The sequence below is a fragment of the Variovorax sp. Soil_C_17 genome (assembly GCF_057657265.1).
The window spans coordinates 110,778-167,354 of the sequence record NZ_JBDGIT010000007.1; the positions used below are offsets into that span (position 1 = coordinate 110,778).

General features: G+C 67.9%; 49 protein-coding genes (1 of these 49 cut by a window edge). 12 read left to right on the top strand and 37 right to left on the bottom strand.

Features of this window, described 5'->3' with window-relative positions; genetic code table 11:
* Window positions 1–139 precede the first annotated feature (139 nt).
* The 6 genes from AC3A6Y_RS26895 (at window position 140) to AC3A6Y_RS26920 (ending at window position 9,090) form a co-directional block, all read left to right on the top strand.
* Window positions 140–1,483 carry a C4-dicarboxylate transporter DctA gene (locus AC3A6Y_RS26895; protein WP_487871300.1) on the top strand — a complete coding sequence of 448 codons (1,344 nt, stop codon included), beginning with the start codon at window positions 140–142 and terminating at the stop codon, window positions 1,481–1,483.
* Between the two features lie 69 nt (window positions 1,484–1,552).
* Entirely contained in the window at window positions 1,553–2,254 is a 702-nt protein-coding gene (locus tag AC3A6Y_RS26900; RefSeq protein ID WP_487871301.1) for a GntR family transcriptional regulator, read from the top strand.
* Window positions 2,255–2,293: 39 nt separating this feature from the next.
* A complete protein-coding gene (locus AC3A6Y_RS26905) occupies window positions 2,294–3,361 on the top strand; it encodes an AI-2E family transporter (RefSeq protein WP_487871302.1) in 1,068 nt (355 codons plus the stop codon).
* A gap of 145 nt (window positions 3,362–3,506) precedes the next feature.
* Window positions 3,507–3,917, top strand: coding sequence for a DUF2141 domain-containing protein (locus AC3A6Y_RS26910; RefSeq protein ID WP_487871303.1), 411 nt, complete (start codon window positions 3,507–3,509; stop codon window positions 3,915–3,917).
* A gap of 10 nt (window positions 3,918–3,927) precedes the next feature.
* Window positions 3,928–5,430, top strand: a complete 1,503-nt coding sequence (locus AC3A6Y_RS26915) for a carotenoid oxygenase family protein (protein WP_487871304.1) — start codon at window positions 3,928–3,930, stop codon at window positions 5,428–5,430.
* A 387-nt stretch (window positions 5,431–5,817) separates the two neighbouring features.
* Window positions 5,818–9,090 carry a galactose oxidase early set domain-containing protein gene (locus AC3A6Y_RS26920; protein WP_487871305.1) on the top strand — a complete coding sequence of 1,091 codons (3,273 nt, stop codon included), beginning with the start codon at window positions 5,818–5,820 and terminating at the stop codon, window positions 9,088–9,090.
* 58 nt (window positions 9,091–9,148) lie between these two features.
* On the opposite strand, the gene AC3A6Y_RS26925 is transcribed toward AC3A6Y_RS26920, so the two are convergent.
* From AC3A6Y_RS26925 to AC3A6Y_RS26965, 9 genes are all read right to left on the bottom strand, one after another.
* Window positions 9,149–10,246 carry a cupin-like domain-containing protein gene (locus AC3A6Y_RS26925; protein WP_487871306.1) on the bottom strand — a complete coding sequence of 366 codons (1,098 nt, stop codon included), beginning with the start codon at window positions 10,244–10,246 and terminating at the stop codon, window positions 9,149–9,151.
* 112 nt (window positions 10,247–10,358) lie between these two features.
* A complete protein-coding gene (amaB, locus tag AC3A6Y_RS26930) occupies window positions 10,359–11,876 on the bottom strand; it encodes an L-piperidine-6-carboxylate dehydrogenase (RefSeq protein WP_487871307.1) in 1,518 nt (505 codons plus the stop codon).
* Window positions 11,877–11,907: 31 nt separating this feature from the next.
* On the bottom strand, window positions 11,908–12,948 hold the full coding sequence (locus AC3A6Y_RS26935; RefSeq protein ID WP_487871308.1) for an ABC transporter substrate-binding protein: 1,041 nt from the start codon (window positions 12,946–12,948) through the stop codon (window positions 11,908–11,910).
* A 12-nt stretch (window positions 12,949–12,960) separates the two neighbouring features.
* Window positions 12,961–14,145: an NAD(P)/FAD-dependent oxidoreductase gene (locus tag AC3A6Y_RS26940; RefSeq protein ID WP_487871309.1), complete on the bottom strand. Its 1,185-nt coding sequence runs from the start codon at window positions 14,143–14,145 to the stop codon at window positions 12,961–12,963.
* Window positions 14,142–15,533 carry an FAD/NAD(P)-dependent oxidoreductase gene (locus tag AC3A6Y_RS26945; protein ID WP_487871412.1) on the bottom strand — a complete coding sequence of 464 codons (1,392 nt, stop codon included), beginning with the start codon at window positions 15,531–15,533 and terminating at the stop codon, window positions 14,142–14,144. Before AC3A6Y_RS26945 ends, AC3A6Y_RS26940 begins: the two co-directional genes overlap by 4 nt.
* A 76-nt stretch (window positions 15,534–15,609) precedes the next feature.
* Window positions 15,610–15,924 carry a (2Fe-2S)-binding protein gene (locus tag AC3A6Y_RS26950; protein ID WP_487871310.1) on the bottom strand — a complete coding sequence of 105 codons (315 nt, stop codon included), beginning with the start codon at window positions 15,922–15,924 and terminating at the stop codon, window positions 15,610–15,612.
* Complete coding sequence (locus AC3A6Y_RS26955; RefSeq protein ID WP_487871311.1) at window positions 15,921–16,715, bottom strand: ABC transporter permease; 795 nt, start codon at window positions 16,713–16,715, stop codon at window positions 15,921–15,923. Before AC3A6Y_RS26955 ends, AC3A6Y_RS26950 begins: the two co-directional genes overlap by 4 nt.
* 5 nt (window positions 16,716–16,720) lie before the next feature.
* Complete coding sequence (locus tag AC3A6Y_RS26960) at window positions 16,721–17,626, bottom strand: ABC transporter permease (RefSeq protein ID WP_487871312.1); 906 nt, start codon at window positions 17,624–17,626, stop codon at window positions 16,721–16,723.
* Window positions 17,623–18,711 (bottom strand): ABC transporter ATP-binding protein, encoded by a 1,089-nt coding sequence (locus AC3A6Y_RS26965; RefSeq protein WP_487871313.1) that lies wholly within the window; start codon window positions 18,709–18,711, stop codon window positions 17,623–17,625. The genes AC3A6Y_RS26960 and AC3A6Y_RS26965 overlap by 4 nt, the downstream gene beginning before the upstream one ends.
* Window positions 18,712–18,927: 216 nt before the next feature.
* Between AC3A6Y_RS26965 and AC3A6Y_RS26970 the strand changes: the two genes are divergently transcribed.
* Window positions 18,928–19,746, top strand: coding sequence for an IclR family transcriptional regulator (locus AC3A6Y_RS26970; protein WP_487871314.1), 819 nt, complete (start codon window positions 18,928–18,930; stop codon window positions 19,744–19,746).
* A gap of 53 nt (window positions 19,747–19,799) precedes the next feature.
* Here AC3A6Y_RS26970 and AC3A6Y_RS26975 read toward each other — a convergent pair whose 3' ends face one another.
* The 10 genes from AC3A6Y_RS26975 to AC3A6Y_RS27020 all read right to left on the bottom strand — a co-directional run bounded on the left by AC3A6Y_RS26975 (window position 19,800) and on the right by AC3A6Y_RS27020 (window position 31,966).
* A complete protein-coding gene (locus tag AC3A6Y_RS26975) occupies window positions 19,800–20,969 on the bottom strand; it encodes an aromatic ring-hydroxylating oxygenase subunit alpha (RefSeq protein ID WP_487871315.1) in 1,170 nt (389 codons plus the stop codon).
* Window positions 20,970–21,032: 63 nt separating this feature from the next.
* Window positions 21,033–21,800: a siderophore ferric iron reductase gene (locus AC3A6Y_RS26980; protein WP_487871316.1), complete on the bottom strand. Its 768-nt coding sequence runs from the start codon at window positions 21,798–21,800 to the stop codon at window positions 21,033–21,035.
* Window positions 21,797–23,680, bottom strand: coding sequence for an IucA/IucC family protein (locus AC3A6Y_RS26985; protein ID WP_487871317.1), 1,884 nt, complete (start codon window positions 23,678–23,680; stop codon window positions 21,797–21,799). Before AC3A6Y_RS26985 ends, AC3A6Y_RS26980 begins: the two co-directional genes overlap by 4 nt.
* On the bottom strand, window positions 23,677–24,282 hold the full coding sequence (locus tag AC3A6Y_RS26990) for a GNAT family N-acetyltransferase (protein ID WP_487871318.1): 606 nt from the start codon (window positions 24,280–24,282) through the stop codon (window positions 23,677–23,679). The genes AC3A6Y_RS26985 and AC3A6Y_RS26990 overlap by 4 nt, the downstream gene beginning before the upstream one ends.
* Complete coding sequence (locus tag AC3A6Y_RS26995; RefSeq protein WP_487871319.1) at window positions 24,272–25,507, bottom strand: MFS transporter; 1,236 nt, start codon at window positions 25,505–25,507, stop codon at window positions 24,272–24,274. The genes AC3A6Y_RS26990 and AC3A6Y_RS26995 overlap by 11 nt, the downstream gene beginning before the upstream one ends.
* An 18-nt stretch (window positions 25,508–25,525) precedes the next feature.
* Window positions 25,526–26,839: a lysine N(6)-hydroxylase/L-ornithine N(5)-oxygenase family protein gene (locus AC3A6Y_RS27000; protein ID WP_487871320.1), complete on the bottom strand. Its 1,314-nt coding sequence runs from the start codon at window positions 26,837–26,839 to the stop codon at window positions 25,526–25,528.
* Window positions 26,840–26,861: 22 nt separating this feature from the next.
* Window positions 26,862–29,261 carry a TonB-dependent siderophore receptor gene (locus AC3A6Y_RS27005; RefSeq protein ID WP_487871321.1) on the bottom strand — a complete coding sequence of 800 codons (2,400 nt, stop codon included), beginning with the start codon at window positions 29,259–29,261 and terminating at the stop codon, window positions 26,862–26,864.
* Window positions 29,262–29,352: 91 nt separating this feature from the next.
* Window positions 29,353–30,417, bottom strand: a complete 1,065-nt coding sequence (locus AC3A6Y_RS27010) for a FecR family protein (RefSeq protein WP_487871322.1) — start codon at window positions 30,415–30,417, stop codon at window positions 29,353–29,355.
* A 49-nt stretch (window positions 30,418–30,466) separates the two neighbouring features.
* The gene (locus AC3A6Y_RS27015; RefSeq protein WP_487871323.1) at window positions 30,467–30,976 is read right to left on the bottom strand and encodes a sigma-70 family RNA polymerase sigma factor; all 510 of its coding nucleotides are present in this window, start codon (window positions 30,974–30,976) and stop codon (window positions 30,467–30,469) included.
* Window positions 30,977–31,063: 87 nt separating this feature from the next.
* A complete protein-coding gene (locus tag AC3A6Y_RS27020) occupies window positions 31,064–31,966 on the bottom strand; it encodes a LysR family transcriptional regulator (protein WP_487871324.1) in 903 nt (300 codons plus the stop codon).
* 120 nt (window positions 31,967–32,086) lie between these two features.
* Between AC3A6Y_RS27020 and gcl the strand changes: the two genes are divergently transcribed.
* From gcl to AC3A6Y_RS27040, 4 genes are all read left to right on the top strand, one after another.
* Entirely contained in the window at window positions 32,087–33,880 is a 1,794-nt protein-coding gene (gene gcl, locus AC3A6Y_RS27025; protein ID WP_487871325.1) for a glyoxylate carboligase, read from the top strand.
* Window positions 33,881–33,899: 19 nt separating this feature from the next.
* On the top strand, window positions 33,900–34,679 hold the full coding sequence (gene hyi / locus AC3A6Y_RS27030) for a hydroxypyruvate isomerase (protein ID WP_487871326.1): 780 nt from the start codon (window positions 33,900–33,902) through the stop codon (window positions 34,677–34,679).
* 38 nt (window positions 34,680–34,717) lie between these two features.
* Window positions 34,718–35,620 (top strand): 2-hydroxy-3-oxopropionate reductase, encoded by a 903-nt coding sequence (locus AC3A6Y_RS27035; protein ID WP_487871327.1) that lies wholly within the window; start codon window positions 34,718–34,720, stop codon window positions 35,618–35,620.
* A 136-nt stretch (window positions 35,621–35,756) separates the two neighbouring features.
* Window positions 35,757–38,336, top strand: a complete 2,580-nt coding sequence (locus AC3A6Y_RS27040) for a hypothetical protein (protein WP_487871328.1) — start codon at window positions 35,757–35,759, stop codon at window positions 38,334–38,336.
* Window positions 38,337–38,381: 45 nt separating this feature from the next.
* Here AC3A6Y_RS27040 and AC3A6Y_RS27045 read toward each other — a convergent pair whose 3' ends face one another.
* The 7 genes from AC3A6Y_RS27045 to AC3A6Y_RS27075 form a co-directional block, all read right to left on the bottom strand.
* A complete protein-coding gene (locus tag AC3A6Y_RS27045; RefSeq protein WP_487871329.1) occupies window positions 38,382–38,702 on the bottom strand; it encodes a hypothetical protein in 321 nt (106 codons plus the stop codon).
* Between the two features lie 145 nt (window positions 38,703–38,847).
* Complete coding sequence (locus AC3A6Y_RS27050; protein WP_487871330.1) at window positions 38,848–39,909, bottom strand: hypothetical protein; 1,062 nt, start codon at window positions 39,907–39,909, stop codon at window positions 38,848–38,850.
* The gene (locus AC3A6Y_RS27055; RefSeq protein WP_487871331.1) at window positions 39,887–40,282 is read right to left on the bottom strand and encodes a hypothetical protein; all 396 of its coding nucleotides are present in this window, start codon (window positions 40,280–40,282) and stop codon (window positions 39,887–39,889) included. The genes AC3A6Y_RS27050 and AC3A6Y_RS27055 overlap by 23 nt, the downstream gene beginning before the upstream one ends.
* Before the next feature lie 143 nt (window positions 40,283–40,425).
* Window positions 40,426–40,869: an FHA domain-containing protein gene (locus AC3A6Y_RS27060; RefSeq protein WP_487871332.1), complete on the bottom strand. Its 444-nt coding sequence runs from the start codon at window positions 40,867–40,869 to the stop codon at window positions 40,426–40,428.
* Between the two features lie 224 nt (window positions 40,870–41,093).
* Window positions 41,094–42,224, bottom strand: coding sequence for a hypothetical protein (locus AC3A6Y_RS27065; RefSeq protein ID WP_487871333.1), 1,131 nt, complete (start codon window positions 42,222–42,224; stop codon window positions 41,094–41,096).
* Window positions 42,225–42,410: 186 nt separating this feature from the next.
* A complete protein-coding gene (locus AC3A6Y_RS27070) occupies window positions 42,411–43,211 on the bottom strand; it encodes an alpha/beta hydrolase family protein (RefSeq protein WP_487871334.1) in 801 nt (266 codons plus the stop codon).
* On the bottom strand, window positions 43,211–44,386 hold the full coding sequence (locus AC3A6Y_RS27075) for a DUF3182 family protein (RefSeq protein ID WP_487871335.1): 1,176 nt from the start codon (window positions 44,384–44,386) through the stop codon (window positions 43,211–43,213). Before AC3A6Y_RS27075 ends, AC3A6Y_RS27070 begins: the two co-directional genes overlap by 1 nt.
* 154 nt (window positions 44,387–44,540) lie before the next feature.
* Here AC3A6Y_RS27075 and AC3A6Y_RS27080 point away from each other — a divergent pair, with 154 nt between their 5' ends.
* Window positions 44,541–44,720, top strand: coding sequence for a hypothetical protein (locus AC3A6Y_RS27080; RefSeq protein WP_487871336.1), 180 nt, complete (start codon window positions 44,541–44,543; stop codon window positions 44,718–44,720).
* A 5-nt stretch (window positions 44,721–44,725) separates the two neighbouring features.
* Here the strand turns inward: AC3A6Y_RS27080 and AC3A6Y_RS27085 are convergent, their stop codons facing one another.
* From AC3A6Y_RS27085 to AC3A6Y_RS27135, 11 genes are all read right to left on the bottom strand, one after another.
* Window positions 44,726–45,463 carry an RNA polymerase sigma factor FliA gene (locus tag AC3A6Y_RS27085; protein ID WP_487871337.1) on the bottom strand — a complete coding sequence of 246 codons (738 nt, stop codon included), beginning with the start codon at window positions 45,461–45,463 and terminating at the stop codon, window positions 44,726–44,728.
* Between the two features lie 29 nt (window positions 45,464–45,492).
* Complete coding sequence (locus AC3A6Y_RS27090) at window positions 45,493–46,329, bottom strand: MinD/ParA family ATP-binding protein (protein ID WP_487871338.1); 837 nt, start codon at window positions 46,327–46,329, stop codon at window positions 45,493–45,495.
* 55 nt (window positions 46,330–46,384) lie between these two features.
* Window positions 46,385–48,889: a flagellar biosynthesis GTPase FlhF gene (gene flhF, locus AC3A6Y_RS27095; RefSeq protein ID WP_487871339.1), complete on the bottom strand. Its 2,505-nt coding sequence runs from the start codon at window positions 48,887–48,889 to the stop codon at window positions 46,385–46,387.
* Entirely contained in the window at window positions 48,886–50,982 is a 2,097-nt protein-coding gene (gene flhA / locus AC3A6Y_RS27100) for a flagellar biosynthesis protein FlhA (protein WP_487871340.1), read from the bottom strand. The genes flhF and flhA overlap by 4 nt, the downstream gene beginning before the upstream one ends.
* A complete protein-coding gene (gene flhB / locus AC3A6Y_RS27105; RefSeq protein WP_487871341.1) occupies window positions 50,979–52,118 on the bottom strand; it encodes a flagellar biosynthesis protein FlhB in 1,140 nt (379 codons plus the stop codon). Before flhB ends, flhA begins: the two co-directional genes overlap by 4 nt.
* A gap of 111 nt (window positions 52,119–52,229) precedes the next feature.
* Window positions 52,230–53,558 carry a hypothetical protein gene (locus tag AC3A6Y_RS27110; protein ID WP_487871342.1) on the bottom strand — a complete coding sequence of 443 codons (1,329 nt, stop codon included), beginning with the start codon at window positions 53,556–53,558 and terminating at the stop codon, window positions 52,230–52,232.
* A gap of 224 nt (window positions 53,559–53,782) precedes the next feature.
* Window positions 53,783–54,421 carry a protein phosphatase CheZ gene (cheZ, locus tag AC3A6Y_RS27115; protein WP_487871343.1) on the bottom strand — a complete coding sequence of 213 codons (639 nt, stop codon included), beginning with the start codon at window positions 54,419–54,421 and terminating at the stop codon, window positions 53,783–53,785.
* Window position 54,422: 1 nt separating this feature from the next.
* Window positions 54,423–54,821: a chemotaxis response regulator CheY gene (gene cheY / locus AC3A6Y_RS27120; RefSeq protein WP_487845634.1), complete on the bottom strand. Its 399-nt coding sequence runs from the start codon at window positions 54,819–54,821 to the stop codon at window positions 54,423–54,425.
* A gap of 39 nt (window positions 54,822–54,860) precedes the next feature.
* Window positions 54,861–55,937 carry a protein-glutamate methylesterase/protein-glutamine glutaminase gene (locus AC3A6Y_RS27125; protein WP_487871344.1) on the bottom strand — a complete coding sequence of 359 codons (1,077 nt, stop codon included), beginning with the start codon at window positions 55,935–55,937 and terminating at the stop codon, window positions 54,861–54,863.
* Window positions 55,934–56,548 (bottom strand): chemoreceptor glutamine deamidase CheD, encoded by a 615-nt coding sequence (cheD, locus tag AC3A6Y_RS27130; protein ID WP_487871345.1) that lies wholly within the window; start codon window positions 56,546–56,548, stop codon window positions 55,934–55,936. The genes AC3A6Y_RS27125 and cheD overlap by 4 nt, the downstream gene beginning before the upstream one ends.
* Window positions 56,545–56,577, bottom strand: partial view of a CheR family methyltransferase gene (locus tag AC3A6Y_RS27135; RefSeq protein WP_487871346.1) — the end only. It continues 825 nt past the right edge of the window; the window shows 33 of its 858 coding nt (coding positions 826–858); its start codon lies beyond the right edge, outside the window — the gene reads right to left on this strand; it ends in the stop codon at window positions 56,545–56,547. The genes cheD and AC3A6Y_RS27135 overlap by 4 nt, the downstream gene beginning before the upstream one ends.

Sequence of the window (56,577 nt, forward strand, 5' to 3'; positions counted from 1 at the left end):
TCGTCATGTTCGCTCCTCTCAAATGCAAGCGCTGGTAACGACCAGGGGTATACCCGCACAGAAAAAATCCCAAACCTTGCCTACATTGCTTGTATGCAAGATCTTCTTTGTCTTGCATGCAACCATCACGGAGACAAGGATGCCCCGTTTCGCCAAATCACTCTTCGGTCAGGTGGTCATCGCGCTGGTACTCGGCGTGGCGGCGGGCCTGTTCTTCCCCGACTTCGCGGTCAAGCTCAAGCCCCTGGGCGACGGCTTCATCAAGCTGATCAAGATGATCATCCCGGTGCTGGTCTTCTGCGTGGTGGTGCACGGCATCGCCGGCGCGGGGGACCTCAAGCGGGTGGGCCGGGTCGGCGTCAAGGCGCTGATCTACTTCGAGGTGCTGACCACCCTCGCGCTGGCCATGGGCCTGGTGCTGGCCTTCGTGTTCAAGCCCGGCGTGGGCATGAACGTGGACCCCGGCACGCTGGACTCGGCCGCCATGAGCGCCTACGCCTCGAACGCCGAGAAGCTCACCAGCGGCGGCACGGTCGATTTCCTCATGAAGCTGATCCCCACCACGGTGGTCAACGCCTTCGCCACCGGCGACGTGCTGCAGGTGCTGCTGTTCGCGGTGCTGTTCGGCTGCGCGCTGGCCCTGCTGGGCGACCTCGGCAAGCCGGTGGCCACGGTGGTGGATTCGCTCTCGCTGGTGCTCTTCAAGATCATGGGCATCATCATCAAGCTGGCGCCGCTGGGCGTGCTGGGCGCCATCGCGTTCACGGTCGGCAAGTACGGCGTGGGCTCGCTCAAGCAGTTGGGCATGCTGGTGGTGCTGTTCTATGCCTCGGTGCTGGTCTTCGTGTTCGTCGTGCTTGGCTTCGTGATGAAGCTCTCGGGCTTCAGCCTGATCAAGCTGCTGCGCTACCTGCGCGAGGAGCTGACCATCGTCTTCGCCACCACCTCGTCGGACAGCGTGCTGCCGCAGATCATGGCCAAGCTGCGCCACATGGGCATCCGCGACTCGACCGTCGGCCTCGTGATCCCGACCGGCTATTCCTTCAACCTCGACGCCTTCTCGATCTACATCACGCTGGCGGCGGTGTTCATCGCGCAGGCGACCAACACGCCGATCTCGATGTCGGACCTGCTCGCCATTCTCGCGATCGCACTGGTGACCTCGAAGGGCGCGCACGGCGTGCCGGGCTCGGCGATCGTGGTGCTGGCCGCCACGCTGCATGCGATTCCGGCCATTCCCGCGATCGGGCTGGTGCTGGTGCTCTCGGTCGACTGGTTCATGGGCATCGCCCGCGCGCTCGGCAACCTGATCGGCAACTGCGTGGCCACCGTCGCCATCGCGGCCTGGGAAGGCGACATCGACCGCGAACGCGCCCATGCGGTGCTCAATGGCACCCACTCGCCGGAAGACGAGCCCCTGGCCGAGCCCGACTCGCCGGTCGCTGCCGCCCACGCTGCGCAGGCCGCGCGTCCGGCACACTAGCGCGCCATGAGCCGCACGGCCGCTCCGAAGGCGAATAGCACCGCAGCCGAAGGCGAAGGTTCCCCAACCATGACCGAAGTCACCCCCACCACCATCGCCGCGCGCGTGGTCGAGGCCATCCTCGCCCAGAAGCTCGCGCCCGGCGAGCGCCTCGGCGAGCAGCAGCTGGCAGAGAACTTCGGCGTCAGCCGCACCATGGTGCGAGAAGCACTGATGCAGCTACAGGCGCGGGGCTTCGTGGAGGTGCAGTCGCGCCGGGGCTGGTACGTGGTGGAGCCCTCGGCCGAGGAGGCCCGCGATGCCTTTGCCGCCCGCCGCATCATCGAGGCCGGCATCCTGGCCGAATCGGGGGGACGGCCGCTGTCGAAGGTCATCCGCAAGCTGCGCGAGCACATCGCCGACGAGAAGCGCGCCATTGCCGGCGCCGACGCCGCCACCCGCGCCTTCCTGCTGGCGGACTTCCACGTCTGCCTGGCCGACCAGATGGGCCACCGGCTGCTGTGCGACGTGCTGCGCGACCTCACGGCGCGCACCACGCTGGCAGCCACCCTCTTCCAGTCCACGCACGAGGCGGGCCAGTCCTGTGCCGAGCATGCGGCCATCGTGGCTGCGCTCGAGGCCGGCGACATGAAGCGCGCCCGCCAGCTGATGCTGGACCACATCGGGAACGTCGAGGAGGCGCTGGAGGCCGAGGTGGCCGCCAGCCCCGGCGCCGACGAGCGCCTGCGCGCCACGCTGGCTCCGGTGGCGCTGCCACGCGCCTCCCGCTGACAGCCCGGGTGCCCCCGCCTCGGCTACAGTCGCCGGGCCATGAATTCACCTGAACTGCAGCGCACGGTCTTCCTCCTCCTGCTGGCGGCCGTCACGGCTGCCTTCTTCTGGATCCTCATGCCCTTCTTCGGGGCGGTGCTCTGGGCCGTCGCGCTGGCCATCCTGTTCAATCCACTCTACAAGCGGCTGCTGAGGACGATGCCGGGGCGGCGCAACCTCGCGGCGCTGACCACGCTCACGATCTGCCTGGTGATCGTGATCATCCCGCTGACGGTGGTGACGGTCTCGCTGGTGCAGGAGGCCTCGCTGGTGACGCAGCGCATCCGCACCGGCGAGATCAACTTCGGGCGCTATCTTCAGCAGATCATCGGAGTGATGCCGCAATGGCTGTTCAACCTGCTCGAACGTTTCGGGCTGAGCAACATGGAGGCGATGCTGTCCCGCATCGGCCAGGGCGCCGCCCAGACCGGCCAGCTGATCGCCACGCAGGCGCTCAACATCGGGCAGAACACCTTCGATTTCGTGGTGAGCTTCGCGCTGATGCTCTACATGCTGTACTTCTTCATGCGCGACGGCGCCGCGCTGTCGAAGACGGTGCGCGAGGCACTGCCGATGGCGCGGCCGCACACGCACTTCCTGCTGAACAAGTTCACCAACGTGATCCGCGCCACCGTCAAGGGCAACGTGGCGGTGGCCGCGGTGCAAGGGGCGCTGGGCGGCCTCGCCTTCTGGGCGCTGGGCGTGCAGGGCGCGCTGCTGTGGGCGGTGCTGATGGCCTTTCTCTCGCTGCTGCCGGCGGTGGGCGCGGCGCTGATCTGGCTGCCGGTGGCGATCTACTTCCTGGCGACCGGCCATGTCTGGGAAGGGGTCGCGCTCATCGTCTTCGGGGTGGTGGTGATCGGGCTGGTCGACAACGTCCTGCGCCCGATCCTGGTGGGCAAGGACACGCAGATGCCCGACTACATCGTCCTGATGTCGACCGTCGGCGGCATGGCGCTGTTCGGGGTGAACGGTTTCGTGATCGGGCCGGTGGTGGCGGCGCTCTTCATGGCCACGTGGGACTTGTTCGCCTCGTCGAACGAAGACGCCGAGGGGCCTGCGGGCTAGAAGACGGACACCGCGTCGCGATGCCGTGGCGCTTCGCACGCACGGTTCGCATTTCGCGCGGCGATCCTGCATCTCGTCGCATCGCGCTGGGCAGCGCGGCCTGCCTGCGCGATCGTCGGGGCCTCCACTTCACGAAGAGGCCCTCATGCACAAGCTTTCTCTCGCTGCCGCCGCCCTGCTCGCCCCCCTGGGTGCACTGGCGGCCGACCTTCAACTCAGCGTCGTCGACGGTCCCGCCGCGACGACTCCGCTGTACGTCGCGCTCTTCGACAGCGCCCACAACTACGACGGCAACAAGACGCTGGCGGCGCAGATCGTGCAGATGAACAACGGCAGGGCCCGGCTCTCCTTTCCCGGCCTGGCACCCGGGCGCTACGCATTGCGCGTGTTCGCCGACGAGAACGGCAACGGCAAGCTCGACACCAACCTGATGGGCATGCCCACCGAACGCTACGGCTTCTCCAACGATGCCAAGGGCAACCGTGCGGCGCCCGGATTCGACGCTGCCGCGCTCCAGGTCGATGCCGATGTGCAAACCGTGATCCACCTGCGCTGAGGAACCCGCCATGCAACGACGCGAACTTTTGCGCCTGCTGGCCACCGCCGGCGCGACGCCCCTTCTTGCTCCCCTGCTCGCCCGGGCCGGCGAGGGCGCCGGCTGGCAGGCCGAATTCGAGACCTCCAGCGCCCCCTGGAAGTTGGGCTTCGCCACGCCGCCCGGCGACCTTCCGCTCGCGCCCGCCGAGGTACGCGGCCGCTTTCCCGACGCAGTGGCCGGCACGCTCTACCGCATCGGCCCGGCGGGCCATGACCTGGGCGGCGAACGCTACCACCACTGGTTCGACGGCGACGGCATGGTGCAGCAACTGATCATCGAGGGCCGGCAGGTGCACCACCAGGGCCGCTATGTCGCGACGCCCAAGCGCGTCGCCGAAGTGCGCGCTGGCCGGCGGCTGACCGAGGCCTTCGGCACCGTGCCGCCGGGCGTCGAGCCGCCCACCTCGGCCGACGGCATCAACGTCGCCAACACCAGCGTGCTGCCGCTGCAGGGCGAGGTGCTCGCGCTGTGGGAAGGCGGCTCGGCCACGCGCATCGACGCGCGCACCCTCGCCACGCTGGGCCCGAAGACCTGGCGCGCGGACCTCGCGGGCATGCCTTTCTCCGCCCATCCCAAGGTGGACCCGGACGGCACGGTGTGGAACTTCGGCGTGGGCAGCAGCCAGGGCCTGCTGGCGCTTTACGAGATCGCGCCCGAAGGCCAGCTGCGCCGCGCCGCCGTGCTGCCGGTGGCCGACCTGCCGATGGTCCACGACTTCGCCGTGACCGAGCGGCACCTGGTCTTCCTGATGCCCCCGCTGGTCTACGACGCTGCGCGCAAGCAGCAGGCCGGCACCAGCTTCCTCGACGCGCATGTGTGGCGGCCCGAGCTGGGCATGCGCGCGCTCGTCGTCGACAAGAAGGACTGGGGCAAGCACCAGCTGCTCACGCTGCCGGCGGGCTTCCTCTTCCATGTGGGCAACGCGTGGGAAGAGGCCACGCCGAAGGGCACACGCATCCATATCGACTACGTGCGCTCGGACGATGCGAGCTCGGTCTTCACCGCCAACCGCGAGCTGATGCGCGGGCGGCGCGTGACGAGCCCCGAACCCCACCTGACCGTGGCGACACTGGACCTCGCCACCGGCCGCGCCACGCAGCACGTGCTGGACTTCGCCGCGGAGTTCCCGCGCATCGACCCGCGCCGTGTCGGCCTGCGCCACCGCAGCGTGGTGCATGCGACGCAGCTGATGAAGGAGCGCCCGGGCTTCGGCGCGATCGCGCGCACGGATGTCGAGACCGGTCGCTCGCAGCGCTTCGTCTATGGCGCGCAGGCGATGGTGGAAGAGCACGTGTTCGTGCCCGACGGACGGCGGCCGGGATGGATTCTGGGGACGGTGCTCGATCTGGCGCGGGGGAAGACGGTGCTCTCGTGCTTCGCGGCCGACAACCTGAGAGCCGGGCCGGTCGCGCAGGCCATCCTGCCGCGTGCCTTGCCGCTGGGATTGCATGGGGCGTTCGTGCCGGTCTAGCCGGCTTATTTTGGGGACCTCGAGGCCCGAAGTCTGCCGAAGATGGCGCAAGCCATCCTCCCCTTCCCTTGCCGCTGGAACGGCACGCCGCCTTCGTTCAACTAGGGGAATTTCTTAGGTCTTTGGGCCTACTCAATTCGATTGACGACGCTCTAAAATCGCCGGCGTATAACGCGTAAGTTCTCGTTTTCTGAGGGCGATATGCCAAACACCTTGCCGCCGTTTCCGCGCGCTTCAGGCTTCAGGTGGATCGCCCTGTGGGCCCCGCTGGTGATCACCGCGTGCGGCGGTGGAGGCGATGGCGGCATGCCCTCGGGGATGGCCGGTACCGGCGCCTCCGCTCCCGCCCCCGCCCCCGCTCCGGCTCCCGGGGCGAATGGAAGCGGGATGTCCGCCGCTGTCGCCACCACCACCGGCACCGCCGATGCCACGGCAAGCGCCGCCCCCACCACCCCTGACGCCGAAGCCAAGACCTCGCTCGTCATGGCGCGCAAGGCCGTCAGGACGCCCGCCGACATCGCCCGGCAGCGCGAACTGGAACGGGACCGCCCGGCACCCATCGACCGCGGGCCCGGGATCTCCAGCGAGCCCACCGCGGCAGCGGCTGTGGCGGCCGCCGTCGCACCCAACACCGGCGGCGAGTGGGGCGCGCCCATCAGCTGGCCGATCAATGCCATCCATGCCGTGCTGACGCCCGACGGCAAGGTCATGAGCTACGGCACCGATCCGAGCGGCGCCCAGGGCGCCCAGCTCTACTACGACGTCTGGACGCCGGCCACCAACGCACACAGCCTGCTGCAGCACAGTACGCGTACCGATCTCTTCTGCAGCGCCCAGACCGTGCTGCCGGCCGGACAGGTGCTGCTGGCCGGCGGCGACACCCGCGGGATCACGCCGAACCAGGTCAACGGCGGCGTGGCCGACGTCAACTTCTACGACCCGGTCTCCTCCACCATCACTGCCGGGCCGCCGATGGCCTATGCGCGCTGGTACGGCAGCGCGGTGCCCCTGGCCGACGGCCGGGCGCTGATGCTGGCGGGCATCGACGGCGGCGGCGCAGGCTCCGGCGTGCCCGAGATCTACACGCCGGGCCAGGGCTGGAAAACACTGGGAGCCATTTCGAACTGGCCGGGCGACTGGTTCTATCCTCGCGCCGTGCTGGCCCCCAACGGCCGGGTGGTGGTGGCCAGCAGCAATCAGCTGTTCAGCATCAACACGGAGGCGCCCACCCTCGGGCCGGTCGGCACGATGCCGAAGTTCGTCAACTGGGTGCTGCCCTGGGCCATGTTCGACCGCGGCAAGATGCTGATGGTGGCCGAGGACGGCAGCGCGATGGTGGTCGACATCAACGGCCGCACGCCGGTCGTGACCCCCGTTGCCGGCCCCGGGCCCAATCGCGAATGGGGCACGGCCACCGTGCTGGCCGATGGCAAGGTGCTGGTCACCGGCGGCTCGGCCCAGGAGAACGAGCTGATCGACACCGCCTTCACGGCCCTCATCTGGAATCCCGCCACGGGGCAGTGGACCACCGGCAACGCGGCGCAGAAAGCGCGCCTGTACCACTCCACGGCCATGCTGCTGCCCGATGCCACCGTGCTGTCGGTCGGCGGCGGCTCGCCCGGGCCGGTGATCAACCTCAATGCCGAGATCTATTCGCCGCCTTACCTCTTCAACGCCAACGGCCAGCGTGCGCCACGCCCGATCATCAACACGGCGCCGGCCCAGCTGACCCTCGGCACCAACTTCCAGATCAGCGTGGCGTCGCCGCTGTCGATCCAGCGTGTGACGCTGGTGCGTACCGGCTCGGTGACGCATTCGACCGACTTCGGGCAACGCTTTCTCGAACTGCCCTTCACTCAGGGCAACGGAAGCTCGACGGTCAACGTCACCCTCAACGAGAGCCCGAACATCCTGCCCGCGGGCTACTACATGCTGTTCGCGATCGACAGCGCCGGCGTGCCTTCCATTGCGAAGATCGTGAAGGTGCAGGGCAGCTGGACGAAGGTGGGCGACCAGGGACACACCTTCACCCTGCCGGCCCCGACCGTCGTGCAGTTCGGCAACGGCGGGAACTGGACGCAGAAGACCGTCACCGGCAACGTGAGCTGCAGGAGCGAGTTCTTCGGCATGAATCCGGCGCCGAACGCCGCCAAGACCTGCCATGTGCTCGCACCCAAGGCCGGCGGCGTGACGCCGGGCAGCCAGGTGACGAGCGCCGACCGCACCGTGGCTGCGCAGGGCGCCGCCTTCAACATGACCAGCGCAACGGTGGTGAGCTACGGCGCCGATTCGCGCTGGGTCGACAAGGTCGTGACCGGCGCCGGCACGTGCAGCACGTCCTTCTTCGGCGGCACCGATCCCGCGCCGGGCACGACCAAGTCGTGCGTGGCGGACACGGGGACGGCTGCACCTGCACCTGCACCTGCGCCTGCGCCTGCGCCTGCACCTGCACCTGCGCCTGCGCCTGCACCTGCACCTGCACCTGCGCCTGCGCCGCCGCCGTCCGGAGCGACGCTGGCCACCGAAGGCGGCAGCTTCACCGTGTCGAGCCCGACCCTGGTGGCGTATGGCGCCGACACGCGCTGGGTGCAAAAGACGGTCAACGGCACGGTGCCCTGCACCAACGAGTTCTTCGGCACTGATCCGGCGCCCTTCGTGGTGAAGTCCTGCAGGTTGGTGACTGCATCGCCGCCTCCGCCACCACCGCCTGCACCTGCACCTGCGCCCGCACCCGCACCCGCACCCGCACCCGCACCGGCACCGGCACCGGCACCGGCACCGGCACCCGCACCTGCACCTGCACCTGCACCTGCACCTGCACCTGCACCTGCACCCGCACCCGCACCGGCGCCCGCGCCCGCGCCCGCACCCGCACCGGCGCCCGCACCCGCACCCGCACCCGCACCTGCACCTGCACCTGCACCTGCACCTGCACCTGCACCTGCACCCGCGCCCGCACCTGCACCGTCCGGAGCAACGCTGGCCACCGAAGGCGGCAGCTTCACCGTGTCGAGCCCGACCCTGGTGGCTTATGGCGCCGACACGCGCTGGGTGCAAAAGACGGTCAACGGCACGGTGCCCTGCACCAACGAGTTCTTCGGCACTGATCCGGCGCCCTTCGTGGTGAAATCCTGCAGGTTGGTGACTGCATCTCCGCCTCCGCCTCCGCCACCACCGCCTGCACCTGCACCTGCACCTGCACCTGCACCTGCACCTGCACCTGCACCTGCACCTGCACCTGCACCTGCGCCCGCACCTGCACCCGCACCTGCACCCGCACCCGCACCCGCACCCGCACCCGCACCCGCACCCGCACCCGCACCCGCACCCGCACCCGCGCCTGCGCCTGCGCCTGCACCCGCACCTGCACCCGCACCTGCACCCGCACCCGCACCTGCACCCGCACCCGCACCTGCACCCGCACCCGCACCCGCACCCGCACCCGCACCCGCGCCCGCGCCCGCGCCCGCACCACCACCCTCCGGCGCATTCCTAGCCAACGAGGGACAGACCTTCACCGTCTCGGCACCCACCGTGGTGAGGTACGGCGCCGACACGCGCTGGGTGCAAAAGACGGTCAATGGCACGGTGCCCTGCACCAACGAGTTCTTCGGCACCGACCCGGCGCCGTTCGTCGTCAAGTCGTGCCGCGTCGCCTGAGCCAAGCCGTCATTCGCCGAAGCCCGCGCCCTGCGTCAGCCGCAGGGCGCGCTCTCCATCAAACATCGGGAACGGCACGCGGCACCGGGTCGAAGTAGATGAACTGGTTGGCTATCGGCAAGGCCAGGTTGGAGTAAGAGAAAGACAAGCTGATGTCGAGCGAGCGCACCTGGTGCCACCAGCCCAGCGGCAGGAAGATCGTCTCGCCCGGCCAGACCACGACCTCGAGCACACGCACGCCCTCGAACAGGGGAAAGCGCCTCAGATCGACCGCATCCAGGTCGATGGGGCTGAAGACGCCATTCGTGTTGTACAGACGCTGCCCCTGCAGCGGCGAGATCAGGCGCCAGCGCTTGCGCCCGACGACCTGGGTGTGGAAGAGCATCAGCGTGTCGTGGTGCAAGGGAGTCACGGTGCCTCCCGGCCCGAACCAGAACGAGGAACGCTCGGCCAGCTCCCCGCGAAGGCAGCACGGCGGCAGGCTGCCGATGTCGTCCAGCAGAGGCGCGAAGTCGGGCCGCCGCAAGGCTTCGTTGTTGGCGGTGAGGTAGTAGTCGTTGGTGTCGCCGCCGGCCACCACCTGGTCGACGAAATCGCCCAGGCGGACGCTTCGCCGGTGCAAGGCCTTGTCTTCCTCGTAGCGAGGATTCGATTGGCGTTCGGCCTGGACCTCGACATCCAGATGGCCGAAGCGTTCTTTCAGATCGTCCGGCGACCAGCGCCGCATCGCCGGCCAGTCCCGCGTGTGGCCGGTGAGCACCAGCGGCCGGCAGCCCCGCACGTAGCGTTCGATGAATTCGTCCTCGCTGACCGACACGCGCTTGTCCACGATGCCGTACATCGGATCGATCTCCCACAGCAGCTGCAGGTTGGCCAGCGTGGACTCGAGCTTGCGCAGCTGCTGCGCCCGGCCTTCGGCGGCAATGTAGACCGCATTGCCGGGCACCTGTTCGATCAACTCCGCGCTGGCTTGCGCGTCGAGGCCGGCAGCGGTCATGGTCGCCAGCACCGATTCGGGCGTGCAGCCGCGCAGCAGTTGCTCGGTGACCCAACGCAGCCACTCGGGCGTCAGCGCTGCGCCCGCCGGGGCGGGTTGCGCCTTTTCAGCTTGATTGGCGGGCGGGCGTGGCGGGGCAGGCGGCTTGGGAGGCTTCATGCGGAGATCTCCTGCGTTCTCGGGCATGTGCATTGTGTGCCGACCCGGCTCCCTCCGCCCAGCGCGAACGACCCGCGGACGCGGGGTCGTTCGCGCCCTGCGAGGCGCCGCCTCAAACGTCGAAGCGCACGCCCTGCGCCAGCGGCAGCGAGCGCGAGTAGTTGATGGTGTTGGTGGCGCGCCGCATGTAGTTGCGCCACGCATCCGAGCCCGACTCGCGCCCGCCACCGGTTTCCTTCTCGCCACCGAAGGCGCCGCCGATCTCGGCGCCCGAGGTGCCGATGTTGACGTTGGCAATGCCGCAGTCCGACCCGGCGGCCGAGAGGAATTGCTCGGTCTCGCGCAGGTCGTTGCCGAACACCGCGGAGGACAGGCCCTGCGGCACGTCGTTGTGCATCGCGATCGCGTCCTCGAAGCGCTCGTAGCCCATCACGTAGAGGATGGGCGCGAAGGTCTCGTGCCGCACGGTGGCGGTCTGCGAGGGCATCTCGACGATGGCCGGGCGCACGTAGTACGCGTCGGGCCAGGCCTCGGCGAGCGCGCGCTCGCCGCCGTGGACCTTGCCGCCCTCCTCGGCGGCCGCGCCCAGGGCCGACTGCATGGCCTCGAAGGCGGCACGGTCGATCAGCGGGCCCACCAGCGTGCCGGGCTCGCGCGGATCGCCGATGGGGAGCTTCTCGTAGGCCTTGCGCAGGCGGGCCACGAGGGTCTCGCGCACGCTCTCGTGCACGATCAGCCGGCGGGTGGTGGTGCAGCGCTGCCCGGCCGTGCCGGCAGCGGCGAAGAGAATGCCGCGCACCGCGAGGTCGAGGTCGGCCGAGGGCGTGACCACCACCGCGTTGTTGCCGCCCAGCTCCAGCAGGCAGCGGCCGAAGCGCCGCGCCACCCGCGGCCCGACCTCGCGGCCCATGCGCGTGCTGCCGGTGGCCGACACCAGCGCGACGCGCGGGTCGTCGACGATCGCCTCGCCGATCTTGCGCAGGCCGATCGCCACGCCGGACAGCCCGGCCGGCGCCTCGGCACCGAAGCGACGCGCCGCGCGCGCGAACAGGGCCTGGCAGGCCAGCGCGGTGAGCGGCGTCTTCTCGGACGGCTTCCACACCACCGAATCGCCGCAGACGATGGCCAGCGCGAAGTTCCACGACCACACCGCGACCGGAAAGTTGAAGGCGCTGATCACGCCGACCACGCCCAGCGGATGCCAGCTCTCCATCATGCGGTGGCCGGGCCGCTCCGACGCAATGGTCAGGCCGTGCAGCTGGCGCGACAGGCCGACCGCGAAGTCGCAGATGTCGATCATCTCCTGCACCTCGCCCAGGCCTTCGGTGAGGATCTTGCCGGCCTCCAGCGAGACCAGCGCGCCCAGCGCCTCCTTCTCGGCGCGCAGCTCCTCGCCCAGCAGGCGGACCAGCTCGCCGCGCCGCGGCGCCGGCACGCTGCGCCAGGCCAGGAAGGCGGATTGCGCCTCGCCGACCATGCGGGAAACGTCGTCCGCCGTGTGCACCGGGAGCTGGGCCAGCGCGCTGCCGTCGATGGGCGAGCGCACGGCGAGCGGGCCGCCGCGCAGCGCTTCGGCGGGCACGCCCAGGCGCTCGAGCAGGCTGTGGGTCTGGGTGGCGGGAGCAGTCATGTCGGGTCCTCGTGTCTCGATCCGTTGCGCGTCATTTTTCGATGGTCTTGTTCCAGCGCGCGTTCCACGCGGGGCGGTTCGCGTTGATGCTGTCCCAGTCGACCGTGACTGCATTCTTCATCCATTCGTTGATCTTCGCGACCTGCGCGCCCGCATCGCCGTTGGCCGGCGTCTTCGGGTTGGTCGGCAACTGGCTGCCGTACTGCAGCGCCGCGGCTTGCGCCTGCGGGCTGAGCAGGAACTCCGCCAGCTTCTGCGCCAGCTCCGGCTCGCTGTTGTTGGCGATCACGCACTGGCCGACGGTGAGCACCACGGAACCTTCCTTGGGCTGCGCGTACTCGACCGGAATGCCCTTCTCCTTGAGGGCCGCCACCGCGGTGGGCGTGAGCGGAAAGATCGCGGCCTCGCCGGTCTGCACCATCTCCGACAGCTTGGCGGAGCTCGGGATGTACTCCAGCACATTGGGCCCAATGGTCTTGGCCCAGGCATTGAAGCCGGGGTCGACGTTCTTGTCGTTGCCGCCCTGGATGCGGTTGAACATCAGGAAGCCGTGCAGGCCGAAGGAGGACGACGGCATCGACTGGAACACCACCTTGCCCTTGTACTTGGGGTCGGCCAGGTCCATCCACGAGGTGGGCGCGGCCCAGCCCTTGTCGGTGAACATCTTCCTGCTGTAGGCCAGCCCCGTCATGCCCAGGCTCACGCCGCTGGCCATGTCGCCCTTGAAGCGGGCCGCGGGATAGAGCCCGTCGAGCGCCGCGCTGGGCCGCTGCTTCTCGCACAGGCCCATGCCGATGGCGCGGTACATGATGCCGTCGTCGAGGAACATCACATGCATCTGCGGCTTGTCCTTGTTGGCCTGCGCCTTGGCCAGGATGTCGGAGGAGGTGCCCGGCACCACCACCACCTTGGCGCCGGTCTGCTTCTCGAACTCGGGGAAGACGTGCTGGGTGTACGTTTTCTCGAAGGTGCCGCCGTTCATGCCGATGTAGAGCGTCTTCGATTGGGCGAAGGCGGTGCCTGCGGCGAGCAGGGCCGCGAGCGCGGCGGCGAGGGAGGTGGGGCGGTTCATGGGAACTTCCTTTCAGCGTGCGACGGAGGTGGGTTGGGGACGGGGTGAAGGGTTCGGCGCATTGGCGGCCCGGGCTTCGGCTTCGCGCTCGAAGCGGTCGACCGCGAAGGCCTCGATGGGCGTGCGGCTGCGGCCGTGGCAAGCCAGCTCGGCCAGCACCTCGCCGGCGGCGGGGCCGATCTGGAAGCCGGCACCGGCAAAGCCGAAGCCGTGGATCAGGCCCGGCCTGCGCGGGCTCTCGCCGAGCACCGGCTGGCGGTCGGGCAGATAGCCCTCGGTGCCGCTCCAGGTGCGCAGGATGTGCGCATGGCGCAGCGTGGGCAGCAGCTCGATGGCCTGCCGGCAGATGCCGTCGATGGCGCCGCGCTCCACGCGCGCGCGCGCTTCGTCGAGCGCGAAGCCGGCGCCGCCGCCCATCACGACGTTGCCGCGCGCCACCTGCCGGCAGTAGATGCCGCCGCCTTCGACGCCCAGGCTCCAGTCCATGAAGACCGGCAGCGGCTCGGTCGCGGCCATGGCCGGATGGCCGGCGCGCAGCGGCAGCACGTCGCCGAACTGGGCGGCCAGCGGGCCGGCCCAGGCGCCCGCGCAGTTGAGCAGCACGGGCGCGCGCACTTCCAGGCCGGCCGCGACGCTGCGCAGCACGAAGCGCTGGCCGTCGTGCGCCGCTTCGTCGACGCGCGTGCGCTCCAGCACCTGCGCGCCGGCGCGCTCGGCGGCGCGCGCGAAGGCCGGCGACACCAGGCGCGGATTGGCCTGGCCGTCCTCCGGACAGAAGGAGCCGCCCAGGGCCTTCGCGCCCAGCCAGGAAGAGCGCTCGCGCAAGCGCGCGCCGCTGATCATCTCGAGGCCGAGGTCGAAGTCGCGGGTCTGCGCGCGGTAGTGTTCCAGCGCAGCAAGGTCGGCCTCGCTGCGCGCGATCTTGAAATGGCCGGAGCGCACGTACTCGCCCTCGGTGCCGATGGTCCTGGCCAGTTCGCCCCAGATGCGGTGCGCGCGCTGCGCGAGCGGCAGCTGGCTGACCGGCCGGCCCTGCCGGCGCACGCCGCCGAAGTTCACGCCGCTGGAACGCGAGCCGCACAGGTCGCGCTCCAGCAGCACCACCTGCCGGCCCATGCGGCGCAGCGCCAGCGCCGCGGAGGCGCCGACGATGCCGCCGCCGACGATGGCCACGTCGCAGTCGATGCGCCGCGTCATGAGGGCTGGCCCTCCTGCGCGGCGGCCAGCTGCATCGGGATCGGCTTGATGGGCGCCTGGCCGCGCAGCCGCCCGACCTGCGGCAGTGGCTGGCCGCTGGCATGCGCCAGCAGCTCGGCCGCCGCCACGCCGCACATGCGGCCCTGGCAGCGGCCCATGCCGACGCGGCACAGGGCCTTCAGGCGGTTGATCTCGTCGGCGCCCGCCTCGCGCACGGTCTGGCGCAGGGTGCCGGCCGTGACGTTCTCGCAGCGGCAGACGACCAGCTCGTCCGGCGCGTGCGAGGCCCAGTCCTGCGGAAAGGGGAAGGCCCGCTCCAGGCCCGCGCGAAAGCCCGCGATGCGGGCCAGCTTGCGCTCGAGCGCCTGCGCGCGCCCGGCATCGACCGGCATGCCGCGGTCCTGCAGCAACGCCAGCGCGGCGCGCTCGCCGGCCCATTCGGCGGCATCGGCGCCCAGGATGCCCGCGCCGTCGCCGGCCAGGTAGACACCGGCCACGCTGCTGCGGCCGGCGGCATCGCGCTCGGGCAGGTGCGCGCGGTGCAGCGGCGCGTAGGCAAAGCGGCAGCCGAGCAGGTCTGCCAGCTGAGTCTCGGAGCGCAAGGCATAGCCGAAGCCCACCGCATCGGCCTCGAGCGTGCGCTCGGCGCGGCCGTCTTGCCAGGCCACGCCTTCGACCCGATCCGTGCCCAGCACGCGCAGCGGCCGCACGCCGCCGTGCAGCGCCACGCCGTGGGCGCGCAGCCAGCCCACGTAGTAGAGGCCCTTGAGCAGCACGGCGGGCTGAGCGGCCATGGCCGGCAGCGCCGCGCACTGGTCCGCGAAGCGTGCGGTGTCGAGCACGGCCGCGACCTGCGCGCCGGCCTTGGCGTACTGGTAGGCGACCAGGTAGAGCAAGGGCCCGGTGCCCATGAACACCACGCGCCGGCCGATCGCACAGGCCTGGAACTTCAGGGCCACCTGCGCGCCGCCCAGCGTGTAGACGCCGGGGAGCGTCCAGCCCGGCAGCGGCAGCACGCGGTCGGTGGCGCCGGTGGCGACGATCAGCCCGGCGAAGGACACGCCGCGCGTGCGCTGGGTGGGACCGTGCATCACGTCGAGCCGGTTGTCCTGCACGTTCCAGACGAGGCTGTCGGGGTGGTGCTCGACCTGCCCGCTCAGCGCGTCGAAGGCCTGGTGCAGCGCGTCGGCGCGCCCGGCCTCGAAGCCGTAGAGCGTGCGGCTGCTGCGGCCGAACTGCGGCGGCTGGCGGCGGTAGACCTGCCCGCCGGCGCGCGCGGCCTCGTCGATGACGACCGGCCGCAGGCCATGGGCCGCCAGCGTTTGCGCGGCGCGGACGCCGGCCGGGCCGGCACCGACGATGACCGGCGGGAGCGCCTCTCGCGTCATGCCGCTCATGGAAGCATCTTCGCGCCGGGCGCGAACGGAGCGAGCCGAACCGCAAGCAACGCCGACACCGAAAGCCTCATGCCGCCACCTCGGTGACCAGGCACATGCCGGCCTGCACGAAGGTCGAGCAGGCCCGCAGGCGCGCGCCCTCCCCCGTCTGCACCCAGCAGTCCTGGCAGGCGCCCATCATGCAGAAGCCGGCGCGCGGGGCGCCGCTGAATTCGTTGCGGCGCAGCTGCCCGGCATGGGTCAGCACCGCGGTGAGCACGGTGTCGCCCGCCAGCGCGGTGCAGGGCACGCCGTCGAGCGTGAAGGGGATCGGCTCGCGCGCCGTCTCGGCCACGCGGCGCAGCAGCGGCGCGGCCGCCGCGATGGGTCTTGCCGATGTCATGTGCGGCCCACCAGAACGCGGTCCAACCCGTACACCCGGTCGAGCAGCAGCATCGCGGCCGCCGTGACGGCAATCATCAAGGCCGAGACGGCAGCCATCAGCGGGTCGATGGATTCCGTCGCGTACATGTACATGCGAACCGGCAGCGTCACCGTCGAGGGCGCGGTGACGAAGATGGACATCGTGACCTCGTCGAAGCTGTTGATGAAGCCCAGCATCCAGCCGCCGGTCACGCCCGGCAGGATCATCGGCAGCGTGATGCGCCGGAACACCGTGGCCTGGCCGGCGCCGAGCGACAGCGCGGCCTGCTCGGCGCTGCGGTCGAAGCCCACCAGCGCCGCCAGCACCAGCCGCAGCGTGTAGGGCGTGACGATCACCGTGTGCGCCAGCACCAGCCAGCCGAAGCTGCCGGTGCCGCCGACCAGCGCGAACATGCGCAGCATCGCCACGCCCAGCACAAGGTGCGGAATGATCAGCGGCGACAGGAACAGCGCGTTGAGGAAGTCCCGGCCCGGAAAGCGATGGCGCGTGATCGCGATGGCCGCCGGCACGGCGAGCACGGTGGCCAGCGTGGCAGAGCACAGCGCCAGCCGCAGGCTGTTCCAGAACGATGACATGAAGTCCGAGTGCGCGAACACCGCGCGAAACCAGCGCAGCGAGAACTCGGTGGTCGGGATGGTGAGCGTGTTGTGCGGCGTGAAGGCGACCACGCACACCACCAGCAGCGGTGCCAGCATGAAGCCGATGACGAGCGCGTTGAACGCGAGGGCGATGGGTCCGTTGTTGCGCATTCCGATCACCCCAGCGCTTTCTTGTACCGGCCTTCGACCACGCGGTTGAGGCTGAGCATGACGACCAGGTTGGCCGCCAGCAGCACCAGCGCCACGGTGGCGCCGAGCGGCCAGTTGAGCTCGTGCAGGTACTCGTCGTAGACCACGGTGGCGACCATCTTCAGCCGCCGGCCGCCGAGCAGTCCCGGGATGGCAAAGGAGCTCGCGCTCAGGCCGAAGACGATCAGGCTGCCGGAAAGCACCCCGGGCATCACCTGCGGCAGCACCACGCGCCGCAGCGTCGCAAAGGGCGAGGCGCCCAGCGACAGGGCCGCGTTCTCCACGCCGGCATCGAGCTTCTGCAGCGAGGTCCACACGGCGATGACCATGAAGGGCATCATCACGTGCACCAGCGCCACGACGACGGCGATCTCGGTGTAGAGCATCTTCACCGGGCCGATGCCGAGGGCACGCAGCAGCCCGTTGACCAGCCCCTCGGGGCCCAGCAGCATGCTCCAGCCGAAGGCCCGCACGACCACCGAGACCAGCAGCGGCGCCAGCACCACCAGCAGCAGCACCGCGCGCCACGGATTGCGCATCCGGCTGAGCACGTAGGCCTCGGGCGCACCGACGGCCACGCAGATCAGCGTGACCAGCATGGAGATCCAGAAGGTGCGCCAGAAGATGGCGAGGTAGTAGTCGTCGCTGAAGACGTGCGCGTAGTGCAGGAGCGTGTACTGGCCGGCCTTGACCCCCGTGGCCGTGTCGTAGACGTTGAAGGACAGCACGGCGGTCAGCAGGAGCGGGGCCAGCAGCAGCGTGGCGAACAGCAGGAAGGCCGGCGCCGTGAGCAGCCAGGGCACCGCGTGGCGCGCCGGAGCAGGCGCGGGCATGGGCGAAGGCATGGGCGGGGCCGCCAGATCGACACTCATGCCGACGCCTCCCGGGCAGCCGGCACCTCGCCGGGCAGGAGGCGCGCGCAGTGGTCGGGCCAGTCGATCGCGGCGGCGTCGCCCACGGCCAGCGATTCGCGCCCGTCGTTCGGGCACAGCACGGTCCAGTCGCCGGCATCGGTCGACAGGCGGTAGAGCCACTGGCTGCCGAGGAAGAAGCGCTCCTGCACCTCGCCGTCCATCCGGCCCTGGCCGCGGGGCCGCAACTGCAGCTTCTCGGGCCGCACGCTGAACAGCGCGGCGGCGCCCGGCGCGAAGTCGGCCGGGTCGTCGACCGCCACGTCCAGACGCAGCGGGCCCAGCGTCACGCCCACCAGCGCGCCGGTTTCGCGCACGCGCGCATCGAGCAGGTTGGCCTTGCCCACGAAGGTGGAGATGAAGCGCGTGCGCGGATGCTCGTACACACGCTGCGGCTCGTCGACCTGCGTCACCACGCCGGCCTGCATCACGACCACGCGGTCGCTCACCGACATGGCCTCGCTCTGGTCGTGCGTGACCATCACCGTGGTGGTGCCGACCTTGCGCTGGATCTGGCGCAGCTCGAACTGCATTTCCTCGCGCAGCTTGGCATCGAGGTTGGACAGGGGCTCGTCGAGCAGCAGCACCGGCGGCTCGATGACCAACGCGCGCGCCAGGGCCACGCGCTGGCGCTGGCCGCCGGAGAGCTCGCGCGGGTAGCGCTGCGCGTGGGCATCCAGATGCACCAGCGACAGCGCCCTGCGCACCCGCTCCTGCCGCTCGGCACGCGGGCGCTTGCGCATCTCCAGGCCGAAGCTCACGTTGTCGGCCACGGTCATGTGCGGGAACAGCGCGTAGCTCTGGAACACGATGCCCAGGCCGCGGCTGTTGGCCTTGGCCCGCGTGATGTCGCGCCCGGCCAGCGTGATGGTGCCGCTGCTCACCGGCTCGAAGCCGGCCACCATCTGCAGCGTGGTGGTCTTGCCGCAGCCCGAGGGGCCGAGCAACGAGACGAACTCGCCCTGCTCCACCGACAGGTTCATGGCCGACACGGCGCAGGTGCTGCCGTAGAACTTGCTGACGTCGCGCAGGCTGAGAAATGACACGGGCACTCCTGATTCGAAAGCGGCGCCCACGGTATCGGCGCGCCGCCGAAGCGGGGCCGGCCGCGCTTTGTTGCGGGCCGGTGCGTTCCACTCTATTGCAACAAGCAAGCCATCTTGCGCAGGGTATTCCATTAAACGGACTTTTTCTTCCAATTATTCCGTTCAATGGAATCATTAGGGCGTACAGTGCGTTGAAGATTTCGAAGAGAGCAAGACATGACGACTTCCGAAACCGCGACCGGTGCCGTTCCCCGCCTGTTCGCCCTGCTGCGTGCCCTGGCGGATGCCCCATCCGAGGGCAGCCGCGTCACCCAATTGGCCAAGAGCGTCGGCTTGACGCAAGCCACGGTGCACCGGCTGCTGCAGTCGCTGGTGGCCGAAGGCATGGTCGAGCAGGACCCGCGCAGCAAGCTCTATCGGCTGGGCGTGGACTTCTTCGCGCTGGCCGCGCGCGCCGGCAATCCGGGCGACCTGCGCACCCTGTGCCGGCCGGCCCTGCTGCGCCTGTGCGGCAGCCTGGGCGACACCATCTTCCTGCTGGTGCGCAGCGGCTTCGACGCGGTCTGCCTGGACCGCAGCGAAGGCCCCTTCCCCATCCGCTCCTTCAGCGGCGACATCGGCGGGCGCATCGCGCTGGGCGTGGGCCAGGGCGCCATGGCCATCCTCGCCTTCCTGCCCGAGGCCGAGCGCGAGGAGGTGATTCGCTTCAACCTCTCGCGGGTGCGCGAATACGGCGTCTTCGACGAGGTGTACCTGCGCACCGAGATCGAGCAGGTGCGCAAGTCGGGCTACGCGGGGCGCAACACCGGCCTGCTCGAAGGCATGGCCGGCGTCGCGGTGCCGATCCTCGACCGCGAGGGCCGGGCCGTGGCCGCCCTCAGCGTGGGGACCATCTCCGACCGCCTGAGCCCGGAGCGCATGCCTACGGTGGTGTCGCTGCTCAAGCGAGAAGCCGAGGCGATCGGACCGAAGATCCACCCCTTCGACTCGACCCTGCGGCGGCCGGCGCAGCGCTTGTCGGGCGCGGCGACGTAGCGCGTCTCGCAGGCGGCGACAAGCCGCCGGGCTGTCGCCTTGCCGAGACGCGCTCAGCCATCCGCTTCCCCCGCAGGAAGCGCGGCGCCCATCATCTGCCGATACCACGCGTGGAAGTGCCACATGCCGTCTTCCAGCGGTGACTGATAGGGCCCCACTTCCGAGACGCCACGCTCGCGCAGCGCGCGGCGGCCCGCGTCCATGCGCTCGCCGATTTCGTCGTCTTCCCGCGCGGTTTCCATGTAGGCCGCACGCTGCGCCTCGACGAAGCCGCGTTCGAAGGCGGCGATCTCCTCCGGGTAGTAGAACTCGACGACGTTGACCGTTTCCTGCGGCCCCTTCGGATGGAGCGTGGACAGCACCAGGACGTGCGGATAGAGCTCGATCATGTGGGTGGGGAAATAGGTCACCCAGACCGCGCCGAAGTCGGGTGCGGCGCCGGTGCGGTAGTCCAGCAGGCGCTCGTGCCAGGTGCGATAGACCTCCGTCCCCGGCTGGCCGAGTGCCTGGTGCACGCCGACGCGCTGCATGCTGTACCAGTCGGCGAAGTCCCAGTGCAGTTCGCTGCAGCTGACGAACGCGCCGAGGCCCGGGTGGAAGGGCGCGACGTGGTAGTCCTCCAGGTACACCTCGATGAAGGTCTTCCAGTTGTAGTGGCAGGGATGCACCTCGACGTGGTCCAGCACGTAGTCCGAGAAATCGAACTCGGGGCGTGCAAACAGCGCCGCCATGTCACGGGCCGGATCGCGCACGCCCTCGAACAGCAGGCCGTGGCAGTTGCGCAGCGCGAAGCGCTGCAGGTTCTTGCAGGGCTTTTGCTCGAACTGCGGAGCGCCCAGCAGATGGCCGCGGTCGTCGTAGGTCCACCGGTGCAGCGGGCAGACGATGCGGCCCCCGGTCGAGCGCAGGTTGCCGCTGGGGTTGGCCAGCCCGCGCACGTCGCCGGTCTCGCCGCCGAGGATCAGCGCTTGCCGGTGGCGGCAGACGTTGGACATGAGCTCCACTCCCCCGGCATGGCGCACCAGCACGCGCCCGCCGCCCTCCTGCGCGAGGCGGCGCCAGTCGCCGATCTGCGGGACGGTCTTCTCGTGACCCACGTAGCGGGACGAGCAATCGAAGATCAGCTCGCGCTCGCGAGCGAACAGCGCCTCGTCGAAATAGGCATCCACCGGCAACTGCGTGGACGCCGGCAGGACATGCGAAAGGCGTGCGACATCGTTCATCGGATTCTCCAGGGCGTGACGGGACGCGCCGGCCCGAGCCGGCATCGCACCGCGGAAAAGGGATCAGGAATCGGCCAGCAGGCGGGCGATTCGCGTGTCGAGCGGGAGCTTGGGACAGGTGCTGCACTTCTCGCCGTCGCGGCGGCGGAAGTGGTGGCAGCAGACCTTCCGGTCGAGCGCGAGCGCGGGCGTGCCGTCGCGCGCGCGGTAGGCCAGGAAGCCGCAGCCGCCGGCGATGCCCAGGCGCGCGAGCCAGGCTGCGCCCAGTGCGGCGAGCTCGTGGTCGCTGCATGCGGGCGCATGGCGATGCACCCGCAGCAGGGCGCCGAGCACGCATTCGGCCTGCAGGCGATCGGCTGCGCGCAGATGCAGCGCGACGCAGTCCGCGAGTGCCGCGCGCATCGAATCGCAGAATGCGCGCAGCTCGGTGGCTGCGGCATCCATGCGCTCGGAAGGACTTGCGGCGACCGGCGCGTGCGCGGGCAATTGAAAGCCGCTCGGAAATCCCTCGGCCACCGGCTGCGCCAGGCCGGCAAGGTGCGGCACATGCGTGTCCAGCTGCGCGGCGATCACGCTCAGGTACACCGGCTGCCAGATCGCGAGTCCCCAGCAACGCAGCGCCAGGTAGTGCGCGCCGGCCTCGGGATGCGCCGCGGCCCAGTGGCGGCAGAGCGCTCGCAGGGCCGCTTCGTCGCCGCAGCGCAGCGCGCCGGGCAGCGCTTGCGTGCCCTGCGTGCCGCACAAGCCGGGAACGACCTGCTGCACCAGGCCCAGCATGCGGGCGAGGTCCGGGTCGGGTGCGACGGACGACGCCAGCATGCGCAGGATCACGCCACGCTTTCGGCCATCGCAGCCGCTTGCGCCGCTGCCGCGGGACGGCGGCGGAACCTGGCGATGGGATTGACCAGGTTGCCCGCCATCTTCAGGCTGGAGGCCGGGTCGGACAGGTTCACCATCTGCACGTTGTTGCCGAGCTGCAGGCGGTTCAGGCAGGAATGCAGGAACTCGGGCACGAACATGTCGTAGTGCGCGTACTTGTCGGCGCGCTCCGGATGCGCGTCCTGGTAGTCGTGCACGCAGTCGGCCACGGCGCGCCAGAACTCGTCCTGCGTGCAGCAGCCGTTCTCCACCAGCACCTGGTTGACGTGGCGCAGCACGCCGTCGAACACGTCGATGAAGATGCCCAGCAGCTTGAAGTGGTCCGGCACATCCACCGCGATGCGGTCGACGCGCTCCGGCAGCCGCGTCTTGGCCGCGAGGTCGAGGATGGCGCACTCCTCGGCAATGTCCTTCATGATGGCGCGCACCGGCACGTGGCCGGAGAGCACCAGGATCAGGTTCTCGCCGTGCGGCATGAAGGTCAGGTCGTGCGCGTAGAAGCAGTGCAGCAGCGGTGTCAGATAGGCCTGGAGGTAGCGGCCCAGCCAGGCCGTGGTGCCGAGGCCGGAGAGGCGGATCAGCTCGGGCAGCAGCGCATGCCCGTCCTTGTCGACGTGCAGCAGCGCAGCCATGGTCATCAGCCGCTCGCCCGGCTGCAGCAGCGACAGCGGGCTTTCGCGCCACAGGGCCGAGAACATCTTCTTGTAGGGCGTGTCGACCGGGATCGCCGCCTCGTAGTAGTGGTTGCGGAACCCCATGGACGCGACTTCCTGCAGGATGGTGAATCCGTTGGCGCGCAGGAATTCGTCCTCCGACACCAGCCTCTTGATGAACTCGTTGATGGCCGGCGTGCCCGACATGTAATAGGGCGACAGGCCGCGCATGAAGCCCATGTTCAGGATCGACAGCGAGGTCTTCACGTAGCGCTTGGAGCGGTCGCTGGTGTTGAAGAAGGTCCGGATGGACTGCTGGGCGATGTAGCGGTCGTCGCCGTAGTCCAGGCAGACGATCTTGCGCTGCGCCACGTAGCCGGCGAAGGCGATCGACAGCTTGTTGAACCACTGCCACGGATGCGCGGGCATGAAGTAGTAGTCGGCCGGCTCGACGCCCAGCGCCTGCAGCCGGGCCGTGAAGCGCTCGACCGTCGCGGCGCCCAGCTCCTCGGCCAGCAGCTGTTCGTAGCTCAGCGTGGAGATGCTGGCGAAGGCGGCGTTGTCCTTGTGCACGGCCAGCCAGATCACGCGGATTTCCGAGCCGGACTCCGGCGCATAGGCGCGGTAGTCGACCGCGTTGAAGCCCAGCCGCCCGTTGTTGGCGACAAAGCCCGGGTGGCCTTCGATCATGCCGACCTCGATGGCCTGGAAGTCGGTGGCTTCGGCGAGCTGGGCGCTGCCGGGCGCATCGGCCTTCATGCGCTTGAACGCGCTGCCGAACAGGGTACTGCTGATCTCGTCGAGGTAGATCGGCAGCAGGTCTTCGCGAAGGCCCAGGCGCCGGCGGCATTCGATGATGAACTGCAGCGCGTCGAGCGGCGCTTCGGCACCGTCCACCAGCTTGCGGATGGACGCCGGCTTGATGTGCCAGTGGCGCAGCGCCAGGCGCTGCGCCTCGAACAGGTAGCGCACGGCGCCGTCGTCCGACAGCACCTGGTAGAGCGCGAAGTCGCCGGTGGTCGGCGCCAGTTGCTCGGGTTCCACGATCAGCTCGTGGGCGTATTCGGCGATCGCCTTGCGCAGCAGGAGGCGATTGGCATCGGCCCAGACTTGCGGCGTCAGGTGCGCGGCGGCCTCGGCCGGGTGTTGCGAAAGCTGGTGTGCGAGGGTGACGTTCATGGATGGATTTCCTCGAGGGTGGCGGCCGTGGCCTGTTCAAAATCTCGCCGGGTGCAAAAGGCGAGGCTGGCGATCTTCTCGGCGAAGACGACATCGCGGTCGTAGACGAAGCCTGCCGACCGGTTCAGTGCATGAATCCTGTGGTTGGTGGCGTCCGGCTCCACCACGATGCGCTGCGCGCCGAGGTGGGCGAACATGAAGCGCATCAGTGCATGGAACACGGCACGCGTGAAGCCGCGAATGCGCACGTCGGGGGGCCCGACGAAGACATGCATGCCCAGGTCGCCGGGCCGCACGTCGTAGAAAGCGCGGATGCGGTCGTGGGCCGGGTCGTAGCACTCGGCCAGGAAGGCGGGCCGGCCTTCATGCAGGCCGACGTAGGCGGTGGCCGTGCCGGATTCCATCATGGCGCGGTAGGCCTCGCGGACTTCCTCCTCGGTCTTGTCCTGCATCAGCCAGAAGGCGGCACGCTCCTGCGTGAACCAGCGGTGCAGCATCGGCACGTCTTGCGGAATGCGAAGCAGGCGGAACACGAAGCCGTCCGCATCGCGGTAGGAGGCGAGCGCGGCTTCGCCGCGGCGGTGCGGGGTGTCAGCTCGCATGGGCGGGCGCCTCCAGCGCGGGCTTCTCCCCTGCCCCGCCCGCCTCGCCCAGGTGGCCGGCGCTCGGCACCTGCAGGATCAGCCGGTCCAGCAGCGCCGTGAGCACGAAGCCGCCGGCCGCGAGCAGGAAGGGCACCTGCAGCCCGTAGCGATCGACGATGGCGCCGGCCGCGAAGGAGGACAGCAGCACGCCCAGGTTCTGGAAGAAGTTGGTGATGCTGTAGTCGTGCGCATAGCGCTGCGGCGTCGAGAGCCGGAACAGGTTGACCTCGAGCTTGACGATGATCTGGAACAGCGCCCACCCGTAGAGCACGCGGCCCGCCACGACCAGCAGCGGATCGGGCGCCGCGTGCAGCAGCAGGCCGACGGTGCCCAGCAGCAGATTGCCCACCGTGTGGTCGGGCAGCCGGCCGCCGCGGGCGCGGATGCGGGCATGCAGGCGCAGCGCCACGATGGCCACCACGCCGGGGATGGCGAAGGCCATGCCCGAGACCAGCTCGCTGTCGTCGCCCGAGATCTTCTGCCAGTAGACCGAGAAGAAGGGCCGGATCAGGTAGGCGCTGAAGTCGAACAGCAGCATCACGAGCGCCAGGCGCAGGATCGGCAGCCGCTCGCGCAGGCGCGGACGCGGCGCGTTCTCGGCCGCCTGTGCATGCGGGCCGCTGTTGACGCGCACGATCTTGCCGCTGCGGATCAGGTAGATGCAGACCGCCATCTGGAAGAAGTCGCCTGCGGCCATGGCATGGATGCTGGCGCGCGGTCCCCAGGCCTGCAGCACCAGGCCGCCCACCACGGCGCCGAAGATGGCGCCGAAGTGCACCACGACCGACAGCACGCCGATGGTGGCCGCGTGCTGCTCCTTGGGGGTGAGCCGCATCATGTACGGGTACATCAGCAGGTAGCTGCTCTTGCACATGAACATGAGCATCGACAGCACCCAGTACGTCGTCACGTCCGGCGCCCGGTCGCTCAGCAGGCTGAAGGTGCCGGCGGCGAACTGCGTATAGACCAGCAGGCGCAGCGGCTCGACGCGCCGTGCCACGCGGGCCCAGATCGGCAGGGTGCACATCACGGCGACCGAGATGGCCGCCACGTAGGCGCCGACGTGGACCGCGCTGTCCAGCCCGAAGCGCTCGCTGAAGAACTGCGGATAGAAGGGGATCAGGATGGCGTCGCTGATGACGGCCAGCACCGTCATGGTGATGATGTGGGCTCGGAGGTTCATGGGCGCGGGTGTCCTGGTTCAGAGCCTGACGAATTCCGCGCCGGACGGGATCGCGAAGTCCTGGATCGCGATGCGCCGCTCGATGCGGTAGTGCTCCACCCCGGTCAGCTCGCGCAGGATGTAGGAGTTGCGCCAGCAGCTCATGCCGAGGTCCTGGTTGGTCATGCCGTGGGTGTGCTGGCCGGCGTTCTGCACGAAGACCTCGTTGCCGTTGAAGTCCGCGGCGTAGTTGCGGGCCAGCCGGTAGCGGCCCTTGTCGTCCCAGCGCAGGCGGTGGCGGATGCCCTCGACGAAGGGCGGGATGTTCTCGCGGTAGCCGGTGGCGAAGATCAGGCCTTCGGTGCGGTGCGCATAGCGGGTCTCGCAGTCGAGCTGCCGGAACTCGATCCGGTAGTTGCCCTCGCCGGCGTCGTGGCGGCAGTCCTGCAGCTCGCAGTTGGTGATCAGATGGGTGCGCAGCCGCCCGCGTGCGCGCCGGTCGTCGAGCAGGTCGTAGATCTGGTTGATGAGGCTGGCGTTGACGCCCTTGTAGAGGCTGTCCTGTGTGCGGACGATGCGCTCCTTCTTCTCTTCGTCGAGGTGATAGAAGTAGTCGATGTAGTCGGGCGAGAACATCTCCAGCGTGAGCTTGGTGGTCTCCATCTGGAAGAAGCGCGGCGAGCGCGTGATCCAGGTCAGGCTGTAGTCGTGCGCTTCGGCTTCCTTCAGCAGGTCGTGGTAGACCTCGGCCGCGCTCTGGCCGCTGCCGACGATGGTGATGGAGCGCTTGCGCTGCAGCTGCGCCTTGCTCTCGATGTAGTCGGCGGTGTGCAGGTAGCGGTGCTCGCCCGGCCTGCAGCAGGGCGGGAACAGCGGCTTGGAGCCCACGCCCAGCACCAGCTTGCGCCCGCGCAGCACGAAAGGCTGCCGCTTCGGGCCGCACACGCCCGTCACCACGTAGCAGTTGCGCTCGGCGTCGTGCACCACTTCCTGCACCTCGTGCGCGAAGCGCACGTTGTCGAGCTGCGCCGCGGCCCACCGGCAATAGCGGTTGTACTCGGCGCGCGTCAGGTAGAAGCTCTCGCGAAAGTAGTACGAGTAGATCTTGCCCTCTTCCTTGCAGTAGTTGAGGAAGCTGAAGCGGCTGGTGGGATCGGCCAGGCTCACGAGGTCGGCCAGGAACGGGTTCTGCAGCGTGGTGTTGTCGATCAGCATGCCCGGGTGCCAGCTGAACTCCGTGCTGCGCTCGAGGAAGACTCCGTTCAGGCCGGCAATGGGCTGGGCCAGGCAGGCCAGGCTCAGGTTGAAGGGGCCGAGCCCGATCGCGATGAATTCATGGACGTCTTGCTTCATCGAAGGCCATCTCCTGTTGCCCCTACCACTGGTAGGTGAAGGTTGCAGTCACGTTGCGCGCGTCGCCCCAGTAGCAGTAGGTCTCGTTCATGCACGAGGCGACATAGGACTTGTCGAACAGGTTGTTCACGCTCAGGCGCAGGTTGGAGCCCCTGAGCGATGGGCTCAGGCGTCCGAGGTCGACGCGCAGCATCAGGTCCATCAGCACATGGGACGGCACCTTGAAGCTGTTGGCGTTGTCGCCCCAGCTGGTGCCCACGTAGCGCATGCCGGCGCCCGCCGTGTAGCCCGGCGCGAAGTTCCAGTCGCCCCAGACCGAGGCCATGTGGCGCGGCACCTGGTAGGGCGTCCTGCCGGTGAAGCCGTCCGGCGACTCGAGGTACTTCATGTCGGTGAAGGTGTAGCTCGCCAGCACCGACACCTCGCGCGTCAGCTGCGAGCGCGCCTCCAGCTCCAGCCCGCGCGAACGCACCTTGCCGGCCGCCTCGTAGTAGGTGGCGCCCACCGGGCGCGTGGCGACGTTCTTCTGCTCCAGGTCGTACACGGCCGCCGAGAGCAGCGTCCTGGAGCCGGGGGGCTGGTAACGGATGCCGGCCTCCACCTGCTTCGTCTCTGCCGGCGGCAGGATGTTGCCCTGCCGGTCGTTGCGCAGGCTCGGGTTGAAGCCGTCCGAATAGCCGACATAGGGCGCGACGCCGTTGTCGAACAGGTAGACGGCGCCGACCCGCTTGGTGAACTTCGAGCCGCTCCATTGCGCCGGGCTGCCGCTGCCCATCTGGTTCGAGGCCTTGGCGTGGTCCTCGCGGCCGCCCAGCGTGAAGCGCCAGCGGCCCAGGGCCATCTGGTCCTGCAGGTAGACGCCGGTCTGCTCCAGGTGGCGGTCGATCGGGAAGCTCGTCACGTCGCTCAGGCCGGGGAAGCCGTAGACGGGGGCGAACACGTTGATGGGCAGCGCGCTGCCGGATTCCCAGCTGCCGTCGACATGGCGCTTCTGGTAGTCCAGGCCCGCGACCAGCGTGTGCGCGAGCGCGCCGGTCTGGAAGCGCCCTTCGAGCTGGTTGTCGACGGTGTGGCCGTGCGTCTCTTCGCGGGCGCCGGAGTAGTAGCGCGTCAGGGTGTCGGGGCCGGCCCAGCCGTAGCCGTAGACCTGGCGCAGCGTGGTGTCGGCCGAGACGTAGCGGAAGTTCTGCCGGAACTTCCACTGGTCGTTGAAGGCATGCTCGAACTGGTAGCCGACGAAGCGCTGGGTCCGGTGGTATTTCTCGATGCTCGGGTCGCCATCGAAGAAGTGGCGCGAGATCTTGCGGCCGTTGTGGCCGGCGGTGATGCTGGCGTCGGCCGGCACGCCGCTGTGGTAGCTGCCGTTGGGGTCGTCCTGCAGGTAGGCCTGCAGCAGCAGGCGCGTGTCCTTCGAGGGTTGCAGCAGCAGGGAGGGCGCGATGGCGCGCCGTTCTTCCTTCACATGTTCGAACTGCGAGTCCAGCTTGCGCGCCAGCCCGGTCACGCGAAACGCCGCCACGCCGTTGGCATCGATCGGCCCGGTGAGATCGAACGCCCCCTCGACGCGATGCCGGTTGCCCAGGGTGAGCTGCACTTCGCCCTGCGGCTGGAATTGCGGCGCCAGGCTGGTCAGCGCCACCAGGCCGCCCGGCGAGGCGCGCCCGTAGAGCACCGAGGCGGGCCCGCGCACGATGTCGATGCGCTCCAGGAAATAGGGGTCCACCTGCATCGAGGTGTAGCTGCCCTGGTCGCTCAGCATGCGCAGGCCGTCCAGCAGGGTGCTGTCGACGCTGCTGTCCTTGAAGCCGCGCAGGGCGACGTAGTCGTAGCGGTTGGAGGAGCCCACGAGGCCGGTGAAGGTGCCCGGCGTGTAGTTCAGCGCCTCCCCGATGGCGCGCGGCTTCTGGTCTTCCAGCTGCTGCCGGGTCACCACCGAGATGGACTGCGGCGTCTCGATGATGGGCGTGTCGGTCTTGAAGCCCGAGGCGCTGCGCCGGGCGATGTAGCCGGTCACGCCCGAGGGGCTTTCCTGCTCGGCGCTGACCGTCACTGCCGGCAGCTCCGCGCTGCCGGGCATCGCAGGGGCAGCCCGCACGACCACGGTGTTGCCGTCGATGGCCGCCGCCAGGCCGCTGCCTGCCAGGAGGCGGTCCAGCGCCAGCCGGGGCGTCAGCAGGCCGGAAACGGCCGGCGCCGTGCGGCCCGCGGCCAGCGCGGCCGGCACCATGAGCTCGAGCCGCGTCTGGCGCGCCAGATCGTTGAGGGCCTGCGCCAGCGGCTGCGACGCAATGTGAATCTGCATCGGGGTGGACGCCAGCCCGGGCGTGGTGGCGGCCTGGCCAAATGCGGCGGTGCCGGAACAGGCCAGCGCGAGGGAGAGGGCCAGAGGAGCTGGCGCAAGGCGGAAGCGAGGGCGAGGCATGCGTTCTTGTCAGGGAAGTAAATGAGAATCCTTCCCATGTAGACGCACCGGCTTGGCGAAACCCCAGGTGGGGTCGCATTTTTTCTTTGGGCTACTTGCCCGGGACGATCTCGGTCACGCCGTCATGCGCGCGCAGCCGCACCGGCAGCACCTGCGGCAGGGCGCGGGAGAAGTTGTCGAGCCGGCGTGGATCGAAGGTGCCGCTGACGCGCAGTGCCGCCACGGCCGGATCACGCACCGTGAGGTTGACGGGGCCATAGCGCTCGAACTCCGCCAGCGCCTGCGCCAGCGTGGCGTTGTCGAAGCTGACGCGGCTGTCACGCCAGGGCGCGATGCCCGCAGCGCTCACGGCAGACACGGCACCGAGCCGCCCTTCGGCATCGCTGTCGACCTGCTGGCCGCTGGTGAGCTCCACGGCGGCGCCCTCGCCTGCCGGCGGCCGTCCGGCCGACGCCACACGCACGCGGCCCTCTTCCACCGCGACGCGAACATTCCGGTCGCCCGGAACGCCGGGCGTGTGGCGCACCGAGAAGCGCGTGCCGACCACCGTGATGCGCAGCGGACCGGCCCGGACATCGAAGGGCCGCGCCGGGTCTGCCTGGACCTGGAGCACGGTCTGGCCCTCGGCGAGGCGCAGCTCGCGGCGCTCGCGATGAAAGATCACCTCGGCACGGGTCGCGGTGTCGAGCCGCAGGCGGGTCGCGTCGGGCAATGTCACTTCGAGCTGCTGACCGCGCGCGGTGGCGAAGCTCTGCGTGAACACCGGCTGCCGTTGCCAATGGCTCCAGGCCAGGTAGCCGCTGCCGCACACGAGCAACGCGGCCGCGGCGACGGCTGGCCGCGGCACGAGGACTGCCAGCCCGCGCCACCAGGGACGAGCGCGCGGCGCGGAATGCGTCTCGGCCTTGCCCCTGGCCAGGTTCGCGCGCAGCTGGCGCACGTCGTCGGCCGGCAGTGCATCGAGCGCATGCCAGTCCTTTTCCCATCGTGCGAACGCCGTGCGATGGGCCTCGTCCGCGGCCAGCCAGGCTTGGATTTCCGCTTCTTCGGCGGCAGCGAGGCGCCCGCCCTTCCGGCGCACGAGCCACCCCAGGGCCGCGCTTTCCGACTCTGCGGATGACGCGGCTGGCGGTTCGGCTGGCGGCTGTGTGGTCATGGCGCGGAATTCGGGCTCCCTCATGCAGACGCGCGAGCGGGGCAAAACCCTAGGCTGTGCCATCGAGCGCATTCTTGCAACGCCGGCAGGCCAGCATGGCGGACTGGACGTGCTGCTCCACCATCTTGCGCGAGATGCCCATCCGCTCGGCCACTTCCGCGTGCGGCAGGCCATCGAACTTGTGCAGGATGAAAGCCTCGCGGCAGCGCAGCGGCAGCGCATCGATGGTGGCGAGCATGGCATTCACCGCCTGGCCCGAGGCAGCGGCGGTGTCGGGCTCGAAGGCCGGCGGCGCCGCCAGATCGTCGAGCACCATGGCCTCTTCCCCGGGCTCCGGCTGCAGCGCTTCGCCACGGACCTCGCTGCGGCGGTACTGGTCGATCTGAAGGTTGCGCACGGTGCGGTACAGCAGCGCGCGAGGCTCGAGCACCGGCTGGCCCGAGCGCAGGACCGCCAGGACGCGCGCATAGCTTTCCTGCACGAGATCGGCCGCCGCGTCGCGGCTGCGCGCCGTGCGGGAGCAGAAATTCAGCAGTTCCTGGTAGTAGCGCTCGAGCACTTGAACAATCGCGACAAATGAGATTCATTCTCATTATGGATGATCCGCCTGACCCGCCTGCCTCGTGCGCGCATCCGCGCGTGACGACTACCGCGCCCACCATCCTTCCCCGAAGCGCCCTTGCAGGAACGCCACGAAGCTGGACACCTTTCCCGGCACCAGCTTGGGCGACGGGAAGACCGCGTGGATCTCCTGCTCCGGCAGCGCATGGCCCGGCAGCACTTCCACCACCTTGCCGGCTGCCAGCGAGTCGCTGGCCACGTAGCGCGGCATGAGCGCGATGCCCAGCCCCTCGCGCGCCGCGGCGAGCACGGCCGAGACGTTGTTGGAGCGCAGCCGGCCGGAGACGGGCACCGTCACCGGCTCGCCCTTGGGCGTGTGCATGCGCCAGACATCGTCGCCCACCACGCTGCTGTAGATCAGCGCCACGTGCCCGCTCAAGTCCTGGGCCCGCTTGGGCGTGCCGTGCTTCTTCAGGTAGCCCGGCGCCGCCACCATGACCCACGGGTTCATGCCCAGGAAGCGGGCGCCCAGCGACGAATCGGCCAGCTTGCCCATGCGCACGGCGACATCGATGCCCTGGGCGATGAGGTCCACGTAGCGGTCCTCGAAGCTCAGGTCGACCTGCACCTGCGGGTGGCGCGCCATGTATTCCAGCGCCAGCGGCACCACCACGCGCCGGCCGAAGGCGACCGAAGTGCCGATGCGCAGCAGGCCCTGGGCTTGCGACTCGCGCCGGCGCACCACCTGCTCGGCCTCCTCGGCCTCGTGCACGATGGACTTGCACTTCTCGTAGTAGAGCGAGCCCGATTCGGTCAGGCTCACGCCGCGCGTGTTGCGGTTGAGCAGCCGCACCTTCAGACGCGCCTCGGTGGCCGCGACCTGCTTGGTCACGGTGGGCTGGGTGGTGTTGAACTCCCGCGCGGCCTTGGAGAAGCTGCCGGTCTCCACCACGCGAACGAACATCTCCATGGCAAGCAGTCGATCCATGGCCCGATGGTAGTGCCCCGAGGCCAGTTATTCCGGCATGGAATAGCTTTTATGGCCCCGCGCCGCCTTCTGCCCGAAGCCCCGAATTCCTAAAGTCAGGCATTCCCAAGGAGACTTCACATGGCAAAGATGTCCGCGGCCCAGGCCGCCGTTCTGGTGATGGAAAAAGAAGGCGTCACGCAGGCCTTCGGCGTGCCCGGCGCCGCCATCAATCCGCTCTACTCGGCACTGCGCAAGCAAGGCACCATCGGCCACATCCTGGCGCGCCACGTCGAGGGCGCCTCGCACATGGCCGAGGGCTACACCCGTGCCGTGGCCGGCAACATCGGCGTGTGCATCGGCACCTCGGGGCCGGCCGGCACCGACATGATCACCGGCCTGTACTCGGCCTGGGCGGACTCGATCCCGATCCTCTGCATTACCGGCCAGGCGCCGCGCGCCCGCCTCTACAAGGAGGACTTCCAGGCGGTGGACATCGAGTCCATCTCGAAGCCGGTCACCAAATGGTCGGTCACGGTGCGCGAGCCGGGCCAGGTGCCGCAGGTGTTCCAGCAGGCCTTCCACCTGATGCGTTCGGGCCGCCCGGGGCCGGTGCTGATCGACCTGCCCTTCGACGTGCAGATGGCGCAGATCGAGTTCGACATCGACACCTACCAGCCGCTCACGCCCTACAAGCCGGCCGCCAGCCGCGCGCAGATCGAGAAGGCCATCGCCATGCTGAATGCGGCCGAGCGCCCGCTGATCGTGGCCGGCGGCGGCATCATCAACGCGAACGCCAGCGACCTGCTGGTGCGCTTCGCCGAGGCCACCGGCGTGCCGGTGATCCCGACGCTGATGGGCTGGGGCACGATCCCCGACGACCATCCGCTGATGGCCGGCATGTGCGGCCTGCAGACCAGCCACCGCTACGGCAACGCCACGATGCTGGCCTCCGACTTCGTGCTGGGCATCGGCAACCGCTGGGCCAACCGCCATACCGGCTCGGTCGAGGTCTACACCAAGGGCCGCACCTTCGTGCATGTGGACATCGAGCCCACGCAGATCGGCCGCGTGTTCACGCCCGACTTCGGCATCGTCTCCGATGCCAAGGCCGCGCTCGAGCTCTTCGTCGAAGTGGCCGAGGACATGAAGGCCCAGGGCCGGCTGCCCAGCCGCCGCGACTGGGCGGGCGAGTGCCTCGAGCGCAAGAAGACCATGCTGCGCAAGACCAACTTCGACGACGTGCCGATGAAGCCGCAGCGCGTCTACCAGTGCATGAACCGCAACTTCGAGCGCGAGACCTGCTATGTCAGCACCATCGGGCTGTCGCAGATCGCGGCGGCGCAGTTCCTGCACGTCTACAACCCGCGCAACTGGATCAACTGCGGCCAGGCCGGCCCGCTGGGCTGGACCATCCCCGCGGCCCTGGGCGTGCGTGCCGCCGACCCGTCGCGCAGGATCGTCGCGCTCTCCGGCGACTACGACTTCCAGTTCATGGTCGAGGAACTGGCGGTGGGTGCGCAGTTCAAGCTGCCCTACATCCACATCGTGGTCAACAACTCCTACCTGGGGCTGATCCGCCAGGCGCAGCGCGGCTTCGAGATGGACTACTGCGTGCAGCTGGGCTTCGAGAACATCAATGCCACGGAGCAGAGCGGCGTGGAGCGCGAGTACGGCGTCGACCACGTGAAGGTGGTCGAAGGCCTGGGCTGCAAGGCGATACGCGTCTACAAGCAGGAAGAGATCAAGCCGGCCATCGAGCGTGCCGAGAAGCTGATGGCCGAGTTCAGCGTGCCGGTGGTGATCGAGGTGATGCTCGAGCGCGTGACCAACATCGCGATGGGCACCGAGATCGACGCCATCAACGAGTTCGAGGCACTGGCCGAGAGCCTTGCCGACGCACCCAGCTCCGTCGCCGCGGCGATGCTGGATTGATTCCGAGGAGACCCACGAGATGCCGCGTTTTGCCGCCAACCTGACGATGCTCTTCACGGAGCTGCCTTTCATGCAGCGCTTCGAGGCCGCTGCCAAGGCGGGCTTCAAGGCCGTCGAATACCTCTTCCCCTACGCCTTCGACAAGAAGGAGCTCACTGCCGCGCTGCGCGCCAACGGCCTGCAGCAGGTGCTGCACAACCTGCCCGCGGGCAACTGGGAGACGGGCGAGCGCGGCATCGCCTGCCATCCCGACCGCGTGGGCGAATTCCGCGAGGGCGTGGGCATGGCGATCGACTACGCGACCGCGCTGGGCTGCCCCAAGCTCAACTGCCTGCTCGGCAAGCTGCCTGACGGCGTGAGCGCCGGGGAGGCGCGCAAGGTGGCCGTGGAGAACCTGCGCTTCGCCGCCAGGGAACTGCAGACTGCGGGGATCATGCTGCTGATCGAGCCGATCAACCACTTCGACATTCCCGGCTTCTTCCTGACCCGCACCGACCAGGCGCTGGCCATCATCGACGACGTGGGCTCGACCAACCTGCTGCTGCAGTACGACATCTACCACGCGCAGCGCATGGAAGGCGAGCTGGCCGCCACGATGAGCAAGAACATGGCTCGCATCGGCCACATCCAGCTGGCCGACAACCCGGGCCGCGGCGAGCCGGGCACGGGGGAGATCAACTACCCCTGGCTCTTCAAGCACATCGATGCCGCCGGCTACACCGGCTGGATCGGATGCGAGTACAAGCCGCGCGGCACCACGGCCGACGGCCTCGGATGGCGCAGGGCCCTCACGCAGTAACGACACACACAGACAGACAAGACAAAGGAATTCATCGCATGTCCACCTCTGCATCCCGGAAGATCGGTTTCATCGGCCTCGGCATCATGGGCGCACCCATGGCCGGGCACCTGCTCGACGCCGGCCACACGCTCTTCGTCAACACGCAAGGGCCCGTGCCCGAGCCCTTCAGCTCGCGCGCCACCGTGTGCAACTCGGCCGCCGAGGTGACGAAGCAGGCCGACGTGGTCTTCGTCATGGTGCCCGACACGCCCGATGTGGAGAAGGTGCTGTTCGGCGAGAACGGCGTGGCCTGCGCACTGACCAAAGGGAAGACGGTGGTGGACTGCAGCTCCATCGACCCGATCGCGACCAAGGGCTTCGCCAAGCGCATCGAGGAACTGGGCTGCGGCTACGTCGACGCGCCGGTCTCGGGCGGCGAGGTGGGCGCCAAGGCTGCCAGCCTGACCATCATGTGCGGCGGCGACGAAGGCGTCTTCGGCCGCGTGCGGCCCCTGCTCGAGAAGATGGGCAAGAACGTGACGCTGGTCGGCGCCGCCGGCGATGGGCAGGTGTGCAAGGTGGCCAACCAGATCATCGTGGCGCTGAACATCGCGGCCGTCGGCGAGGCGCTGGTGTTCGCCAGCAAGGCCGGCGCCGATCCGGCCAAGGTGCGGCAGGCGCTGATGGGCGGCTTCGCCTCCTCGCGCATCCTCGAGGTGCATGGGGAACGGATGATCAAGCGCACGTTTGCGCCGGGTTTCCGCATCGCGCTGCATCAGAAGGATCTGAACCTGGCGATGCAGAGTGCGCGCGCGCTGGGCGTGGCGCTGCCGCAGACCGCCGGTGCGGCGCAGCTGATGAATGCCTGCTCGGCGCTGGGGCATGGGCAGGACGATCACTCGGCGTTGGTGCTGGCGCTGGAGGCGTTGGCGCAGCATCCGGTGGCGCGCGCGGAGTGAATTGGCGCGAGGCACACGCGTCATATGCGTCTGCTTCCATGCAGGTAGAGGCGACAATTTGCGACAAAGTTTGACCCGTTTGTAAGTCGCTGTTACACACGGCCCTTCCAAGTACCCCCAGGAAGGAAGCCGCCTTATGCGCGCTGTCAGCAGTTCCAATTCCGATTACTCGTCGTCGTCGTACACGACCACAACGCCGGAGAAGCCGAAGGAACCGGACGAAACAAGGATCGAGATAGAGCAAGCGGAATTCAAAGAGGAGCGCGCCGCATCCAAGGTGCCGCCACTCAAAATCCACGAGACCCAGCAGCAATTCCAAGCTCAGCTCGATAGGCAGCCCCCCATTCGGGTCAATCGGCACCAGCTGAAATCCTTCAGCAAGCTTTGGACGAAGAACTTGGGTCTCGCCGTCCAAGGCATGAAGAAGGACATGCAGCAAGGCATGTCCCCCGACGAGAGGTGGCGCGCGGACCAACTTACCAAATGCGCAGAAGGGATCGTGCGCGACGACGGGCTCGACCTCGAAACGCTGGCGCTGTCGGAGGAGATCGTTTGCGTTGCAATCCGCCTGCAGGAAGCCGCGGCAGACCATCCGGGAAATTCCCCCGAAGCCCAGCAGCAGCGCCGAATCGCGCTGATCGAGTTTCTCTGCAAGGTCTTCAACAACGAATTCGAAAGCGACGCTGGCCGATGGGCGGCCAACCTATTCAATGTTGGCCTGCGCACCTGGGTCGTCGTCACGATAAGCACTTTCGTGCGCGACGCGGTCGCCTTCTCTGTGAGCGGGTTCATTGCATCGGACGGCAAAAACGTCATCCCCTACGCTGCAGGGATTTTGGCGATCATCTTGGGGCCTGCCCTGAACTTGCTCGGCGGTGCGATTTCTGTGCATCGACACGAAGCCAATGTCCCCAGCATCGTTTCGCGCACATTGCTGGCCCTCATGCAACTCGGCGCGGTGCTCGCCTGCTACGCGATGGGCTCGCTGAACGCATTGGCCACGTCGATGTTGTCGTTCGCGCCCTATGCCATCATTCGCGATTGTCTTAATTTCATCGCTCCTCTCAGCGACAACACCACATCGCTTCGACTGGAAGGCTTGCTTGTATCAGGAGTCTTCTATGCCGGACTGCAATGGGGCGGCGGTATAGCGATGGCGGTACTTGCGCCCCGATCGGGCGCTGGCAGCGTCACCCAGTTCAACATTCAGGATTCGCTCGTGCATGCGGCGGTGAATGGAATATTGGAATTCCTGGATGACGTGGTCGTCGCATCCATCATGCGCTATCTGGAAAGAAAGGAATATTTCGCGAGGGCGAAGCTCAACATTGCAGACGAGGCCGCTCACAAGCAATACATCCTCGAACTGACGAATTTTGCGAAAGTACTGCTGGGTGTGAATGCCGAAGGTCGCCGGAGTTTGATCGACGAGAAGAATTCTCAATTGTACCGAAGAGAGATCGAACGGCTGAAGGGCTTGCCTGGCCGACTCGACGCCGTGCATGCGCGATACCTGGAAGATATTGAAGAAGAGTTCAAAAAAAGGCCGACTCTCAAGGCATTCTGGGCACGAGATCCAAGGACCCTCACGGCCGAAGAAATGCAGTCCTTGCGAGAACTCGAATTTCAACTGGGTGTGTACAAGAAAAGTCGAGACCTGGAACGAGTCAGGTTGATTTCAGATAAGTTGGACGAAAAGCACGCAAGAATTCTCCGAGCTCTCGAAAAAGACGTTGGGGTGCAACGGGACAGATGGCTCAAATTGCTCGAAAAGCAAAAAAGCCAGAAACTCAATCACATAGAAATTGAGAATTTGAGGTATCTTCAATACGAATTCGACGACACCATCCAGTTGAAGCCTGCACGCTTGCCTCCGATGTCCTCTCTATGGTCTGACGTGCGCGTACCCGATTTCACTTCTTTCGATAAGAAGATCATGAAAACGTGCCGACAGCTGCACGCGCACCTCCCTCGGGAGATTCGCCAGGCTCTCAAGAAAGAGCTGTACGTGTATGAGTTCGTGAGAGCCTACCTTCCCCTTCCGCTCACGCCGGTTGAGCAAGCGGTTATGGATTCGATCGGGCAGAAAGCGGGTCAGGTCATTCCCACCGAACTCCTGGGCATGTTTTCCCAAGCGAGTGAACAGCAAAGGTCAAGAGACAGCGCGCCTCTGTGCTTCAAAGTCGGCGTTCTCTCAATAGCCACAAGCGCAGCCAACAATTTCTTCCAACAATTCGGCAGAAAGATGTTGGTCACCGATGCCGCACGTCTGATGGTCTTCGGGTTTATTTTGGCCGGATTGATCCTGATAAGTTCGCTGCTCGAAGGCATGGACCCCTTCACTCAGACCGTGCTCGTGAACATGATCGTCGCCATGCTGGTCATGATGGTCTACCCGATGCTGTACATGATGCACAACGAAGGCCTGTCGCGGTCGCGGCCGGTCCAAGGGCCTGGAGCCCGGGGCACCCTTCCACCTCTTCAAGAAGACGCCCCTGAAGCGATTGAAGACGTCAACACGCCGAGGGGCCCAAACATCTGGTCCGCGCAGCACATCCGCTACGACCTCAGCGGATCAAGCGTCTCCGAGTTAGGGGTCCAAGCCATCTATCAGGCCCTTAGCGGGTCAAGCATATCCAGTGAAGATGATCAAGACAGCGACGACTCGGTCATCAGGATGTCCCCGCTCCCGGGGCCGGACGACTGGTCCGAATGACTCGACTCGCGACTCCGCGAACTGCTCGGCAATGCCGATGCGGATCTAAGCCTCAGGCGGCAGCACGATCCGCCGGCGCTTCTTGATCACGACCGGCACCGCCGACGCCGGCGCGCGGCGCAAATTCACGATCGGCTCGCCGGGCCGCGTCCCCGTCGCCGCGCGCAGGGCGAACTCCACGCGGCTCTTGTTGATGACCTCGATCACATCGCCGTTGACCTGGGCATAGCTGCCGTCCGCCAGCCTCGCGAGCGCGCCGATCTGCATGCCCCGCTGGACGGTCCCCAGCATGTGCATGCCCTCTCTTTCCTGGGCGAAGGCGGTCCAACGTTCACCGAGGACGATACGACAGGGTTCCTGGCTCATCGGAAGTCGGGCGACGCCTTCGCCTGAAAGGCGAGGCGGGATCTCGGTAAGAACATACCTCCATTATCCCGGCAGAGGCCCCCGGTTCCGTGACAAGCTTGCCGCACGGCAGCGACAGTTCCGCCATACCGAAGCGACCTCCCAGCTACAACTGCAGCATCGCGGAGTGAAGCACGGCGATCACGTCCGTCGGGCTCATGCCGGCGAACAGCCCCTGTGGCGGCGCAGGTTTGGAATAGCGCATTTTCAACATTGAACGGATGCTCCTTCTCATCGTTGCATCGTTGGCCCCGTCTGTTCGCACGATCAGGCGCCAGCTCGTCAGGCAGTCCTGCCGCAACGGCTCCAGCGCGGGCGGCCAGGTGGCAGGAAGCAGGTGTGGAAACTCGATTGCGAACTCCCAAGGAGGGCTGTGAAGGGTGAATAGAAACAGCAAAGCCATCAACTGTGAAGCGGGCGGGTTTCTTTCCTTCCATTCGCGGGATGCCACCAGCAGAAGGCGACTTTGCTCAAGTCCCCAGGTCTTGACGTATTTCACCATCTGCACGAAAGACTTCTTCGTCTGCAACACGAGCATGACATTCGGAGGGCCTGGAGGCACCGCCTCTATCGAGCTTTCGGCATTGCGCTGGACTTGCCGCCTGTTCTGCGACGCGACGAACTGCGAACGAATCTTGTCCAGATCGAAGACCCGGACCTGCGGCGGATACTGCGTCGTGAAGCGATGCAAGTCGGCCAGATCCGCCGGCGACAACCCGCCGGCAAATGGACGAGACCGCTTCGCAGGCGGAAGCTCGACCTCGCCCTGCGCACGGGGGTCGGCGTGGGGCTCGTATGTGTCGAGGTCCTCGGGCTCGTATGCGTTGATGTCCCCGGACCCATAAGAATGGGGATCGCACTCTTCGGGGGAAGGGGGCGCCGAGTCCGGTCGAATGAGTGGCTCGCACTGTGCCTGTGGCTGCAGCGGATGGCCGGTCGGGGCCAGGCCCGTTGGGAATCCAGGGTCCTGACTCACCAGTTCCTGAATACTGGGCAGATTGGGAATAGCGACCGGATAGGCATGCGCATGGACAGAGGGGGGCCCGTCCCAACCCAAGTGCACGGCCTCGTTTCTCTGGCGTTGAGTACCGACGGTCGGCAAGGCCGGGTCTTGGGTGCTGCTCGTCAAACGCATGGCGCCCCCATCAATCAAGAAGAACGCCATCATCCTGCGTCACCCGCAGCATGCGTTGCCACAGGCGATGCCGCTGCGCATGGGCATTCAGCTCGTGGCCGAACGTGACTTGATCGAGCGCCGCACGCGGCCAGATCTCGGACAGGAAGACCTCGCGCGTACCCGGATTCACGATGAGCGCGCACACGGCTTGCGCGTGCGCATGATGGGGCAGCACATGCGCCCACGCGTCGGTGCGCTCGGCCAGCCAGGCGACTTCCTGCATCAATCCCGGGACGCTGTAGAGCGTGATCTCCTCGCGGCTTTCATCTTCCTGAAGATGGATCAGGACATCCGTGCCGACGAGCAGCGTGCGGACGGTGCGGGCCGGCTGGCCCGCGCGAGCCCCAGGATCGGGGCCCAGCAAGGATTCGATAGCGGACATGAAGGGGTGCAACGACTCCGCAAGGCGGCCGTCGTCCTCTGGGTTGTTGTTTGTCAGTAACCCTTGCCGACTCGCAGTTCCGCCTCGCCACTCAGGGATTGCCCGCACTCCTGCAAGGCCCGGCATCAACGGTAGCGCGCCACCGCTGCGTCGCGGCTGCTTGCCGTCGTGCTGCGCCGGAAGAAGGCGGCCCAGTCGCTGCGCTCGCGCCGCGCGTGGAAGTCGTGCAGATCGTCGACCCGCGTGACCAGGCGCAGCGCGTCCTCGCTGGGCAGCGCTTTCGAGCTGTAGAGAAAGCGCAGTTGGCATTCGCCCATGGCCATCGCATCCCCGTTCTTCAGCGGATGCTCCCAGATGCGCTCGCCGTTGACGAAGGTGCCGTTGAAGCTCTCCAGGTCGTTCAGCACGAAGCGGTCGCCCGTCCATTGGATGGTGGCATGGCGCCGGCTCACGCCCAGGCTGTCGATCTGCACGTCGCACTCGAGGTCGCGGCCGATGAGGGTGATGGCGCCCTGGATATTGACTTGCCTGACGCTGCCGTGCCGGGCGAGGATGATGAGTCTGGACATGTTGCGTGCTCGCGGTTTGATTGGCTCTGAGTGCTTTTCGGCTCAGTTCCGCCATTCCTGAAGGGCGCGCAGCAAACAGGCGTACTAAATATTCCGCGCTTCTCGCCGCCTCGCGCATCGCGCTCGATCGCTCAAGCATTCGCGCCGAGCCAGACCTCGTAGTGCTGCGCCTGCTGCTCCGGCCAAGCCTTTCCCTCGGCCCCAAGCCACGACGGCTTCGACTACTAGCGATAGCGATAGCGATCTCTCAACTGCAAGAAAACCTCGTCTCTTTTCGGCGTGATCTGGCTTCGGCGCACCATGTTCCAATTTTCCAAGCAGGGCAGCCGCCACTGCTCCATCGCAGGTGGCCATGCATCAGGAAGAAGGTCCAGAAACTCATCCGGGTCGGGAGGCCAGCGGAGGGAGATCAAAAACAGCAGAGCTAGCACTTGCGATGCTTCCGGGTTGGTGGTCTGGCACTTCCGCGCTTCTGTCAACAGGCTCTGACAAGAATTCGTGCTTAGGCATTTGACGTACTCAACGCCGTCGCTCAGGTCGTCGAAGCTTTGCAGGCGGGCCACCGTTTTCTTGCGCGAATCCAGTTTCAGCTCTTTCAATGCTTTCACGATTTCATCCTGACTGAAACTGATCAAGTTTCCGCGGCGTCGTGGCTGGGACTCTGGCGGCATGGCCAGATCGGGAGCTGATGCTTCGGCGTTAGGTTTCCGCGGTTTTTGCGATGCAAGCAGCTTCAGCCGGATCTCTTCCGTTTCAAAGACCCGAACCTGTGGCGGTTGCGGTTGCGGTTGCGGCCATGGGAACCCCCCGCGAGATGTCTCCACCGACCGGAGCGATTTCATCGTGGCGCAGTGCAAGCCGGTCATTTCAGTGGGGGACATGTTCCCGGCGAACGGATAGGACCGTTGGAAAGGTGCCGGGCTCAAGTCATAGGTATCCGGCCCCGACGCCCATCTTCCCAAGAATGACTGAAAGCTTCGCTCGGGCTCGAGTTCAAACGTTTCGAAGTCTCTGCGCTCGTATGAAACGACCTCGTTCTCTTCTTCGGGATCGAGATCGGAATCCGGGGGAATAAGCGGGGCGGGCTGGTAGGCGACATGCAGTTGCTTTGGATTCGAAGCGATCCAGGGACGCGAAGGCACGTTGCTGCATGACAGGACGGGCAGGAACCTGGGGAAGTGCTGACCCACCGACACGACCTCCTGGACGTTGGGCAGAGGGACTGGGTGGAGATGGGTAGAAGTTGTTCCATCGCCGCAGTGATGAATCTGCACCTCGCCAGGTCGAGGGATCTGAGTGCCGTCCGGATTGGAGATCAACAGTGGGTACTGATGAACGCGGCTGTTGCTGTTCATATATCGAGTCCTCGGTCCGTCAAGAAGAAGCACAGACCTTGGGTCATGCTGCGGCACCTGCGAGGCGGCAGTCAGCTCTGAGCTTGTTGTTCCCATAGGTAACGCGTGCCGCCTCGCGGTTCCATCCCCGACAACGAGAGCTGCCCGCGCTCGCAGGGCCCCGCCTCGCGCATGGCGCTCAGTCGCTCAAACATTCGCGCTGGGCCAGGCCTCGTAGCGCTGCGCCTGCTGCTTCGGCCGCGCCTTCTCCTCGGCCTTGGCGGCCAGGCGCATCTCGGTCATCCAGGCCACCACGATCTGCACGTAGGCTTGGCGCCAGGCCTTCTTGGACATTGCATGGTCGACGCCCTCCATCACGCGGTGGCTCAAGGAGCGCGCGAACTTGAAGGCGGCCAGGTAGTTCTCGATCACCGGGTGCGGCACGATGACATCGTTTTCCGATTCGACGATCAGCACGTCGCCGAAGAAGTCCTCGCAGGCGGCCAGCGCCCGGTTCTTCTCGGGCTCGATGGCGGTCTGGCGGTACAGCGCGAGGTCATCGCCGTTGAGCCGGCGCTTGGGGCTTTCCCAGTTCTCGTCGCGGTAGATGGCGGGCACGCGCAGGCCCAGCCATCGCACCGGACGCAGCGAGGTCAGCACCGCCGCGAGGTAGCCGCCGTAGCTGCTGCCGATGACGGCGACGGCAGCGGGGTCCACCGCCGGATGGCCCACCAGCGTGTCGTAGGCGGCCAGCACGTCGCGCAGGTTGTCCTCGCGCGTGACGGCCTCGCGCTGCGCCACATGGCGGGCATGGCCGCGCAGGTCGAAGGTCAGGCAGATGCAGCCCAGGGCGGCGAGCTCGTGGGCCAGCGCGATGTCCTGCTGCTGGCTGCCGTCCCAGCCATGCACCAGCAACACGCCGGGCACCATGGTCGAGGCTGCGACCAGCGTGCCGGCGATGTGCACGCCGTCGACGGGGATGTCGATGAGGGCATGTCGGGTGGGCATCAGGGCTCGACCACGGTGTACTTCGTGATCGGGCCGATGCTGGCATCCACGCCGCTGAAGTACACGCACGCATTGGGCGGCGGCACCACGCCGTCGCCGTAAACCTCGAAGCAGGAGGCGTTGACTGCCTGACGCTCGGGCTGCTCCTCGAAGACTTCGAGCGCCGCAATCTCGGCGCCGCTCGCGCCGCCCACGCGCCACGACTGCTCCAGCACGCCGGAGCACCAGCGCCCGGCGCTGCTGACGCCCTGCGCCACGTCGTAGTTGATGCGCGAGGCGAAGAAGCCCGGGAACGAGGCGACGACCGCACGATGCAGGCTGCGCGCCTGCTCCACCGCCAGGCGAATCTCCTCGGGGAAGCTCAGCGCGAGCAGCGCATCGAAACCGCCGCGCGCCACGGTGAGGTCCGAGCCTCCATAGACCTTGTGGCCCTGGTTGTCGGTGGTCAGGCGCTGCCAGCCGTAATAGCTGGCGACGGCCTGGCCCACGTGCACCTGGCCCACGCTGTAGGTCACGGGCTGCTCGAGGTTCTCCTCCAGCACCAGTCCGTGCTCGGCGATCTCCGCCGCGTCCATGGCCGCGAGGCGTTCCTCCAGCGCTTGCCGGTCGCGCACCACTTGCTGGCCGCGACCGCCGGTGGCCCGCACCGGCTTGACGCGCACTGCGCCCTGCTCCAGCAGGCGCAGGCCGGCGCGCCTCGCATCTTCGGCGGCGAAGACCGAGAAGCCCTGCAGCACCGCATGGGCGACCTGGCCGGCGAAGCCGTGGCTCCATCCCACGGGCGCTGCGGCGGCCGGATCGACCAGCGGATGCACCAGCGCCTTGGTCAGCACGAAGGGATGGGGCACCACCCCGCCGAACAGCGCGTGATGGCTCGCGATGCCGAGCGCGCTGGGCAGCGCGTCGCCGACCAGCGTGTCGCTGGGCACGAAGTACACCGGCGCGACGTAGCTGCGCGCGCGGTCGTACTCGCCCTCGAAACGCGACTTCTTGAGCCGGGCCAGCCGCCAGGCGAGCTGAGTGCGGGTCGCGCGCTCGTGCTCGCTGGCGTAGGCATGGTGGTCCGCCGTCAGCGCGACCACGGTTCCGTGGAGGCCGGGCTCGGCGAGCACGGCTCCGTCACCGGCGAGCGTCTGGGCTCCACCGGGCAGCGCGCTGAAGATGGATGTGTCCATGGCCGATATGCTGGGTGATCGCGCAGGGTAAATCAAACTTTGGGGCCCTGCTGGCGGCGTTTTCCTACATGCCGAGTGGGCGCCGGTACGGTGAAAGGGCTCTCCGCCGGGCGCTACATGAACACTTGTCCGTTCACCCCCAAGGAGAGTCCGCATGTCGAATTCGCAGAACGACCGGAAAGGCCAGACCGAGCACAACAAGGCCGGTCACCAGCCCGCCACCCAGCGCAACGAACCGAAGCGCACGCCGGAGAGCCGCAGCGACCGCGAAACCCAGGTCGGCGCCGGCAACCAGTCGCAAGCGCGCCGGGGGCCGGCGTCCGGCGGCCACTGAAGACCTCAGAGCAGGTCCTTCAGCTTCGCCCGCAGCCGGCTGATGGCCTGGCTGTGCAGCTGGCACACGCGCGACTGGCTGACCTCCAGGATCGCGCCGATCTCGCGCAGGTTGAGCTCCTCCTCGTAGTAGAGATTGAGCAGCAGCCGGTCGCGCTCCGGCAACTCGCCGATGGCATCCACGAGCTGGTGGCGGAAGCCGCTCTCCAGCAGTTGCGCAAGCGGGTCCTCGTCGCCGCCGCGTTCGCCGCGTGCCTCGCTGGCATGGCGGTCCAGGAAGGGGTTGTCGCCCTCGCCGTCCGCCGAGAAGTCCTCGACGTAAAGCAACTGGCAGCCCTGGATCTCCTGCAGCAGGCCCTGGAAAGCCTCCAGCGTCATCTTCAGTTCCTTGGCGATCTCGCCCTCCGTGGGCGCGCGGCCCAGACGATGCTCCAGCGTCTGGATCGCGCCCTCGACCTTGCGCGCCGACTGGCGCAGCCCGCGCGAGCCCCAGTCGTTGGCGCGCAGCTCGTCGAGCATGGCGCCGCGGATGCGCTGGCTGGCAAAGGTCTCGAACTGCGCGCCGCGGTTGTCCTTGTAGCGTGTCGACGCGTCCAGCAGGCCGATCATCCCGGCCTGGATCAGGTCGTCGAGCTCCACGCTGGCGGGCAGCCTGGCCAGCATCTGCAGCGCCATGCGGCGAACCATCGGCTGGTGCTGCTTCAGCAGATGGGACTTTTCAATGGTTCCCTGTGCGGTGTACACGGTCGTCCTTTTTCCTTCTCCAAGTGCTCTCAACAGGCTTCGGCGGTGTTCGTGCCCTGCGTCGCGGGCGCGGCTTGCGGCGCCAGGCTCGCGCCCGGACGCCAGGGCCACTGGCCCATTTCGTCGGCGATGCGGCGGCAGTCCGCCGCCGCGGGGCTGGCCGGATAGGCCTCCACCAAGGTGCGGCGCAGGCGCCCGGCGTCGGCCATGTGGGGCTCCGCCCGCACCCAGCCGGCGGGCTGCAGCGAGACCGCGAGGTAGCGGCTGCCGGCCTGCGCCAGGTTGTGCGCGACCTGCTGCGCCGCTCCGGGCTCGGCCACGCCGTTGACCAGGAAGCGCAGCTGCCGCAGCGCATGTGCGTAGTGCAAGCGCTTGATGCCTGCGTACGTGGCGGTGATCGAGGCCGCGTGCGGCTGCATCACCAGCACCAGTTCGTCGGCCGATTGCGCCAGGGCGGAGAGCCGGCCCTCGCCATCGAGCGCGGCATCGATCAGGATCACGTCGCCTTCCCACAGCGCGCGCGGGTCGGGGCTGCCGGCCGGCGTGCGCGGCACGGCCGGCAGCACCTGCACGCCGCAGGGCGTGCGCGCGGCGGCGCCGGGCAGGGTGAGCCGGCGCTTGGCCACGTCCTCCAGCGTGCCCATCGGATCGATGGCCCAGGCGGCCGATGCCGTGCCGGCGCCGGTGCCGTGCTCGTCCAGCAGCAGCACTTCCCTGCCCTGGTACGCCAGGGCAGCACTCAGGTTCGTCACCGCGGTGGTGACGCCCAGCCCACGCCCCATGCTCGCGAAAGCCAGCACGCGCGTGCGCGTCTGCGCCAGCAGGCGCCGCAGGCCGTCGGCCTGATCTGCTACCAGTTTGCTCACCGCGCGAGCTCCGCGCAGCGCGCTGCGATCTTGGTCTCGGGAGCGGTCCACCCACTCATGAGCCCAGCGCCTCCAGCAGCAGGAACAGCTTGGCCACGCCTTCGTAGAGCACATTGCCCGAAGGCGCGCGGTCGGGGCGCAGGCGCCGCCCGGTCAGCTGGCTCAGCAGCACGCGCGTGCGGCCCGCCCATTCGCCCTGGGCATTCAGCAGCCGCCACACGGTGGTGCTGGCCTGGCCGGCGATCAGCACGCGCTTCATCATCTGCGGGTCGCCCAGCTCGCCCAGGCCACCCACCAGTTGCAGGCCCTGGCGGATCAGGCGGAAGCAGGGTTCGGCCTCGGCGGCCCAGGCCTGCCATTGCGCGAGCTGCGCCGCATCGACCTCGCCGCCGAGGTTCGACAGCAGGTAGCCCTGCGCGAGGATCTTGAGGCTCTTCGGCTCCATCACGCGCGTCACCACGCAGCGCAGGGCCGGCAGCCCGTGCTCGCCGCGCAGCTGCACCACGGCATGGGCCTGCGCCTGCAGCGCCGGCTTGCCCTTGAATCGCACGCCATGCGGCTGGCCGAAGTCCAGCGCCAGCCGTGCCAGCGTGCTGCCGCGGCCGGTGCCGGCATCGACGATGGCGGTCGAGCCCGGCGCACGCGCCAGCCAGCCCAGCCCGCGGGCCTGCACGGCCCCCATGAATTCGACGGTGGGCAGGCGCGGCAGCACATGCACCACCGGCTTGCCGAAGTCCTGCTGCGCCAGCCACTGCAGCGGGCGCTGGCCGGGCTTGCGCGCCGCCTCGCCGGCCGTGCGCGCGCCGGCGGTGGAGAGCCACTGGTTGGGCGCGGCCAGCGGCCGGCCGTCGCGGTCCGAGAGCAGCAGGCTGCTTTCGCAGGCATAGGCATCGCCGCCCTCGTTCGACTTGAGCCCGAGCTGCCCGCCGAGTGCCAGCACATGGCGATCGCAGCCGGTGGCGATCTCGCTCCAGGCGTGGGCCTTCAAGGACTGCAGCACGGACTTGTGCAGCACGTTCTCGTCGGCCGCCATGCGCCACAGCTCGCGCGCCGCGTCGAAGCCCAGATCGGCGTCCGCCAGCGCTCTGGCGGCCCAGGCCACCTCCTGCGCGTCGTGGGCCATGGCATGGATCAGTTGCCGGTACTTGAGTCGCAGGCGCTCGGTCTCGGCCTGCGCCTCGGCCACTTGCGATGCAGCCTCGGCCGGAGCGGGCCGGTCCTGCAGGTCGCTCTCGCCGGGCACGAAGAGCGCGCTCGGCGCCCTGGCCTGTAACACGCTGTCGACCAGCGCGGCGCGATCGGCCGGCGCCAGGTTCTCCGGCACCTTCTGGCCGCTGGAGACGTAGTGCACCGGCAGCCGGTGGCGGATCACGGTGTCGATGAGCGCGCCCGGGTGCGTGGCCTCGTCCACCTTGGTGAAGATGCAGCCGGCCAGCGCGTTGTCGCTGCCGCCGTGGCGGTAGGCATGCACCACTTCGTTGAGGGTGTCGCCGTGGCTGGCGGCATTGAGCAGCAGCAGCCGCTTCACCGGCCGCGGGCTGCTGCCGAGCATGGCGATCTGCTCCGACACGGCGCGGTCGCGCTGGCTCATGCCCACGGTGTCGATCAGCACCATGTGCTTGTTGCGCAGGTCGTTGAGCACCAGCTGCAGGTCGGTCGCATCCTTCACCGCGTAGACCGGCACGTTGAGGATCTGCCCGTAGATGCGCAGCTGCTCGTAGGCACCGATCCGGTAGCTGTCGGTGGTTACCAGCGCGAGCTTGTCGGCGCCGAAGCGCATCACGCAGCGCGCGGCGAGCTTGGCGGTGGTGGTGGTCTTGCCGACGCCGGTGGGGCCCATCAGGGCGTAGACGCCGCCCTCGGCCAGCAGCGCATCCTCGTCCTCCATCACCGGCAGGGTGCGGATCAGCTCCGAGCGGACGAAGGCCATGCCCTGGGCATAGCTCTGGCCGGCGGGCAGATGCTCCAGCATGGCCTTGGCGAGGCGGGCGCTGAAGCCGGCGCCCAGCAGCGTGCGCAGCAGGCGCCCGCGCATGGGGTCGCGGCGCTGGCGGTCGTTCCAGACCACGGTGGCCAGCTGCTCCTCGATCATGCCGCGCATGGAGTGAAGCTCGCTGAGCACGGGGTCGGGATGCGATGCGACTGCCGCCGGCGCTTCGGCCGCGGTCGCGAAGCTCATGGGGGTCGCAGCGGCGGGCAAGGCCTGCTGCAGCAAGGGCGCGACAGGCACCGCCGGCCGCGCGGGCACGGAGGGCATGAAGGGCATCGGCGGCATCGAGGGCACCGGCATCGGCGCGGGCATCGCGGCGGTGGGCCTCGGCAAAGGCATCGCAGCAGCAGGCGCGGGCGCGGACATCGCAACCGCGGGCGCCGCGTGCTCCGCCACCTGCTCCATCTCCTCCGGCGCCATGGCGACGATCTCGACGCCCTCGGCGACCACGCGGTTGGTCAGCACCATCGCCTCCGCGCCCAGGGCTTCGCGGGCCAGCCGCAGGGCTTCGCGGCTGGTGGCGGCGACGAACTTGCGTGCGGCGCTGCGCACGTCCGTGATGATGTTCAAACTCTTCCTCCGATGGTGGCGGTGATCTTGATGTGGCGGGAATCAGGGATCTCGGCGTGCGAGAGCACCTTGAGCTGCGGCAGGCTGCGCCGCAGGAACCGGGAGAGCAGCACGCGCAGCGGGTGCTGCACGACCAGCACCGGCGCCAGGCCCAGCTGCTCCTGGCGCGCGATCGCGGCCTGGGTCTGCGCGAGCAGGTTGTCGGCCAGGCCGGGCTCGATGCCGCTGTTGCTGGTCATGGCCTGCTGCAGCAGGCCGTCGAGCGTGGCGTCGAGCCCGAGCACCTGCAGCTCCGAGTCGCCGGGGAACAGCTGCTGCACGATGGCGCGGCCCAGCGCCAGGCGGGTGAGCGAGGTCAGCTCGGTCGCGTCCTTCACCGTCGGCGCCTGCTCGGCCATGACGTCGAGGATGGTGCGCATGTCGCGGATCGGAACCTCTTCCTCGAGCAGGTTCTGCAACACCTTGTGCAGCGTGCTGAGCGTGATCACCTTGGGCACGAGGTCCTCGGTGAGCTTCGGCGCCGTCTTGCCGACCTGGTCGAGCAGCTGCTGCACTTCCTGGCGGCCCAGCAGCTCGGCGGCGTGGGTCTGGATCAGGTGGTTGAGGTGCGTGGCCATCACCGTGCAGGCGTCGACCACCGTGTAGCCCAGGGCCTGCGCCTGCTGGCGCTGGCTGGCGTCGATCCACACCGCGGGCAGGCCGAAGGCCGGGTCCTGCGTGGGCGTGCCGGGCAGCGTGCCGGTGACCTGGCCGGGGTTGATCGCCATCCATTGGTTGGGGTAGGCCTCGCCGCGCCCGATCGCCACGCCCTTGAGGCTGATGATGTAGCTGTTGGGCTGGATCTCGAGGTTGTCGCGGATGTGGACCACCGGCACCAGGAAGCCCAGCTCCTGAGCGATCTTCTTGCGGATGCTCTTGATGCGGCCCAGCAGCTCGCCCTGCTGCGACTGGTCCACCAGCGGGATCAGGCGGTAGCCCACTTCCATGCCCAGCGGGTCGACCAGGGCCACGTCGTCCCAGGTGGCCTCGGCCGCCTCGGGCACCGGCGCGGTGGCTGCGGCCTGGGCGGCGGCCGCCTTCTCGGCCGCCTGCTGCGGCGCGCGCAGCAGCAGCCGGCGGGCGAACCAGAGCAGGCCGCCCGCGATCAGCAGGAAGGCCAGGTTCGGCATGCCCGGGATCATGCCCATCAGGCCGATGATCGCGGCCGTGAGGAACAGCACCTGAGGGTTGGAGAAGAGCTGGCCCGTGAGCTGGCGCCCCACGTCCTCGTCGGTGGTCACGCGCGAGACGATCACGCCGGCCGCGGTCGAGATCACCAGCGCCGGGATCTGCGCCACCAGGCCGTCGCCGATGGCCAGCAGCGTGTACGTCTTGCCGGCGGTGGAGAAGTCCAGCCCGTGCTGCACCACGCCCACCACCAGGCCGCCGATGATGTTGATCACCATGATCAGCAGGCCGGCGACGGCATCGCCGCGCACGAACTTGCTGGCGCCGTCCATGGAGCCGTAGAAGTCGGCCTCTTGCGCCACCTCGGTGCGGCGCTTGCGCGCCACGTCCTCGCCGATGAGGCCGGCGTTGAGGTCGGCGTCGATCGCCATCTGCTTGCCGGGCATGGCGTCGAGCATGAAGCGCGCGCCGACCTCGGCGATGCGGCCCGCGCCCTTGGTGATGACCATGAAGTTGATCAGCACCAGGATGATGAAGACCATCACGCCGACCGCGAAGTTGCCGCCCACCAGGAAGTGGCCGAAGGCCTCGATGACCTTGCCGGCGGCGTCGGGGCCGGTGTGGCCGTGCATCAGCACCACGCGGGTGGAGGCCACGTTCAGCGACAGGCGCAGCAGCGTGGAGAACAGCAGCACCGCCGGGAAGGCCGCGAAGTCCAGCGCCTTCATGGTGTACATGCTGACCAGCAGCACCATCACCGAGACCGCGATGTTGAAGGTGAACAGCAGGTCCAGCAGAAAGGGCGGCAGCGGCAGCACCATCATGCAGAGGATCATGATGATGAGGATGGGGCCGGCCAGGCCCTTCATGTTGCCGCCGGAGAGGCTCTGCGGCGGCAGTCGCAGGAAGGTGGCGATCGCGTTCATGCGGCCTGCAGGTTGTATTCGAGGTCCTGGGGAATGGGCAGCTCACCCGGCGTGCGCGGCGCCTCGCCGCCCTCGGCCTGCCAGCGCTTGAGCTGGTAGACCCAGGCCAGCACCTCGGCCACGGCGGTGTAGAGGCCGGCGGGAATCTCGTCGCCCAGGCGGGTGTACTTGTAGAGCGAGCGCGTGAGCGGCGGCGCCTCGAGGATCGCGACCTTGTTCTCCTTCGCGATCTCGCGAATGCGCTCGGCCACGCCGTCCGTGCCCTTGGCCACCACGCGCGGCGCGCGCATGCTGTCGACGTACTTCAGGGCCACCGCGAAGTGCGTGGGGTTGGTGACCACGATGTCGGCCTTGGGCACCTCGGACATCATGCGGCGCCTGGCCATCTGCTGCTGCTGGCGGCGGATCTGCGCCTTGATGTGCGGGTCGCCCTCGCTCTCCTTGTGCTCCTGGCGCAGGTCTTCGCGCGACATGCGCAGCTTGCGGTAGTAGCTCCACAGCTGCCAGGGCACGTCCACCAGGGCGATCAGCAGCAGCGCGGAGGTGATGAGCGCGCAGTTGCGCGCCACCAGCAGGATCATCTGCGGCAGCGCGGCGCGCTCGGACTGGGCCATCAGCGCGTTGACCTCGTCCATGCCGTCCATGATCACCACCCACGCCACGCCGCCGATCAAGAGCGACTTGGCCAGCGCCTTGAACAGCTCGGCCAGCGACTGGGTGGAGAACAGGCGCTTGATGCCCGCGATGGGGTCGAGCTTGTCGAACTTGGGGCCGATGGCCTGGGTCGAGAAGAGCCAGCCGCCCAGCATCAGCGGCGCCACCAGCGCGGCCAGCACGAGCATGCCCATCAGCGGCGCCATCGCGACCAGCGCCTGCATCGCCAGCAGGCCGGCCTGCGTCAGCATGAAGGAGGTGTCGAAGGCGGCGGCGCGCTCGAAGCGCAGGCCATGGCCGAGCGTTGCACGGAAGTGGCTGCCCAGCGGGCCGGCCATGGCCCACAGGCCGGCGACCGCGGTCGCGAGCAGAACGAAGGTGACCAGCTCGCGAGAACGGGCCACGTTGCCTTCTTCGCGCGCCTTCTCCAGGCGCCGCGGCGAGGCGGGTTCTGTCTTTTCGAGATCGCTTTCTTCAGCCATTCATGCTCCGGGAGAGCATCGGCGAACATCGCCGAGTCGTGGCTGATTATTGGATTTGGGAGCGCTGGGCAATCCCTTGATGAGGGGGCGGATTGCCCTCCTGCTTGGGGCTTAGAGAAGGTTGTTGCTCACGCGCCTGTCCTTGTCGAGCTTGCTCAGGAGCATGTGGGTTCGCGCGGCTTCGATGAAGCTGTCGCGGTTGAACTCCGACAGCGCCTGCATATCGGCCGAGGGATGGTCGGGCAACATCCATTCAGGCGAGAACGCAACCGCGTAGCCGTGAAGTGCGGCAACTGCCTCGATCATCATCTCGCAGATGGAGGCGCTTCCGCGATCGAAGGTCGAAGTGTGCGAGAAGTCATAGAAAATCGATGCAAGCTTGTCCTGGAGCTGCCGCGGGTCTGGCGTCCAGCGAATTACCTCGAGAAAGTCTTGCCCAAGCACATGGTTCGCCTTGCGCGGGGGATGCTCGCAAACAATGCGAGTTATCTCGATGGGGCTGGCGAATGGAGTCATGTCCTTCTGCGGCGACCATTCGAATCTGAAACAGGCTCTCGCATTACTATTTCCGCGGTAGAAGAGACACCCCACCTTGTCCCTTCCGCCTTGGAGCTGCAAGGACATGTCATGCTTGTGCAGATCGACGAGCCCGCAGACAGGTAGGAAGTTCCACGGATCTCCATCGCCGCGCGAACAAGATTCGTTCCAAGCCGGAGCAATAACTTGCCCGATCTTGGCGATCATCATCGCTTTCCATGGCTTCCAGCCAGGCGCGCGGCTCACGGGGTCCGACAATCTTCCAGTTGTCACGAAGCGTCCGAATTCCTCAAACTCCGGCGTGGCGGTCATCTCCGCGATTCTTCCTCTTTCTTTTCCGGCCAATCCAAGAAAGCTATGGAGAAACGCTGTGACGGCTTCGAGCCGGTGTTCATACGTCGTCAGATCCTTCGTCTGATGAGAGAACCTCGCCAGAAAGGACGTGAGTACCGGCACCGTCAAGCCCATGGTAGCCATTCCGAATATGGCGTTCCCCACTTCGCCGCCATAGGCGTCAAGCCGAGACAGCTTGTCCGAGCCGCTGCCCTCAAGCTTCTGGAGCTGCTTGAGGGTCGTTGATGCGAAGTTGATGAATCTCCGCTCCAACTCTTCCATGTCGCGATAGTCCTGCACCTCTGCGTCGAGCAATCCGTAACTCATCTGAAGCGCGTTGTGCAGATTGAGTTGCGTCGACAGCTTTTCATTGGAGGAAATCAACTCGTAGATGACTTGGTTGATCCCGTAAAGGGTCTTCAGCCTGGTGGGCCGGCATTCGCGCTTGATGTCTTGTGCAACCTCATCCCAATGGTCGGAGTCATAGAGCGACAGGTCGCTCTCGACGTTGGGGCGCAAGGGATTTCGCGAGGAATGGACAGATTGGAGATGGAGGGCAACAGGTTTCATTGGAAACTTCCGTTGCCACTGGGTAACGTGCGGCAGTGCCTGGTTCCCGGTGCCGGTCCCGTTCGCAGAGACCGGCAGACGATGCTCCCTCTGGAAGCTCAGGCTCTCCCGCAGATGACACCCTGCGACCAGTCCTTCACCGCCTCGGGATTGTCGACCTGGATCTGCGGGAGCGGATTGCCCTCCAGCTTGGGCGTTCGCTGCAACAACAGCCCCTGCACGGCTCAGAACCCCAGACTCTCCAGCAAATCATCCACCTGCGCCTGATCCGTCACCGCCTCCGGATTGTCAGCCTTGATCTGCGGCCCGTTCATCAGGCCGTTGCCCTGCACGACGGCGAGCTCCGGCCGCTTCTCCATCGGCGAGTTGTCGATCAGCACCTGCAGCAGCTGCGTCTCGACCTCGTTGACCACGTCCATCATCTTCTTGATGACCTGGCCCGTGAGGTCCTGGAAGTCCTGCGCCATCATGATTTCCATCAGCTGCGAGTTGATGGCGCTGGCGCGCTCGGGCACCTGCTGCAGGTAGCCGCGCGTGTCCATCACCAGCTCGCGCGCCTGGTCCAGCTCGATGGGGTCGGCGAACCATTGGTCCCAGCGCCCGCTCAGGCTCTTGGCACCGTTCGACAGCGCCTCCTGCATCGGCTGCGCGACGTCGATGGCGTTGAGCGCGCGATGCGCTGCCCGCTCGGTCATGGTGGCCACGTAGCTGAGGCGGTCGCGCGCATCGGGGATGGCCTGCGCGGCGCGCTCGACCTGCTTGTCCAGGCCCAGCTCGCGCATGCCCTCGCGCAGCTGGCGCGTCAGCTGGCCGATGCGGCCCAGCAGTTCGTCGTGCGTGTTGCCCTGTGTGTTGGCGCTCATGTCAGGCAGCCTCTTTTTGCAACTTCTCGAAGATCTTGTTGAGCTTCTCTTCGAGCGTGGCCGCCGTGAAGGGCTTGACCACATAGCCATTGGCGCCGGCCTGCGCCGCGGCGATGATGTTTTCCTTCTTCGCCTCGGCCGTGACCATCAGGACCGGCAGCTTGGCCAGCTCGGGATCGGCGCGGATGGTCTTCAGCATGGTCAGGCCGTCCATGTTGGGCATGTTCCAGTCCGACACCACGAAGCCGAAGTCGCCGCCGCGCAGCTTCTCGATACCGGCGGCACCGTCCTCGGCCTCGTCGACGTTGAGGAACTCCAGCTCCTTCAACAGGTTGCGCACGATGCGGCGCATGGTCGGGAAGTCATCCACGACCAAAATCTTGATGCTCTTGTCGATCACGGTTTCTCCAGCTTCGATGGTTCGGATTCAAGTGCGGCGTCACACCCGATTGGTGCGTTCGCCGAAGGTGCGCAGGTGCGCGAGCACGCGGCGGCTCATTTCGTTCAGGGGCGCCACCTCGTCCACGGCGCCGAGCAGCACGGCCTCGCGCGGCATGCCGTAGACGACGCAGCTCGCCTCGTCCTGCGACAGCGTGTGGGCGCCCGCCTGCTTCATGCGCAACAGGCCCTCGGCGCCGTCGCGGCCCATGCCGGTGAGGATCATCCCGATCGCGTTCTTGCCCGCATGCCGCGCCGCCGAGTCGAACAGCACGTCGATCGAAGGCCGGTGGCGGTTCACCAGCGGCTCCTGGTTGAGCTGGGCCACGTAGTTGGCGCCGCTGCGGCCCAGCGCCAGGTGATAGCCGCCGGGCGCGATGTAGGCATAGCCCGGCAGCACGCGCTCGCCCTGCTCGGCCTCTTTCACATGGATGCGGCACAGCCCGTCCAGCCGCTGCGCGAAGGAGCGCGTGAAGCCGGGCGGCATGTGCTGCGCGATCAGCACGGCCGGAGCGTCCGGCGGCAGCGGCTGCAGCACTTCGCGGATGGCCTCGGTGCCGCCGGTGGAAGCGCCGATGATGATCAGCTTCTCGGTGGACAAGAGCGGGCTGCGCAGCATCGGCTCCTGCGCGCTCTCGGCCGTCGCTCTCGTGGCGGCGGGCCGGGCCGGCAGCAGCCGCGCCTGCGCCGCCGCGCGGATCTTGCCGGCGATGAGCTCGGTGTACTGAATCAGCCCGTCGCGCACGCCCAGCTTCGGCTTGGTGACGAAGTCGATCGCGCCCAGCTCCAGCGCACGCAGCGCGATCTCGGAGCCGCGCTCGGTCAGCGAGGACACCATCACCACCGGCATCGGCCGCAGGCGCATCAGCTTCTCCAGGAACTCCAGGCCGTCCATGCGCGGCATCTCGACGTCCAGCGTCAGCACGTCCGGGTGGGTCTGCTTGATCAGGTCGCGCGCCACCAGCGGGTCGGCGGCGGTGCCCACCACCGTCATGTCGCTCTGGCTGTTGATGAGCTCGGTCATCACGCTGCGGATCAGCGCCGAATCGTCGACGCACAGGACCTTGATCTTCTTCATGACAGGCACTTGCCCTTGTTCTTGTTGGCGATGGCGAGCCGGCGCAGCAGCTCGCCCTCCTCGCGCTGGACCGACTGCACCTCGCCCTGGGCGCGCAGCTTGCGCACCACGGCCTTGCCGCTGTGCGGCAGCAGGCAGACGCGGCGCGCGTGCGGGCCGCGCAGGTCCTGCGCGGCGACGGCGATGCGCTCGGTCTCGAGGTAGCGCAGCACGAAGTCGGCATTGCGGTCGCCGATGTTCAGCGTGGTCATGTTGGCGAGCACGGCAGCGCCGCCGAAGACCTTGGCCTGCAGCCGGTCGCGCCGCGCGCCGGCGCGCAGCAGCTCGCGGATCAGCACGTCCATCGCATAGGCGCCGTAGCGCATCGACTCGGCCTGGCCGCGGGTGCTGCCCGGCTCGCCATCCTCCGGCAGCATGAAGTGGTTCATGCCCGCCACGCCGGCATCGCGGTCGACCAGGCAGGCCGCGACGCACGAGCCCAGCACGGTGGTCATCACGGTATCGGCGGCGGTGACGTAGTACTCGGACGGCAGGAGCTTGACGGCCATGCGGTCGAAGTCGCGGTCGAAGTAGTGGTGGCTGGCGACCGATCCCGGAACCGCAGCGCTCATGGTCGCGCCTTGCGGTTCACTTCGTACAC

What these genes read in the sequence shown, in the direction of transcription:
- AC3A6Y_RS26920 (WP_487871305.1), top strand. Translation starts at nt 5,818, where the DNA reads ATGTCCGCCGCTGTCGCCACCACCACCGGCACCGCCGATGCCACGGCA.
- AC3A6Y_RS26910 (WP_487871303.1), top strand. Translation starts at nt 3,507, where the DNA reads ATGCACAAGCTTTCTCTCGCTGCCGCCGCCCTGCTCGCCCCCCTGGGT.
- cheD (WP_487871345.1), bottom strand. Translation starts at nt 56,548, where the DNA reads ATGAGCGCTGCGGTTCCGGGATCGGTCGCCAGCCACCACTACTTCGAC.
- AC3A6Y_RS26975 (WP_487871315.1), bottom strand. Translation starts at nt 20,969, where the DNA reads ATGAACGATGTCGCACGCCTTTCGCATGTCCTGCCGGCGTCCACGCAG.
- AC3A6Y_RS26940 (WP_487871309.1), bottom strand. Translation starts at nt 14,145, where the DNA reads ATGACGCGGCGCATCGACTGCGACGTGGCCATCGTCGGCGGCGGCATC.
- flhA (WP_487871340.1), bottom strand. Translation starts at nt 50,982, where the DNA reads ATGAACGCGATCGCCACCTTCCTGCGACTGCCGCCGCAGAGCCTCTCC.
- cheZ (WP_487871343.1), bottom strand. Translation starts at nt 54,421, where the DNA reads ATGAGCGCCAACACACAGGGCAACACGCACGACGAACTGCTGGGCCGC.
- AC3A6Y_RS27000 (WP_487871320.1), bottom strand. Translation starts at nt 26,839, where the DNA reads ATGAAGCAAGACGTCCATGAATTCATCGCGATCGGGCTCGGCCCCTTC.
- AC3A6Y_RS27005 (WP_487871321.1), bottom strand. Translation starts at nt 29,261, where the DNA reads ATGCCTCGCCCTCGCTTCCGCCTTGCGCCAGCTCCTCTGGCCCTCTCC.
- AC3A6Y_RS27080 (WP_487871336.1), top strand. Translation starts at nt 44,541, where the DNA reads ATGTCGAATTCGCAGAACGACCGGAAAGGCCAGACCGAGCACAACAAG.
- AC3A6Y_RS27035 (WP_487871327.1), top strand. Translation starts at nt 34,718, where the DNA reads ATGTCCACCTCTGCATCCCGGAAGATCGGTTTCATCGGCCTCGGCATC.
- AC3A6Y_RS26960 (WP_487871312.1), bottom strand. Translation starts at nt 17,626, where the DNA reads ATGAGTGTCGATCTGGCGGCCCCGCCCATGCCTTCGCCCATGCCCGCG.
- AC3A6Y_RS26985 (WP_487871317.1), bottom strand. Translation starts at nt 23,680, where the DNA reads ATGAACGTCACCCTCGCACACCAGCTTTCGCAACACCCGGCCGAGGCC.
- AC3A6Y_RS26990 (WP_487871318.1), bottom strand. Translation starts at nt 24,282, where the DNA reads ATGCGAGCTGACACCCCGCACCGCCGCGGCGAAGCCGCGCTCGCCTCC.
- AC3A6Y_RS27065 (WP_487871333.1), bottom strand. Translation starts at nt 42,224, where the DNA reads ATGAACAGCAACAGCCGCGTTCATCAGTACCCACTGTTGATCTCCAAT.
- amaB (WP_487871307.1), bottom strand. Translation starts at nt 11,876, where the DNA reads ATGACTGCTCCCGCCACCCAGACCCACAGCCTGCTCGAGCGCCTGGGC.
- AC3A6Y_RS27070 (WP_487871334.1), bottom strand. Translation starts at nt 43,211, where the DNA reads ATGCCCACCCGACATGCCCTCATCGACATCCCCGTCGACGGCGTGCAC.
- AC3A6Y_RS27110 (WP_487871342.1), bottom strand. Translation starts at nt 53,558, where the DNA reads ATGAAACCTGTTGCCCTCCATCTCCAATCTGTCCATTCCTCGCGAAAT.
- AC3A6Y_RS26995 (WP_487871319.1), bottom strand. Translation starts at nt 25,507, where the DNA reads ATGAACCTCCGAGCCCACATCATCACCATGACGGTGCTGGCCGTCATC.
- AC3A6Y_RS26905 (WP_487871302.1), top strand. Translation starts at nt 2,294, where the DNA reads ATGAATTCACCTGAACTGCAGCGCACGGTCTTCCTCCTCCTGCTGGCG.
- AC3A6Y_RS27125 (WP_487871344.1), bottom strand. Translation starts at nt 55,937, where the DNA reads ATGAAGAAGATCAAGGTCCTGTGCGTCGACGATTCGGCGCTGATCCGC.
- AC3A6Y_RS27020 (WP_487871324.1), bottom strand. Translation starts at nt 31,966, where the DNA reads ATGGATCGACTGCTTGCCATGGAGATGTTCGTTCGCGTGGTGGAGACC.
- AC3A6Y_RS26915 (WP_487871304.1), top strand. Translation starts at nt 3,928, where the DNA reads ATGCAACGACGCGAACTTTTGCGCCTGCTGGCCACCGCCGGCGCGACG.
- AC3A6Y_RS26950 (WP_487871310.1), bottom strand. Translation starts at nt 15,924, where the DNA reads ATGACATCGGCAAGACCCATCGCGGCGGCCGCGCCGCTGCTGCGCCGC.
- AC3A6Y_RS27010 (WP_487871322.1), bottom strand. Translation starts at nt 30,417, where the DNA reads ATGACCACACAGCCGCCAGCCGAACCGCCAGCCGCGTCATCCGCAGAG.
- AC3A6Y_RS26900 (WP_487871301.1), top strand. Translation starts at nt 1,553, where the DNA reads ATGACCGAAGTCACCCCCACCACCATCGCCGCGCGCGTGGTCGAGGCC.
- hyi (WP_487871326.1), top strand. Translation starts at nt 33,900, where the DNA reads ATGCCGCGTTTTGCCGCCAACCTGACGATGCTCTTCACGGAGCTGCCT.
- AC3A6Y_RS27075 (WP_487871335.1), bottom strand. Translation starts at nt 44,386, where the DNA reads ATGGACACATCCATCTTCAGCGCGCTGCCCGGTGGAGCCCAGACGCTC.
- AC3A6Y_RS26895 (WP_487871300.1), top strand. Translation starts at nt 140, where the DNA reads ATGCCCCGTTTCGCCAAATCACTCTTCGGTCAGGTGGTCATCGCGCTG.
- AC3A6Y_RS27045 (WP_487871329.1), bottom strand. Translation starts at nt 38,702, where the DNA reads ATGAGCCAGGAACCCTGTCGTATCGTCCTCGGTGAACGTTGGACCGCC.
- AC3A6Y_RS27040 (WP_487871328.1), top strand. Translation starts at nt 35,757, where the DNA reads ATGCGCGCTGTCAGCAGTTCCAATTCCGATTACTCGTCGTCGTCGTAC.
- AC3A6Y_RS26970 (WP_487871314.1), top strand. Translation starts at nt 18,928, where the DNA reads ATGACGACTTCCGAAACCGCGACCGGTGCCGTTCCCCGCCTGTTCGCC.
- AC3A6Y_RS26925 (WP_487871306.1), bottom strand. Translation starts at nt 10,246, where the DNA reads ATGAAGCCTCCCAAGCCGCCTGCCCCGCCACGCCCGCCCGCCAATCAA.
- AC3A6Y_RS26945 (WP_487871412.1), bottom strand. Translation starts at nt 15,533, where the DNA reads ATGACGCGAGAGGCGCTCCCGCCGGTCATCGTCGGTGCCGGCCCGGCC.
- AC3A6Y_RS27060 (WP_487871332.1), bottom strand. Translation starts at nt 40,869, where the DNA reads ATGTCCAGACTCATCATCCTCGCCCGGCACGGCAGCGTCAGGCAAGTC.
- gcl (WP_487871325.1), top strand. Translation starts at nt 32,087, where the DNA reads ATGGCAAAGATGTCCGCGGCCCAGGCCGCCGTTCTGGTGATGGAAAAA.
- AC3A6Y_RS27050 (WP_487871330.1), bottom strand. Translation starts at nt 39,909, where the DNA reads ATGATGGCGTTCTTCTTGATTGATGGGGGCGCCATGCGTTTGACGAGC.
- AC3A6Y_RS26935 (WP_487871308.1), bottom strand. Translation starts at nt 12,948, where the DNA reads ATGAACCGCCCCACCTCCCTCGCCGCCGCGCTCGCGGCCCTGCTCGCC.
- flhB (WP_487871341.1), bottom strand. Translation starts at nt 52,118, where the DNA reads ATGGCTGAAGAAAGCGATCTCGAAAAGACAGAACCCGCCTCGCCGCGG.
- AC3A6Y_RS26955 (WP_487871311.1), bottom strand. Translation starts at nt 16,715, where the DNA reads ATGCGCAACAACGGACCCATCGCCCTCGCGTTCAACGCGCTCGTCATC.